The organism is Inhella proteolytica (genome assembly GCF_016093275.1).
Taxonomy (GTDB): domain Bacteria; phylum Pseudomonadota; class Gammaproteobacteria; order Burkholderiales; family Burkholderiaceae_C; genus Inhella; species Inhella proteolytica.
Window position 1 is genome coordinate 1 of record NZ_JAEDAK010000013.1, and the last position, 53,893, is coordinate 53,893.

The 53,893-nt window shown below is 68.5% G+C and carries 52 protein-coding genes and 1 tRNA gene; 27 read left to right on the forward strand and 26 right to left on the reverse strand.

Going from position 1 to position 53,893, the window contains the following annotated elements; all coding sequences use genetic code 11:
• Nucleotides 1-176 precede the first annotated feature (176 nt).
• The 3 genes from I7X39_RS16715 to I7X39_RS16725 all read right to left on the reverse strand — a co-directional run bounded on the left by I7X39_RS16715 (nucleotide 177) and on the right by I7X39_RS16725 (nucleotide 2,351).
• Nucleotides 177-362, reverse strand: a complete 186-nt coding sequence (locus I7X39_RS16715; RefSeq protein ID WP_198112308.1) for a hypothetical protein — start codon at nucleotides 360-362, stop codon at nucleotides 177-179.
• 1,188 nt (nucleotides 363-1,550) lie between these two features.
• On the reverse strand, nucleotides 1,551-1,826 hold the full coding sequence (locus tag I7X39_RS16720; protein WP_198112309.1) for a hypothetical protein: 276 nt from the start codon (nucleotides 1,824-1,826) through the stop codon (nucleotides 1,551-1,553).
• Between the two features lie 81 nt (nucleotides 1,827-1,907).
• Nucleotides 1,908-2,351 carry a DUF192 domain-containing protein gene (locus I7X39_RS16725; RefSeq protein ID WP_198112310.1) on the reverse strand — a complete coding sequence of 148 codons (444 nt, stop codon included), beginning with the start codon at nucleotides 2,349-2,351 and terminating at the stop codon, nucleotides 1,908-1,910.
• 34 nt (nucleotides 2,352-2,385) lie between these two features.
• Here I7X39_RS16725 and I7X39_RS16730 point away from each other — a divergent pair, with 34 nt between their 5' ends.
• The 8 genes from I7X39_RS16730 to I7X39_RS16765 are packed head-to-tail and all read left to right on the forward strand — an operon-like array spanning nucleotide 2,386 to nucleotide 9,559.
• A complete protein-coding gene (locus tag I7X39_RS16730; protein WP_198112311.1) occupies nucleotides 2,386-4,536 on the forward strand; it encodes a heavy metal translocating P-type ATPase in 2,151 nt (716 codons plus the stop codon).
• A 3-nt stretch (nucleotides 4,537-4,539) separates the two neighbouring features.
• Nucleotides 4,540-4,725 (forward strand): cbb3-type cytochrome oxidase assembly protein CcoS, encoded by a 186-nt coding sequence (gene ccoS / locus I7X39_RS16735; protein WP_198112312.1) that lies wholly within the window; start codon nucleotides 4,540-4,542, stop codon nucleotides 4,723-4,725.
• Between the two features lie 40 nt (nucleotides 4,726-4,765).
• Nucleotides 4,766-6,202: a cytochrome-c oxidase, cbb3-type subunit I gene (gene ccoN / locus I7X39_RS16740; protein ID WP_198112313.1), complete on the forward strand. Its 1,437-nt coding sequence runs from the start codon at nucleotides 4,766-4,768 to the stop codon at nucleotides 6,200-6,202.
• Nucleotides 6,203-6,212: 10 nt separating this feature from the next.
• Nucleotides 6,213-6,836 carry a cytochrome-c oxidase, cbb3-type subunit II gene (ccoO, locus tag I7X39_RS16745; RefSeq protein ID WP_198112314.1) on the forward strand — a complete coding sequence of 208 codons (624 nt, stop codon included), beginning with the start codon at nucleotides 6,213-6,215 and terminating at the stop codon, nucleotides 6,834-6,836.
• Nucleotides 6,833-6,997, forward strand: a complete 165-nt coding sequence (locus I7X39_RS16750) for a cbb3-type cytochrome oxidase subunit 3 (protein WP_198112315.1) — start codon at nucleotides 6,833-6,835, stop codon at nucleotides 6,995-6,997. Before ccoO ends, I7X39_RS16750 begins: the two co-directional genes overlap by 4 nt.
• On the forward strand, nucleotides 6,990-7,895 hold the full coding sequence (gene ccoP / locus I7X39_RS16755) for a cytochrome-c oxidase, cbb3-type subunit III (protein ID WP_198112316.1): 906 nt from the start codon (nucleotides 6,990-6,992) through the stop codon (nucleotides 7,893-7,895). Before I7X39_RS16750 ends, ccoP begins: the two co-directional genes overlap by 8 nt.
• A 3-nt stretch (nucleotides 7,896-7,898) precedes the next feature.
• Complete coding sequence (gene ccoG, locus I7X39_RS16760) at nucleotides 7,899-9,314, forward strand: cytochrome c oxidase accessory protein CcoG (protein ID WP_198112317.1); 1,416 nt, start codon at nucleotides 7,899-7,901, stop codon at nucleotides 9,312-9,314.
• Nucleotides 9,315-9,325: 11 nt separating this feature from the next.
• Nucleotides 9,326-9,559, forward strand: a complete 234-nt coding sequence (locus I7X39_RS16765) for a hypothetical protein (protein WP_198112318.1) — start codon at nucleotides 9,326-9,328, stop codon at nucleotides 9,557-9,559.
• A 63-nt stretch (nucleotides 9,560-9,622) separates the two neighbouring features.
• Here the strand turns inward: I7X39_RS16765 and fnr are convergent, their stop codons facing one another.
• Complete coding sequence (gene fnr, locus I7X39_RS16770) at nucleotides 9,623-10,357, reverse strand: fumarate/nitrate reduction transcriptional regulator Fnr (protein ID WP_198112319.1); 735 nt, start codon at nucleotides 10,355-10,357, stop codon at nucleotides 9,623-9,625.
• A gap of 94 nt (nucleotides 10,358-10,451) precedes the next feature.
• Here fnr and hemN point away from each other — a divergent pair, with 94 nt between their 5' ends.
• From hemN to I7X39_RS16790, 4 genes are all read left to right on the forward strand, one after another.
• Nucleotides 10,452-11,888 carry an oxygen-independent coproporphyrinogen III oxidase gene (gene hemN, locus I7X39_RS16775; protein WP_198112320.1) on the forward strand — a complete coding sequence of 479 codons (1,437 nt, stop codon included), beginning with the start codon at nucleotides 10,452-10,454 and terminating at the stop codon, nucleotides 11,886-11,888.
• Between the two features lie 24 nt (nucleotides 11,889-11,912).
• Complete coding sequence (locus tag I7X39_RS16780) at nucleotides 11,913-12,557, forward strand: urease accessory protein UreH domain-containing protein (protein ID WP_198112321.1); 645 nt, start codon at nucleotides 11,913-11,915, stop codon at nucleotides 12,555-12,557.
• Between the two features lie 63 nt (nucleotides 12,558-12,620).
• Nucleotides 12,621-13,874 carry an NADP-dependent isocitrate dehydrogenase gene (gene icd, locus I7X39_RS16785; RefSeq protein ID WP_198112322.1) on the forward strand — a complete coding sequence of 418 codons (1,254 nt, stop codon included), beginning with the start codon at nucleotides 12,621-12,623 and terminating at the stop codon, nucleotides 13,872-13,874.
• A gap of 225 nt (nucleotides 13,875-14,099) precedes the next feature.
• Nucleotides 14,100-15,284, forward strand: coding sequence for an esterase/lipase family protein (locus I7X39_RS16790; protein WP_198112323.1), 1,185 nt, complete (start codon nucleotides 14,100-14,102; stop codon nucleotides 15,282-15,284).
• A gap of 4 nt (nucleotides 15,285-15,288) precedes the next feature.
• Here the strand turns inward: I7X39_RS16790 and I7X39_RS16795 are convergent, their stop codons facing one another.
• Nucleotides 15,289-15,999, reverse strand: a complete 711-nt coding sequence (locus tag I7X39_RS16795; protein ID WP_198112324.1) for a response regulator — start codon at nucleotides 15,997-15,999, stop codon at nucleotides 15,289-15,291.
• Complete coding sequence (locus I7X39_RS16800; RefSeq protein ID WP_198112325.1) at nucleotides 15,992-17,377, reverse strand: ATP-binding protein; 1,386 nt, start codon at nucleotides 17,375-17,377, stop codon at nucleotides 15,992-15,994. Before I7X39_RS16800 ends, I7X39_RS16795 begins: the two co-directional genes overlap by 8 nt.
• Before the next feature lie 105 nt (nucleotides 17,378-17,482).
• On the opposite strand from I7X39_RS16800, the gene I7X39_RS16805 reads away from it, so the two are divergent.
• Both I7X39_RS16805 and I7X39_RS16810 read left to right on the forward strand, forming a co-directional pair.
• Complete coding sequence (locus I7X39_RS16805) at nucleotides 17,483-18,661, forward strand: efflux RND transporter periplasmic adaptor subunit (RefSeq protein ID WP_198112326.1); 1,179 nt, start codon at nucleotides 17,483-17,485, stop codon at nucleotides 18,659-18,661.
• A gap of 4 nt (nucleotides 18,662-18,665) precedes the next feature.
• Entirely contained in the window at nucleotides 18,666-21,818 is a 3,153-nt protein-coding gene (locus I7X39_RS16810; protein WP_198112327.1) for an efflux RND transporter permease subunit, read from the forward strand.
• Here the strand turns inward: I7X39_RS16810 and I7X39_RS16815 are convergent.
• Nucleotides 21,808-22,662 carry a universal stress protein gene (locus I7X39_RS16815; protein ID WP_198112328.1) on the reverse strand — a complete coding sequence of 285 codons (855 nt, stop codon included), beginning with the start codon at nucleotides 22,660-22,662 and terminating at the stop codon, nucleotides 21,808-21,810. The genes I7X39_RS16810 and I7X39_RS16815 overlap by 11 nt on opposite strands.
• 65 nt (nucleotides 22,663-22,727) lie before the next feature.
• Here I7X39_RS16815 and I7X39_RS16820 point away from each other — a divergent pair, with 65 nt between their 5' ends.
• Nucleotides 22,728-23,639 (forward strand): class I SAM-dependent methyltransferase, encoded by a 912-nt coding sequence (locus I7X39_RS16820; protein ID WP_198112329.1) that lies wholly within the window; start codon nucleotides 22,728-22,730, stop codon nucleotides 23,637-23,639.
• Between the two features lie 7 nt (nucleotides 23,640-23,646).
• Here I7X39_RS16820 and I7X39_RS16825 read toward each other — a convergent pair whose 3' ends face one another.
• The 9 genes from I7X39_RS16825 to I7X39_RS16865 form a co-directional block, all read right to left on the reverse strand.
• Nucleotides 23,647-25,329, reverse strand: a complete 1,683-nt coding sequence (locus I7X39_RS16825) for a sensor domain-containing diguanylate cyclase (protein ID WP_198112330.1) — start codon at nucleotides 25,327-25,329, stop codon at nucleotides 23,647-23,649.
• Nucleotides 25,330-25,367: 38 nt separating this feature from the next.
• Nucleotides 25,368-26,063, reverse strand: coding sequence for a phosphate regulon transcriptional regulator PhoB (phoB, locus tag I7X39_RS16830; RefSeq protein WP_198112331.1), 696 nt, complete (start codon nucleotides 26,061-26,063; stop codon nucleotides 25,368-25,370).
• Between the two features lie 17 nt (nucleotides 26,064-26,080).
• Nucleotides 26,081-26,785, reverse strand: coding sequence for a phosphate signaling complex protein PhoU (gene phoU, locus I7X39_RS16835; protein WP_198112332.1), 705 nt, complete (start codon nucleotides 26,783-26,785; stop codon nucleotides 26,081-26,083).
• A 17-nt stretch (nucleotides 26,786-26,802) separates the two neighbouring features.
• Complete coding sequence (pstB, locus tag I7X39_RS16840) at nucleotides 26,803-27,597, reverse strand: phosphate ABC transporter ATP-binding protein PstB (protein ID WP_198112333.1); 795 nt, start codon at nucleotides 27,595-27,597, stop codon at nucleotides 26,803-26,805.
• Nucleotides 27,598-27,604: 7 nt separating this feature from the next.
• Entirely contained in the window at nucleotides 27,605-28,540 is a 936-nt protein-coding gene (gene pstA, locus I7X39_RS16845; protein ID WP_198112334.1) for a phosphate ABC transporter permease PstA, read from the reverse strand.
• Nucleotides 28,541-28,552: 12 nt separating this feature from the next.
• Nucleotides 28,553-29,521 (reverse strand): phosphate ABC transporter permease subunit PstC, encoded by a 969-nt coding sequence (gene pstC, locus I7X39_RS16850; RefSeq protein ID WP_198112335.1) that lies wholly within the window; start codon nucleotides 29,519-29,521, stop codon nucleotides 28,553-28,555.
• Nucleotides 29,522-29,644: 123 nt separating this feature from the next.
• Complete coding sequence (locus I7X39_RS16855; RefSeq protein WP_198112336.1) at nucleotides 29,645-30,628, reverse strand: PstS family phosphate ABC transporter substrate-binding protein; 984 nt, start codon at nucleotides 30,626-30,628, stop codon at nucleotides 29,645-29,647.
• A 101-nt stretch (nucleotides 30,629-30,729) separates the two neighbouring features.
• Complete coding sequence (locus I7X39_RS16860; protein ID WP_198112337.1) at nucleotides 30,730-31,332, reverse strand: winged helix-turn-helix domain-containing protein; 603 nt, start codon at nucleotides 31,330-31,332, stop codon at nucleotides 30,730-30,732.
• 74 nt (nucleotides 31,333-31,406) lie between these two features.
• The gene (locus I7X39_RS16865) at nucleotides 31,407-32,651 is read right to left on the reverse strand and encodes a glycosyltransferase family 4 protein (protein WP_198112338.1); all 1,245 of its coding nucleotides are present in this window, start codon (nucleotides 32,649-32,651) and stop codon (nucleotides 31,407-31,409) included.
• Nucleotides 32,652-32,756: 105 nt separating this feature from the next.
• Between I7X39_RS16865 and I7X39_RS16870 the strand changes: the two genes are divergently transcribed.
• Nucleotides 32,757-33,365 carry a hypothetical protein gene (locus I7X39_RS16870; protein ID WP_198112339.1) on the forward strand — a complete coding sequence of 203 codons (609 nt, stop codon included), beginning with the start codon at nucleotides 32,757-32,759 and terminating at the stop codon, nucleotides 33,363-33,365.
• Between the two features lie 100 nt (nucleotides 33,366-33,465).
• Here I7X39_RS16870 and I7X39_RS16875 read toward each other — a convergent pair whose 3' ends face one another.
• Entirely contained in the window at nucleotides 33,466-35,112 is a 1,647-nt protein-coding gene (locus I7X39_RS16875; protein ID WP_198112340.1) for an aminotransferase class III-fold pyridoxal phosphate-dependent enzyme, read from the reverse strand.
• A gap of 55 nt (nucleotides 35,113-35,167) precedes the next feature.
• Here I7X39_RS16875 and asd point away from each other — a divergent pair, with 55 nt between their 5' ends.
• On the forward strand, nucleotides 35,168-36,055 hold the full coding sequence (gene asd / locus I7X39_RS16880; protein WP_198112341.1) for an archaetidylserine decarboxylase: 888 nt from the start codon (nucleotides 35,168-35,170) through the stop codon (nucleotides 36,053-36,055).
• Between the two features lie 22 nt (nucleotides 36,056-36,077).
• Complete coding sequence (locus tag I7X39_RS16885; RefSeq protein ID WP_198112342.1) at nucleotides 36,078-36,944, forward strand: UDP-2,3-diacylglucosamine diphosphatase; 867 nt, start codon at nucleotides 36,078-36,080, stop codon at nucleotides 36,942-36,944.
• 6 nt (nucleotides 36,945-36,950) lie between these two features.
• On the opposite strand, the gene I7X39_RS16890 is transcribed toward I7X39_RS16885, so the two are convergent.
• On the reverse strand, nucleotides 36,951-37,169 hold the full coding sequence (locus I7X39_RS16890; protein WP_198112343.1) for a cold-shock protein: 219 nt from the start codon (nucleotides 37,167-37,169) through the stop codon (nucleotides 36,951-36,953).
• A 250-nt stretch (nucleotides 37,170-37,419) separates the two neighbouring features.
• Between I7X39_RS16890 and clpS the strand changes: the two genes are divergently transcribed.
• Nucleotides 37,420-37,779, forward strand: coding sequence for an ATP-dependent Clp protease adapter ClpS (clpS, locus tag I7X39_RS16895; RefSeq protein WP_198112344.1), 360 nt, complete (start codon nucleotides 37,420-37,422; stop codon nucleotides 37,777-37,779).
• Nucleotides 37,776-40,118, forward strand: coding sequence for an ATP-dependent Clp protease ATP-binding subunit ClpA (gene clpA / locus I7X39_RS16900; RefSeq protein ID WP_198112345.1), 2,343 nt, complete (start codon nucleotides 37,776-37,778; stop codon nucleotides 40,116-40,118). Before clpS ends, clpA begins: the two co-directional genes overlap by 4 nt.
• Before the next feature lie 17 nt (nucleotides 40,119-40,135).
• On the opposite strand, the gene I7X39_RS16905 is transcribed toward clpA, so the two are convergent.
• The 5 genes from I7X39_RS16905 to I7X39_RS16925 are packed head-to-tail and all read right to left on the reverse strand — an operon-like array spanning nucleotide 40,136 to nucleotide 43,241.
• Complete coding sequence (locus I7X39_RS16905; RefSeq protein ID WP_198112346.1) at nucleotides 40,136-40,912, reverse strand: M90 family metallopeptidase; 777 nt, start codon at nucleotides 40,910-40,912, stop codon at nucleotides 40,136-40,138.
• Nucleotides 40,909-41,664, reverse strand: coding sequence for a UDP-2,3-diacylglucosamine diphosphatase (locus I7X39_RS16910; protein ID WP_198112426.1), 756 nt, complete (start codon nucleotides 41,662-41,664; stop codon nucleotides 40,909-40,911). The genes I7X39_RS16905 and I7X39_RS16910 overlap by 4 nt, the downstream gene beginning before the upstream one ends.
• The gene (locus I7X39_RS16915; RefSeq protein WP_198112347.1) at nucleotides 41,661-42,164 is read right to left on the reverse strand and encodes a peptidylprolyl isomerase; all 504 of its coding nucleotides are present in this window, start codon (nucleotides 42,162-42,164) and stop codon (nucleotides 41,661-41,663) included. The genes I7X39_RS16910 and I7X39_RS16915 overlap by 4 nt, the downstream gene beginning before the upstream one ends.
• The gene (locus I7X39_RS16920; protein ID WP_198112348.1) at nucleotides 42,161-42,721 is read right to left on the reverse strand and encodes a peptidylprolyl isomerase; all 561 of its coding nucleotides are present in this window, start codon (nucleotides 42,719-42,721) and stop codon (nucleotides 42,161-42,163) included. The genes I7X39_RS16915 and I7X39_RS16920 overlap by 4 nt, the downstream gene beginning before the upstream one ends.
• Nucleotides 42,722-42,725: 4 nt before the next feature.
• Nucleotides 42,726-43,241 (reverse strand): tetratricopeptide repeat protein, encoded by a 516-nt coding sequence (locus I7X39_RS16925; RefSeq protein ID WP_198112349.1) that lies wholly within the window; start codon nucleotides 43,239-43,241, stop codon nucleotides 42,726-42,728.
• Nucleotides 43,242-43,409: 168 nt separating this feature from the next.
• On the opposite strand from I7X39_RS16925, the gene cysS reads away from it, so the two are divergent.
• From cysS to I7X39_RS16960, 7 genes are all read left to right on the forward strand, one after another.
• A complete protein-coding gene (cysS, locus tag I7X39_RS16930) occupies nucleotides 43,410-44,786 on the forward strand; it encodes a cysteine--tRNA ligase (RefSeq protein WP_198112350.1) in 1,377 nt (458 codons plus the stop codon).
• Nucleotides 44,786-45,433 carry a DNA-3-methyladenine glycosylase family protein gene (locus tag I7X39_RS16935; RefSeq protein ID WP_198112351.1) on the forward strand — a complete coding sequence of 216 codons (648 nt, stop codon included), beginning with the start codon at nucleotides 44,786-44,788 and terminating at the stop codon, nucleotides 45,431-45,433. Before cysS ends, I7X39_RS16935 begins: the two co-directional genes overlap by 1 nt.
• Nucleotides 45,434-45,517: 84 nt before the next feature.
• Nucleotides 45,518-46,489 (forward strand): acetyl-CoA carboxylase carboxyltransferase subunit alpha, encoded by a 972-nt coding sequence (locus I7X39_RS16940; RefSeq protein ID WP_198112352.1) that lies wholly within the window; start codon nucleotides 45,518-45,520, stop codon nucleotides 46,487-46,489.
• Nucleotides 46,458-47,411, forward strand: coding sequence for a tRNA lysidine(34) synthetase TilS (gene tilS, locus I7X39_RS16945; RefSeq protein ID WP_198112353.1), 954 nt, complete (start codon nucleotides 46,458-46,460; stop codon nucleotides 47,409-47,411). The genes I7X39_RS16940 and tilS overlap by 32 nt, the downstream gene beginning before the upstream one ends.
• Nucleotides 47,412-47,487: 76 nt before the next feature.
• Entirely contained in the window at nucleotides 47,488-48,759 is a 1,272-nt protein-coding gene (locus tag I7X39_RS16950) for an aspartate kinase (RefSeq protein WP_198112354.1), read from the forward strand.
• A 30-nt stretch (nucleotides 48,760-48,789) separates the two neighbouring features.
• Nucleotides 48,790-48,882 (forward strand) — tRNA-Ser (locus I7X39_RS16955).
• A gap of 75 nt (nucleotides 48,883-48,957) precedes the next feature.
• Nucleotides 48,958-49,530, forward strand: coding sequence for a GNAT family N-acetyltransferase (locus I7X39_RS16960; protein ID WP_198112355.1), 573 nt, complete (start codon nucleotides 48,958-48,960; stop codon nucleotides 49,528-49,530).
• Here I7X39_RS16960 and I7X39_RS16965 read toward each other — a convergent pair whose 3' ends face one another.
• Genes I7X39_RS16965 through I7X39_RS16975 form a run of 3 tightly spaced genes read right to left on the reverse strand, consistent with a single transcriptional unit; the run spans nucleotide 49,531 to nucleotide 53,884 of the window.
• A complete protein-coding gene (locus I7X39_RS16965) occupies nucleotides 49,531-51,942 on the reverse strand; it encodes an FtsX-like permease family protein (protein WP_198112356.1) in 2,412 nt (803 codons plus the stop codon).
• Complete coding sequence (locus I7X39_RS16970) at nucleotides 51,939-52,625, reverse strand: ABC transporter ATP-binding protein (RefSeq protein ID WP_198112357.1); 687 nt, start codon at nucleotides 52,623-52,625, stop codon at nucleotides 51,939-51,941. The genes I7X39_RS16965 and I7X39_RS16970 overlap by 4 nt, the downstream gene beginning before the upstream one ends.
• Nucleotides 52,622-53,884, reverse strand: a complete 1,263-nt coding sequence (locus I7X39_RS16975; RefSeq protein WP_198112358.1) for an efflux RND transporter periplasmic adaptor subunit — start codon at nucleotides 53,882-53,884, stop codon at nucleotides 52,622-52,624. The genes I7X39_RS16970 and I7X39_RS16975 overlap by 4 nt, the downstream gene beginning before the upstream one ends.
• Nucleotides 53,885-53,893: the final 9 nt, after the last annotated feature.

The window sequence follows — 53,893 nt, forward strand, 5'->3', positions numbered from 1 at the left end:
CACGGGCTTGGGCGCTTGGCTCATCGCCTTGCGCTTGGCCCAAAGCCTTATCGACATCACCTCGACCGGCCTGGTTCATCGTGCCATCGGCAGTGATGGATTCGGCAGGGGAAAGATACGAGGCCTTAATTTGGAAGGGGGTTCAGATTAAAGGCCCCGGCAGCCCACTGGGGCCGTTACAGCCAATCGGTGGTGATGATGCACTCCAACACGTACTGGTGTATGGGCACGCCGGCGCCAACTTCATTGATCGTGGTCTTCTGGGCATTCCACAGCGTTTGAATATGCGCAACTTGCGCCTCGCTGAACTTGAAGGTTCCTGCAGCGGTGCGGCATACGCCGCGCGGGTAGTCGATGGCCATGAGATGTTTGTCAGTTCAAGTCAACGGGAAGCAGATCGGGGTGCGCTGGGTGACTTGCTCGGGCGCGAATGGGTTGGCATTGCGGTGTTTACCGACGGGGGCACCAACACGCTGCGCACAACGTCCCGCACTCGGCGGTCGTACTCGATGTAGTTCAGCGGTGTGCAATCTGGCTCTTTCCCATCTTGGAGCCGGGTGCAGGGAACCGTGCTGTAGCCAACCACCAGGGATTGATCCCATCGGTAGGTGACGGCCCAGTCTCGAACCGGAAGCGGGACAGTGACGAACCGACTCACAAAGAAGTGCGTTCCTGTCGGCGTTTGAAAGAAGTCCAGATCGAACCTCAGGCTGACCCAGCCGCTCGCTCCGTCTGCGCCTCCGGAGCCGAGCATCCTCATCGTTTCCGGTGTACTACACCAAGTCCAGTGCGCCCCCCGCTTGCAGCTCGATTCATGGGGCTCGAAGTTGTCTCTGAGCTGCTTGAGCTGGGGGAAAGTGCCATCGGCCAGCACTACGGCTCCCAAAGTACTCGTCTGGGGGTGCTCGACGAGCCTGACCCAAAAGACGCTTAGCGGGGCGGACTGGCACGCTTGCAGCGGCGGGAGCTTGGGCGGGGACGCGGACACCGATTCGCCGCGCAAGCGCACCGAGTTGTCGAGCAAGCTCAGCTCGATCGCCCAGCGTTTCGGGTCCACGCGCACGAGGTGATCGCCCACCCGGAAGTAGAGGTCGCCCCCGCTGGCGCAACCCACGCGTCGATTGACGGATGCATCGATGGGGGTGGCCAAAGTTGGCGTAGGGATAGAGCTGACTGGCGGCTGGGCTGTGGCGGGCGGATTGGCCAGCGCAGCCACTGGCGCTACCAGTGGCGCCAGCAGCACCAGGATCAGCCCTTTAATCTGAAGCCGTTGATCCGGTTTAACTACTTGGATCACAAGTCCTCCTTTTGGCGGAATCTGCCCTCTTGGACATCAGGGACGTCAGGGTCAGCCCTTTAATCTGAACCCCCGCCGCTGGTTCTGGTGCCCGGATCACAAGTCTTCCTTCATCAGGGCTATCGCCCTTCTGATCAATGGGCTGATCGCCTTCCTGGCTCTACCCGAGGCGCCAACCGGTTCCTGGGCTGCCCAACTTTCCCGCACCCGGGGCCAGCGTTCGCGAATCTGTCGGCTGAGGGTCTGGCGCCGGTCAGCTCGGCTTGCTTGCGCAGGGCTTCGGCGGCCAGCTTGGCCTGCTTGGCCAGGATCTCGGCCCTTTGGATTGCAGTTGGGCGCGGTCGCTCTGGCTCAGGCCTGCGGTCTTGAATGCTTGGCCGCTCAGTGCCGCCAGCAGGACATGTTCGAGGGCCAGGTGCTTCGGGCTCACGAGTTCGTCGCGCTGGGCCCAGGCGGCCGATAGAACAGCGGCGTAACGTGCCAGCAGTTCGCTCACCGGGTGGCGTTGGGATTCGGGAACGGAGCTCATGCTGCGCTCCCTTCGTCCAGGCCTTGGGACTGCACGCGCCAGAGCTGCGCGTGCACGCCGCCCGGCTTCTTCCGCAGCTGTTTAGTTCCCGAAGGGCTTGCCCTGCAGCTTCATGCCGGGCTTCAATCCCCGCTTGGCAAACCAGCCCAGGTTCATCTCCAGCGCATAGCGCACCGGCTCCTTCGAGCAATGGCTGGTTTCGTCGAGCGGCTGCATGTCGGCCAGGGAGGCGATGCGGCCGTCATCCGCCAGGAAGGCGATGGATAGCGGCAGCAGGGTGTTCTTCATCCAGAAGCACTGCGTCTCGCGCGACTCGAACACGAACAGCATGCCCTCGTGCTGCGGCATGTCCCGGCGGTGCATCAGGCCGATGGCGCGCTGCTCAGGCTCGATGGCCAGCTGGGCCTGGATCTGGTGCATGCCCGCGCGCAGCGTGGTGGTGGGCAGGCGCTGGGCCTGGGCGTGGGCCTGGGCGCCGGTGAGCAGCAGCACCAGGATGAAGAGCAGGGGCTTGATACGCGTCATGAGATGAAGAGGCGGCAACAGGAACAATGGCGCAATGCACGCCGTGGCCGCGCCCATTATCTCGACCGCCCCTGAAGCCCCGGCTCCCAGTCCCGCCCAGTCCGTGACCCTGCAGGTCAGCGGCCTGCATTGCGCCGCCTGCGCGGATCTGCTGCGCGCGCGCCTGGAGGCCCTGCCCGGCGTGCACCGCGCCGGCGTGGGTTATGCCGCCGCACTGGCCTGGGTGGAGTTCGAGCCGGCGCAGGTGGACCTGGCCGCCCTGCAGGCCGCCGGCCGTGCGGCCGGCTACGAACTGGTGCCCGCCCAGCCTGAGGCCGCGGCCGCGCTGCGCCGGCGCGAGGCGCGCGCCATGCTGTGGCGCGTGTTCGTGGCCTGGTTCTGCATGATGCAGGTGATGATGATGGCCGCGCCGACCTACTTCGACAGCGGCGCCGAAGTGCCGCCCGACCTGCGTGCCCTGCTGCACGGCGCCAGCTGGGTGCTGAGTCTGCCGGTGATCCTGTTTGCCGCCGGCCCTTTCCTGCGCGGCGCCTGGCGCAGCCTGCAGCAACGCCGCCTGGGCATGGACGTGCCGGTGGCGCTGGGCATCCTGCTCACCTTTGGCGCCAGCACCCTGGCGCTGGCGGACCCAGGCGGGCCGCTGGGCGATGCGGTGTACCTCGATTCGCTCACCATGTTTGTGGCCTTCCTGCTGGCCGCGCGCTGGCTGGAATTGCGCGCCCGCCATGCGGCCGCGGCCAGCCTGGAGGCTCTGGGCGAAGCCCTGCCGGCCGAGGTACGCCGGCTGGCGCCCGGAGGCTGGGAGACCGTGGCGCGCAGCGCGCTGCGCCCGGGGGACCGCATCCAGGTGGCCCTGGGTGAAACCGTGCCGGCCGACGGCATGCTGCTCGAAGCCCCGGCGCTGCTCGACGAAGCCCTGCTCAGCGGCGAATCGCGCCCCGTGCCGCGCCAGCCTGGCGAGGCGGTGGTGGCCGGCAGCCTGAACCTGGGCGCGCCGCTGCAATTGCAGGTGCGGGCGGTGGGCGATCAGACCCGCTCGGCGGCGCTGGGCCGGCTGTTGCAGCAGGCCCTGACGGAGCGGCCCGCCTGGGCCTGCGAGGCCGACCGCTGGGCGCCGGCCTTTCTGGCCCTGGTGCTGCTGCTGGCGGCCGGCGCTGGCCTGGCCTGGTGGTGGCTGGCGCCAAGTCGCGCACTGGGCGTGGTGGCCGCGGTGCTGGTGGTGACCTGCCCCTGCGCCCTGGCCCTGGCCGCACCCGCGGCCCTGGTGGCCAGCGCGCGTGCGCTGGCGGCTCAGGGGGTGTGGCTGCAGCGCCTGCCGGCGCTGGAGCGCTTGGCCAGCGTCAACCATGTGGTGCTGGACAAGACCGGCACCCTGACCGAGCCGCTGGTGCGCGCGCCGGCTGGCACCGAACCCGAACTGCTGGCCGCGGCGGTGGGGCTGGCGCAGTGGTCGCGCCATCCGCTGGCCAAGGCCTTGGCGCGCCTGCCGCTGGACCGGCCAGCCTGGCGCTGGAGCGAGGTGCAGGAGCAGCCCGGGCAGGGCCTGCGTGCGCTCGACCCGGCCGGCCACTGGTGCTGGCTCGGCCGGGCCCCCGATGGCACGGCCGCCCTGTCCTTCGGGCGCGAGGACGGCAGCCAGCGCCTGGACTTCGCGGTGGACGAACAGGCCCGGCCGGCGGCCCGCAGCAGCCTGGAGAGGTTGCGCGCCCTGGGGCTCAAGCTCAGCCTGCTGTCGGGCGATCGACCCGAGCGCGTGGCGGCCCTGGCCGCCCAGCTGGAACTGCGAGAAGCGCGCGGTGGATGCAGCCCCGAGGACAAGCGCCAGGCCGTGCAGGCCCTGCAGGCCGCGGGTGATTGCGTGCTGATGGTGGGCGATGGCCTGAACGACGCCCCGGTACTGGCCCAGGCCGATGCCTCGGTGGCGCTGGGGGAGGGCGCCGGCCTGGCCCGTCAGGGGGCGGACCTGACCCTGCTGCGCAATGAGCTGGCGGCGTTGCCCGAGTTGCTGTTGCAGGCGCGCCGCACCCGCCGGGTGATGCGGCAGAACCTGGCCTGGGCCGCCGCCTACAACCTGCTGGCCGTGCCGCTGGCCGTCACCGGCCAGCTGCCGCCCTGGGCCGCCGGCCTGGGCATGGCCCTGAGTTCGCTGCTGGTGGTCGGAAACGCCCTGCGCCTGGCCCGTTGAGCGATGGAAATCCTCTATCTCTTGATCCCCGTCACGGTGCTGCTGGCCTTCCTGGTGCTGGGCATCTTTGCCTGGGCGCTGAAGGCGGGGCAGTTCGAGAGCATCGAGCGCGAGGGCGAGCGCATCCTCGAAGAAGACGCGGATGTCGATAGTCAGACCCCGGTTGACGGCGATCAAGGCACCCCATGACCTTGTAACCAAAGAATGTGAGCCAGAAGGAGAACCCCGAATGGCTCATCCACATTCATCGGCGGCACCTGCTGCCTACTTTGACGGCCCGGTCAGGGCCTTTGCTTTGGCCGCGGTGCTCTGGGGCATCGTCGGCATGTTGGTTGGCGTGCTCATCGCCGCCCAACTGGCCTTCCCAGACATGACGCAGGGCATCTCGTGGCTGAGCTACGGGCGCTTGCGCCCGCTGCACACCAACGCGGTGATCTTCGCGTTCGGCGGCTCGGTGCTGTTTGCCACCGCCTACCACGTGGTGCAGCGCACCTGCCAGGTGCGCCTGTTCGCGCCCCAACTGGCCTGGTTCACGTTCGTGGGCTGGCAATTGGTCATCCTGCTGGCGGCCATCACCCTACCGGCGGGCATCACCAGCGGCAAGGAGTACGCCGAGCTGGAGTGGCCGATCGACCTGCTGATCGCCGTGGTGTGGGTGTCCTACGCCATCGTGTTCTTCGGCACGGTGGGCACGCGCAAGGTGCGCCACATCTATGTGGCGAACTGGTTCTTCGGCGCCTTCATCATCACCGTGGCGCTGCTGCACATCGTGAACAGCGCGGCCATGCCGGTCAGCCTGTGGAAGAGCTACTCGGCCTACGCCGGTGTGCAGGACGCGATGGTGCAGTGGTGGTACGGCCACAACGCGGTGGGCTTCTTCCTCACCGCCGGCTTCCTGGGGATCATGTACTACTACATCCCCAAGCAGGCCGAGCGCCCGGTCTACAGCTACCGCCTGTCCATCGTCCACTTCTGGGCGCTGATCTTCACCTACATGTGGGCGGGCCCCCACCACCTGCACTACACCGCGCTGCCGGACTGGGCGCAGAGCCTGGGCATGCTGTTCAGCCTGGTGCTGTTGGCGCCGAGCTGGGGCGGCATGATCAACGGCATCATGACCCTGTCGGGCGCCTGGCATAAGTTGCGCGACGACCCGGTGCTGAAGTTCCTGATCGTGTCCCTGTCCTTCTACGGCATGAGCACCTTCGAGGGCCCGATGATGTCCATCAAGACCGTCAACGCCCTCAGCCACTACACGGACTGGACCGTCGGTCACGTGCACAGCGGTGCCTTGGGCTGGGTGGGTCTGGTGTCGATGGGCGCGCTCTACGCCTTGATCCCGCGTCTGTGGGGCCGCAAGGAAATGCACAGCAAGAGCGCGATCGAGCTGCACTTCTGGATCGCCACCATCGGCATCGTGCTCTACATCGCCGCGATGTGGATTGCCGGTGTGATGCAGGGCCTGATGTGGCGTGCCACCAACCCGGACGGCACCCTGGTCTACAGCTTCGTCGAATCGGTGAAGGCGACCTATCCCTTCTACCTGATCCGTCTGGCCGGTGGCCTGCTCTATCTGTCCGGCATGTTCGTCATGGCCTGGAACGTCTGGATGACCGTCAAGGGCCGCGAGGTGGCCGTGCAGTCGCCCAAGCTGGCTGCTGCTTAAGGAGAACAACATGGCAGACCACAACAAGCCTGTCAGCGGTCACGAGCGCATCGAGACCAACAACTTTCTGATGATCGTCCTCATCCTGGTGGCCGTGGCCGTCGGTGGGTTGGTCGAGATCGTGCCGCTGTTCTTCCAGCGCAGCACCACGCAGGCCGCGCCGGGCGTCAAGCCCTACACGGCCCTGCAGCTGGCCGGGCGTGACATCTACATCCGCGAGGGTTGCTACAACTGCCACTCGCAGATGATCCGCCCGCTGCGTGCCGAAACCCTGCGTTACGGCGCCTTCTCCAAGGCTGGCGAGTTCGTCTACGACCACCCCTTCCAATGGGGCAGCAAGCGCACCGGCCCGGACCTGCACCGCGTCGGTGGCCGCTACAGCGACGAGTGGCATCGCATCCACCTGACGCAGCCGCGCGACCTGGTGCCGGAAAGCAATATGCCGGCCTACCCCTGGCTGGCCAGCGCCACCATCGACCCGGCCAGCATGGAGCCGCGCATGAAGGCCTTGCGCACCCTGGGCGTGCCCTACTCGGATGCCGACATCGCCGGTGCCGCCGAGGCCGTCAAGGGCAAGACCGAGATGGAAGCGCTGATCGCCTACCTGCAAGGCCTGGGGAGGACCACGCCATGAGCCCCGACGACATCAACCTCTTGCGCGGCCTGGTGACCGTGGTGTCCTTCATCGGCTTCGTGGCCCTGGTGTGGCACAGCTGGAGCCGCAAGCGCAGCGCCGAACACGCCGAAGCCGCCGCGCTGCCCTTTCAGGAAGAACAAGGAGTGAACCGTGAGTGATTTCTTCAGCAGCGGCTGGCACTGGTTCATTGCCGCCGTCTCGGTGGCGGGCCTGGCCTTCTGCATCTGGCTGCTGTTCACCAGCAGCAAGACCACGCATATGTCGGACGACGGCACCACCGGCCACGTCTGGGACGAGGACCTGCGTGAGATGAACAACCCGTTGCCGCGCTGGTGGCTGGGCCTGTTCGTCATCACCGTGGTGTTCAGTGCCATCTACCTCTACCTCTACCCGGGCCTGGGCCAGGCCGAGGGCTCTCTGAAGTGGAGCAGCGAGGGGCAGCATCAGGCCGAGGTGGATGCCGCCAAGGCCAAGACGGCGCCGCTGTACCAGCGCCTGGCCGCGATGGATGCCAAGGCCCTGGCGGCGGATGCCGAGGCCATGGGCATTGGTCAGCGCCTGTTCCTGAACAACTGCGCCACCTGTCACGGCTCGGACGCCAAGGGCAGCAAGGGCTTCCCCAACCTGACCGATGGCGACTGGCTGTGGGGTGGTGAGTTCGAGACCATCAAGCAGACCATCACCGAAGGCCGCATCGGCCAAATGCCGCCGATGGCCGCCGCCGTGGGCACGGGCGAGGACCAGCGCAACGTGGCGCACTACGTGCTGAGCCTTTCCGGCAGCGCGCATGACAACCTGCGCGCTCAGCTCGGCAAGGAGAAGTTCGCCGCCTGCGCCGCCTGCCACGGCAGCAAGGGCGACGGCAACACGGCCCTCGGAGCGCCGCGCTTGAACGACAAGATCTGGCTGCATGGCTGGGGTGAGCAGGCCATCATGGCCATGATCGCCAACGGCAAGCACAACCAGATGCCTGCACAGAAGGCGACGCTCGCTCCCGAGCAGATCCATGTGCTGGCCGGCTATGTGTGGAGCCTCTCCAACGGCGGAAAGCGCTAAGCAGTGAGCGAAGAAGCGGTCGTTCGCCTGTACCGGAAGCGCCAGAAGATCCACCCTCGGGAGATCAGCGGGCGCTTCCAGAATTGGCGCTGGGTGTTCGTGTTCCTCACGCAGGCCGTGTTCTACGGCCTGCCCTGGATCGAATGGAACGCTCGCCAGGCGGTGCTGTTCGACCTGGAGGCGCGCCGCTTCTTCCTGTTCGGCCTGGTGCTCTACCCGCAGGACCTGTTCTACCTGACGGCCCTGCTGCTGCTGAGTGCCTACGCGCTATTCCTATTTACCGCGGTGGCGGGGCGCCTGTGGTGCGGCTATGCCTGCCCGCAGACCGTCTACACCTCGGTGTTCCTGTGGATCGAGGCGCGCTGCGAGGGCAACAAGAGCCAGCGTGAGCGCCTCGACAAGTCGCCTTGGAACGCCGAGAAACTACGCAAGCGCGGCCTGAAGCACCTCATCTGGATCGCGCTCGCACTCATCACCGGCTTCAGCTTCGTGGGCTACTTCACGCCCATCCGAACCCTTTGGCAGGAACTCGCCGCCCTCCAGCTGGGGCCCTGGCAGACCTTCTGGATCGGCTTCTACGCCTTTGCCACCTGGGGCAATGCGGGCTTCATGCGCGAGCAGGTCTGCAAGTACATGTGCCCCTACGCGCGCTTCCAGAGCGCGATGTTCGACCGCGACACGCTCATCATTGGCTATGACGTCGAGCGCGGCGAGCCGCGTGGCCCGCGTGCGCGCAAGGACGATCTGAAGACCAAAAACCTGGGGCACTGCATCGATTGCGGGCTGTGCGTGCAGGTCTGCCCAGTCGGCATCGACATCCGCAAGGGCCTGCAGTACGAGTGCATCGGCTGCGCCGCCTGCATCGACGCCTGCGACCAGGTGATGGACAAGCTGCAGTACCCGCGCGGCCTGATCCGCTACGACACCGAGAACGGCATCGAGCAGCATCTGGACCGCAAGACCGAGTGGCTGCGCGTGCTGCGGCCGCGCGTCTGGGTCTATTCGGCGGCGCTGTGGTTGATCGTCGCGGCCGTGGCCGCAAGCCTGTGGTGGCGGCCGCCGCTGCGTTTCGACGTGGTGCGCGACCGCGGCGCACTGGCGCGTTGGAACGAGCAGGGTCAGCTGGAGAACGTGTACCGGCTGCAGTTGATGAACGTGGTGGAGCGGCCGCAGCGCTATCGCATCCGTGTCGAACCCGTGGACGCCGCCCTGACCCAGCTGCAGCTCGGCAGCGGCACCGAAATTGAGCTCGGGCCCATCGAGGCCCGCTGGGTGCCGGTGACCGTCCACCTGCCGGCCGATACCGCGCCACCGGCGCCAGGTGCGCATGCCCTGCGCTTTGTCATCGAACGCGTGGCGCAGGGGGCCGACAGCAGCCGCAGCGTCGAAGAAAAATCCACCTTCGTGGTGCCCCGATAGGAGAGAAGCCCATGCAAGCCGCCCTGAAAGAGAAGATCGCCGGTCCGGCCCAGCCCTGGTGGCGTGTGCGCATGGTGTGGCTGGTGTTGGCCCTGCCGCTGAGTGCGGTGGTGGCGGGCATGACGACCGCGGTCATCGCGCTCAGCGACCCCGATCCGGTGGTGCGCGCCAGTGCCGAGGCGCCGGCCGAGCGCCCGGCGGTGGAGGGGCGCAACCACGCCAGCACAGGTGGCAAGCAGCCCTGAGCGAGGCATTGCTATCAACAAAAAGGGCCGCGTGAGCGGCCCTTTGTTCTTGGCGTGGCTTCCTCAGCAGGCGGCCGAGGACACCAGGCGCTGCAAGGCGTCAGGCTCCAGCACGGTGATCTGGCGCTGCTTCACTTCGAGGATGCCTTCGTCCTGGAAGCGCGAGAAGGTGCGGCTCACCGTCTCCAACTTCAGGCCGAGGTAGCTGCCGATCTCTTCGCGCGTCATGCGCAGCACCAGCTCGCTGGCCGAGTAACCGCGCGCCTGCAGGCGCTGCGTCAGGTTCAGCAGGAAGGCGGCCAGGCGCTCTTCGGCGCGCATCGAGCCCAAGAGCAGCATCACGCCATGGTCGCGCACGATCTCGCGGCTCATGATGCGGTGCAGCTGATGCTGCAGCGCGGTGAACTCGCGCGCCAGGTGCTCCAGTTCGTCGAACGGCAGCACGCAGACCTGGGAGTCTTCGAGGGCTTCCGCATCCACCGTGTGGCGATGGCTGCCGATACCGTCCAGCCCCAGCAACTCGCCCGCCATCTGGAAGCCGGTGACCTGCACGCGGCCGTCTTCGGCATTCACACAGGTCTTGAAGAAGCCCGTGCGCACGGCATACAGCGCATGGAATTCTTCACCGACGCGGAACAGGGTCTGGCCCCGAGCCACCGTGCGGCGCTGGTTGATCACCCCATCCAGGCGTGTCATGTCGGACTCGCTCAAGCCAAGGGGAAGACAGAGTTCGCGCAAATTGCAGCTCGAACAGGCGGTGCGCAGCGGCTCCACGCGGATCGGGGTCGGGCTCAGCATGCTTGGCATTATCGGGATCCCTGGCTGAATTGAGGCTGACGGTGGCTTGAGCGGCGTCAAGGACAGCACAGCCAGCGGTCGGCAGTATTCAACCATGTCCCCAGACCACACCACCACCACCGCTGTTTTGCCCGATTCCGCCGGTTTTTTGCCCCCGGGTCTGCTCAGCCGGCTGGAATCCAGCGGCCCCCGCTACACCTCCTACCCGACGGCCGATCGATTCGTGGAGGCCCACGGGCCGGAGCAGCATATGCGGGCCTTGGCCCAGCGCGCGGCTGGGGTCGGGGGGCTGACCGGCAGCGGCGCGCCGCTTTCGGTGTATGTGCATGTGCCGTTCTGCGAGTCGCTCTGCTATTACTGCGCCTGCAACAAGATCATCACCAAGCACCATGAACGCGGTGGCGAGTACCTGCAGCTGCTGGACGCCGAGATCCGCATGTGGACCCAGGCCCTGGGCCCGCGCCAGGGCGTCACCCAACTGCACCTGGGCGGGGGCTCGCCCACCTTCCTGAGCGACACCGAACTCACGCAGATGACCGAGCGTCTGAAGGCCGCGTTCGAGTGGTTGCCCGGCATCGAGGCGTCGATCGAGGTCGATCCGCGCACCGTCAACGAGGCGCGCTTGGCCCATTTGAAGCAGCTCGGCTTCAACCGCCTGAGCCTGGGCATCCAGGATTTCGACGAGCGCGTCCAGCAGGCCGTGCACCGCGTGCAGTCCTACGGGCAGGTCGAGGCGCTGATGAAGTCGGCGCGCGAGCTGGGCTTCCAGTCCATCAATCTGGATCTGATCTGCGGCCTGCCGCTCCAGACCACCACCAGCTTCCAGCGCACGCTGGAGCAGGTGATCGAGCTGCGCCCCGAGCGCATCGCGCTTTACGCCTACGCCCACCTGCCACAGCGCTTCAAGGCGCAGCGCCGCATCCACAGCGTGGACATTCCGCTGCCCGAGGTGCGCCTGCAGATGCATGCCCAGGCCATCGCCGCCTTCCTGGAGGCCGGCTACGAGCACATCGGCATGGATCATTTCGCGCTGCCCAGTGACGCCCTGGCCCAGGCCAAGCGCCAGGGCCGGCTGCACCGCAATTTCCAGGGCTACACCGTGCAGCCCGACGGCGACCTGATCGGACTAGGGGTTTCGGCCATCTCGCGCGTGGGCGCGAGCTACTGCCAGAACGCCAAAACCATTGAGGAATACCGCGATGCATTGGAGCAGGGCCAATGGCCGGTGGTGCGCGGCATCACTCTGAGCCGCGACGACTTGGTGCGCCGCGCCACCATCATGGCGCTGATGTGCCAGGGCCGGCTGGACTTCCAAGCGTTGGCCGACGCCCACCTGATCGACCCGCGCAAGTACTTCGCGGCCGAGCTGGAAGCGCTGCAGAACCATGCCGAACAAGGCCTGGTGACGATCAGCGAGCAGGCCGTCGAGATCACGGCGCTGGGTTGGTTCTTCGTGCGCTCGATCGCCGCGGTGTTCGACCGTTTCCTGCAACTCGAAGGCGCGCGCGAGAAGTTCTCGAAGATCATCTGAGCTCCGCCTCGCCACAATCGGCGCATGCTTGTTTCTTCGGCCTTGGTCGTCAGCACCGCGCTGATGGGCCTGGCGGCCATTCCCCATTGCGCGCTGATGTGCGGTGCCCCATGCGCCGCGCTCGCCCCCGCGGCTCGCCAGCAACTGGGCTTTCAGACCCTGCGCCTGCTCAGCTACGCCGCGGCCGGTGCGTTGGCTGCAGCCAGCGTGGGCTGGCTGCGCGAATCGGTGCAACTGACCCAAGCTTTGCGCCCGTTCTGGACCTTGATCCATGTCGGCCTGCTGGCGCTGGGCCTGTGGCTGCTGGTGGCCGGGCAATTGCCGGCCTGGCTGGGCCGCTGGGGCCGCCAGCCGAGCCAGCCGCGCCGCTGGGGCTGGACGGCCGGTGCGCTCTGGGCCGCCTGGCCCTGCGGGCTGCTGCAGGCGGCACTGATGGTCGCGGCGCTGGCCGATCACCCCATCGGCGGTGCCGCCGCCATGGCTGCGTTCGCGCTCGTTTCCGGCCCGGGCTTGCTGTGGGCGCCGCTGTGGCTCAAGCGCCTGCGGGGCGGGCGCGAGGCCACGCTGCCCATTCGCCTGGCGGGCGCCGCCCTGGTGGCTGCCGCTTTGTTTGCCCTGGGTCATGGCCTATGGGCACGCTTCGTGGAATGGTGTAGCCAGGCGTTCTGAACGCGGTTCACGCCTCCTAGAATCCCCTGTTCGTTACTTCCCCCAACGCCTGGAGCCTCATCCATGTACCAGCACATCAAGGTGCCCGAGGGCGGCCAGAAGATCACGGTCAACGCCGACTTCTCGCTGAACGTCCCCAACAACCCCATCATTCCCTACATCGAAGGGGACGGCACCGGCTTCGACATCACCCCGGTGATGATCAAGGTGGTCGACGCCGCTGTGGCCAAGGCCTACGGCGGTGCCAAGAAGATCCACTGGATGGAGATCTACGCCGGCGAGAAGTCGACCAAGGTCTACGGCCCCGATGTGTGGCTGCCTGAAGAAACCCTGACCGTGCTGCGTGACTACGTGGTCTCGATCAAGGGCCCGCTGACCACCCCGGTCGGCGGCGGCATCCGATCGCTGAACGTGGCGCTGCGCCAGGAACTGGACCTTTACGTCTGCCTGCGCCCGGTGCAGTACTTCACCGGCGTGCCCAGCCCCGTGAAGGAGCCGCACAAGGTCGACATGGTGATCTTCCGCGAGAACTCGGAAGACATCTACGCCGGCATCGAGTTCGAGGCTCGCTCCGAGAAGGCCAAGAAGCTGATCTCCTTCCTGCAGACCGAGTTCGGCGTCAAGAAGATCCGCTTCCCCGAGAGCAGCGGCATCGGCATCAAGCCGGTCAGCCAGGAAGGCACCGAGCGCCTGGTGCGCAAGGCCATCCAGTACGCGATCGACAACGACAAGCCCAGCGTCACGATCGTGCACAAGGGCAACATCATGAAGTTCACCGAAGGTGGCTTCCGTGATTGGGCCTACGCCCTGGCCCAGAAGGAGTTCGGCGCCGAGCTGATCGACGGCGGCCCGTGGTGCAAGTTCAAGAACCCGAAGACCGGCAAGGAAATCGTCATCAAGGACAGCATTGCCGACGCCTTCCTGCAGCAGATCATCCTGCGCCCGGCCGAGTACTCAGTGATCGCCACCCTGAACCTGAACGGCGACTACATCTCTGACGCACTGGCCGCCCAGGTCGGTGGCATCGGCATCGCCCCGGGTGCGAACCTGAGCGATTCGATCGCCATGTTCGAAGCCACCCACGGCACCGCGCCCAAGTACGCCGGCAAGGACTACGTGAACCCGGGTTCGGAAATCCTCTCGGCCGAGATGATGCTGCGCCACATGGGCTGGACCGAGGCGGCGGACCTCATCATCAGCAGCATGGGCAAGGCCATCCTGACCAAGAAGGTGACCTACGACTTCGCCCGCCTGATGGAGGGCGCGACCCAGGTCAGCTGCTCGGGCTTCGGCCAGGTGATGATCGAGCAGATGTAAGCCTTTCGGCTTTCATCGCAGGGGCCCCGCTGTGCGGGGCCTTTTTCTTTGCGCCGCACGCTCGATTGCTTGGGTGCGAAGGATCTCCGGGGCAACCCTGTCGCATTCCCCGCAGCGATTACGCCGGGTTACGCCTGCGCGGCGCGCGGCTGGGCAGCATCGGCCTCCCGTTCCTGGCTGTCTGCAGGGCCGGATCTCCTCCTTCAACTTTCACGAGGTGTTCCGATGCAGCGATGGTGGATTGCAATGGCGATGGCTGGCCTGGCCGCATTCGCCCCGGCGGCGCAGGCCGCGAATGAGGACCCGATCGTGCTGGTGCACGGTTTTGGCGGCTGGGGTCGCGACGAGGTGTTTGGCTACAAGCACTGGGGCGGCAACCTGGATCTGCAGGAGTTCCTCAAGGGCCAGGGCCACCCGACGGTGACCGTGGCCATGGGCCCGACCAGCTCGAACTGGGACCGTGCCGCCGAGGCCTATGCGCAGATCAAGGGCGGCTGTGTGGATTACGGTGCGGCGCATGCGGCCCGCCATGGCCATGCGCGCCATGGGCGCTGCTACACGGCCCTGTACTCGGGCTGGAGTGCGGCCAAGCGCGTGCACCTGGTGTCGCACAGCCAGGGCGGGCCGACCTCGAACATGCTGATCGAGCTGCTGCGCAACGGTTCGGCCGCGGAGCGTGCCGCCACCGGCGCAGCCACCTCGCCGCTCTTCACGGGCGGCAAGGACTGGGTGCACAGCCACACCTCAATGGCCGGAGCGCACAACGGCACCACCTTCGGCCGGCTCACGAGCTTCAACGAGTTTGCCAAGCAGCTGCTCAAGGTGGTGGCCGGCGCGGTGGGCGCGAGCGGTGCGGATGCGCTGCCCTTCGACTTCAAGCTCGACCAATGGGGACTGAAGCGCCAGCCGGGTGAGAGCCAGGCCAGCTATGCGAACCGGGTCTGGGCCTCGTCGATCTGGAACACCCAGGACGTGGCGCTTTACAGCCTCAGCCCCGAGGGCGCAGCGGCCGAGAACCAGTGGGTCAAGACCTCGCCCGAGGTCATCTACTTCTCGTACAGCGTAGGTACCACCTACCGCGAGCCCCTGTTTGGCAACCACCTGCCGGACTTCAACACCAATCTCGCGCTCTCGCCCTTCGCCACCGGCATGGGCGTGTATCGGGCGCTGGGCACGGGTTGGCTGCAGAACGATGGCGTGGTCAATACCATCAGCATGAAGGCGCCCTTTGGCGCCCCGACGCGCGAGTACGACGGCACGGCACGCAAAGGCTGGTGGAACCATCTCGGGCATCTGCAGGCCGACCACTGGGACGTGGTGGGCAGCGGTGATCTGGCGCGTAATCTGGGCCCGAACCCGTACCTGCGCGATCTCTACCTTTCAATCGCACGCCGGCTGAAGGCCCTGTAGGCGCTCAGGCGTCGTAGCGGTAGCCCACGCCGTAGACGGCACGGATGCGGTCGCTGCCGGCGCCGGCCAGCTCCAGCTTGCGGCGCAGGTTCTTCACATGGCTGTCGACCGCACGCTCGGTCACGGCGCGCAGGTCGTCGTGCAGTTGATCGAGCAACTGCTGACGTGGCCACACGCGCCCGGGCTGGGCGGCCAGGCAACGCAGCAGGCGGAACTCGTTGGGCGTCAGGTCCAGGTCCTGCCCCTGCCAGCTGGCGCGCCAGCCCTCGGCGTCGATCTGCAGGGGTTGGTGGGTGGGTGTTGGGGCCGGTCGGGTGCGGCGCAGCACGGCTTTGATGCGGGCCACCACCTCGCGCGGGCTGAAGGGGTTCTTGGCGATGTAGTCGTCGGCGCCGAGCTCCAGGCCGAGCAGGCGGTCGGCCTCGTCGGCGCGTGCCGTCAGCATCACGATGGGCACGGCGGAGCGTGCGCGCAGGGCCCGGCACACCGCCAGGCCATCCAGGCCGGGCAGCATCAGGTCCAGCAGCACCAGCTCGTGCCGGCCCGCTTCCCAGGTGGGCAGCACGGCCAGGCCATCGGCCACGCAGTCCACCTGGTGGCCGGCGGCGCGCAGGTAGTCGACCAGCAGGGCGGCCAGCTTGGGTTCGTCCTCGACGACGAGGATGCGCGCCGGGCCGGGGTCCAGCGGCAGGCTTGGGGGCAGGGGCTCAAGCATGGGCCGGCAGCACCACCTGCACCCACAGGCCGCCCAGCGGCGAGGGCTTGGCCTCGATGCGGCCCTCGTGCGCCTCGACGATGCGCTGGCAGATCGACAGGCCCAGGCCGGCGCCGCCGGTGCGCCGGTTGCGCGAGGCCTCACCGCGGAAGAAGCGCTCAAAGAGGCGCGGCAGCTGCTCGGGCGTGACGCCCGGGCCGCTGTCCTGCACGTCGATCACCGTGCCCCCCGGGCCGCGAGCGGCCTGGATGCGCAAACGTCCGCCGGCGTCGGTGTAGCGGCAGCTGTTCTCGAACAGGTTGTTGAAGAGCTGGCGCAGGCGGCGTTCGTCGCCAAAGGCGGGCAGGGGCTGCTCGGGCAGTTCCAGCTGCAGCTGCAGGCCGCTGCCCTGCAGGCGCTCGCCGAAGGCACCGGCGGTGCTGCGCAGCAGCGGGCGCAGGTCCAGCTCAGCCTTGCGGTAGGCCAGGGCGCCCACATCGGCAAGCGACAGCTCGTACAGGTCATCCACCAGCTTGTGCAAGGTGACCACCTCGCCGCGCAGCGAGGCCAGGGCGGTGCCATCCAGCTGGCGCACGCCATCCTCCAGGGCTTCGAGCTCGCCGTTCAGGATGCCCAGCGGCGTGCGCAGCTCGTGCGAGACATCGGCCATGAACTCACGCCGCATGGCCTCGTTGCGCTGCAAGGTGTGGGCGAGCTGGTTGAAGTCGCGGCTCAGCTGCGCCACCTCGTCGCCGGAGCGGCGCTCGGGCACGCGGGCGTTGTAGTCGCCCGCGGCCAGGCGATGCGAGGCCTCGGCCACCTGGCGCACCGGCCGCGCCAGCCGGCGCGAGGCCCAGAAGGCCAGGCCGGCGGCCAGCAGCAAGGCGCCACCGCCCACCGCCCAGGCCACGCGCGCTTGCGCGTCGGCAAAGCGCTTCTCCGCGCCGGAGCTGACGGATTCGAAGGGTGTCAGCGCCAGCCAGCCCACGGTCAAGCCGTCGACGACGACGGGTCGTTCCAGCGCGTCGGCAGACGGGGTGGCGAAGCCGGCAATGCGCTGGCGGTCGGCGTCAAAGAGGGTGAAGCGGCGCGTCGCGCCGGTCAGCTCCGCGGGGCTGCTCTTCACCGCCGGCGCCTGGGCCTCGGGCAGGCGCGGGCGCAGCAGGCGGCCCCAGAGCTCGGGCTTTTCGCGCAGGAAGTCCCAGCTGCCGCCGTTTTCGCGGTAGCCCGCCGTCACGCTCACCAGCGCCAGCTCCAGCCGGTTCACGGCCTGCTCGTTCAGGTAGCCCAGGAAGCCGCGGTTCAGCGCCATGTGCGCGGACACGCCCATGGCCACGGCCACTGCGAGGGCCGTGCCAAGCACGATGGCGAAGACTTGGGTGCTGAGGCTCGGTTTCATGACGGGTCGCACTGTGGCGGTTGAGCTTGGGCAGAGCAAGCGGCAACCCAGCGTGGTGCGGGCTCTTCAAGCTGGCTCCATATTCTTGATGCAGCATGCGCCGCCATGACCTTCAAGCTGCCCGTTCTCCTTGCTGCGCTGAGCGCCGCGCTCCTGATTGCCGGATGCCAGAAGTCATCCGACGCCACCAACAAGCCCGCACCCAAGCCGCCTGAGGTGGGTGTGGTGACGGTGACGGCGCAGGACGCCCCGCTGGAGCTGGCACTGCCCGGGCGGCTGAGTGCGGGCCAGGTGGCGGAGATTCGCCCGCAGGTCAGCGGCATCGTGCAGCGCCGCTTGTTCACCGAAGGCTCGATGGTCAGGGCCGGCCAGCCGCTCTACCAGATCGATGCGGCCAGCTTCGAGGCCGAGCGCGCCCGTGCGGCCGCCGCTCTGCAGAAGGCCGAGGCCCAGGCCGCCAATGCCAAGGCACGCGCGGCGCGCGACGCCGAGCTGCTGCAGTCCGGCATCGTCACCCGCCAGGCCGGCGACGACAGCGCCGCCGCGCTGCGCCAGGCCGAGGCCGAGGTGGCGGTGGCGCGTGCCGCCTTGGAGGCCGCGCGCATCCAGCTGGCGCGCACCCGCATCGAGGCGCCCATCAGCGGCCGCGTGGATCTTTCCACCGTCACCCCCGGCGCGCTGGTGACGGCCAACCAGACCCAGGCCCTGACCACCGTGCAGCAGCTCGACCCCATGCAGGTGGACATCGTGCAAAGCAGCGCCGAGCTGCTGGCGCTGCGCCGCCAGCTCGAAGGCCGCAGCGGCAGCAATCAGCTGCAGATCGTGCTGGAGGATGGCACGGTCTACCCGCTGCCGGGCCAGCTGCAGGTCAGCGGCGTGGCGGTGGACCGCGGCACCGGCGCCGTGACCCTGCGTGCCAGCGTGCCCAACCCCAAGGGCCAGCTGCTGCCCGGCATGGTGGTGACGGCCAAGCTGCTGGCCGGCATCGATGCCGGCGCCATCCTGGTGCCGCAGCAGGGCGTCAGCCGCTCGCCCACCGGCGAGGCCACGGCCCTGGTGGTGGGGGCCGACAACAAGGCCGAGCGCCGCCGCCTGAAGCTGGAACGCGCCGTGGGCAACCAGTGGCTGGTGACGGCAGGCCTGAAGGTGGGCGACAAGCTCATCGTCGAGGGCCTGCAGCGCGCCCGCCCGAACCAGCCGGTGACGCCGGTGCCGGCCGGCTCGGCGCCGAAGAAGAGGGGCGAGGGCAAGCCCGCGGCCGCCGCCTCTGCGCCGAAGGCCTAAGCAGATGGCCAGCTTCTTCATCGACCGACCCATCTTTGCCTGGGTCATCGCCATCGTCATCATGCTGTTCGGCCTGGGGGCGATTCACAAACTGGCGCTGGAGCGCTACCCGGACATCGCGCCCACGCGCGTGTCCATCAACACCAGCTACCCCGGCGCCTCGGCCCAGGCGATCGAGGATTCGGTGACCCAGGTCATCGAGCAGAGTCTGAAGGGCATCGACGGCCTGCTGTCGATCGAATCCACCAGCAGCGCCACCGGCAATGCCAACACCAACCTGACCTTTGTGGCCGGCACCAACCCTGACACCGCGCAGGTGCAGGTGCAGAACAAGGTGGCCTCGGTCATCAGCCGGCTGCCGCAGGCGGTGCAATCGCAGGGCGTGCGCGTCACCAAATCGGGCGTGGATTTCCTGATGGTGGCCATGCTGACCAGCGACGACCCCGCGGTAACGTCCAGCGACCTGGGCGACTACCTCAACAGCACCCTGGTGGACATCATCAGCCGCGTCGAGGGCGTGGGCGATGTCAACGTCTTCGGCTCCGGCTATGCGATGCGCATCTGGCTGGACCCGACCAAGCTGCAGCGCTACGGCCTGGTGCCGGGCGACATCCGCACCGCCTTGCTGCAGCAGAACACCGAGGTCTCGGCCGGCCAGATCGGCGCGCTGCCGGCGCCCGAAGGCCAGCGGCTCACGGCCATCATCACCGCGCGCTCCAAACTCACCACGGCCGAGCAGTTCCGCGACATCGTGCTGCGCGTGCAGGCCGACGGCTCGGCCCTGCGCCTGGGCGATGTGGCCCGCGTGGAACTGGGCCGCGACAGCTACACCACCAATGTGCGCTCTAGCGGCGTCACGGCGGCCGGCATGGCCATCTTCCCGGCCAGCGGCGCCAATGCCCTGGCCACGGGCGATGCCGTGAAGGCCAAGCTCAAGGAGCTGGAGCCCTTCTTCCCGCCCGGCATGAAGGCCACGGTCACCTTCGACACCACGCCCTTCATCCGCGTGTCGATCGAGGGCGTGGTCGAGACCCTGGTGGAGGCCATGCTGCTGGTGGTCTTCATCATGTACCTGTTCATGCAGAACCTGCGCGCCACCCTGGTGCCGGCGATCGCCGTGCCGGTCGTGCTGCTGGGCACCTTCGGCGTGCTCTCGCTGGCGGGTTACTCGATCAACTCGCTCACCATGTTCGGCCTGGTGCTGGCCATCGGCCTGCTGGTGGACGACGCCATCGTGGTGGTCGAGAACGTCGAGCGCCTGATGCGCGAGGAGGGCCTGTCGCCCAAGGAGGCGACGCGGCGCAGCATGCGCGAGATCACCGGGGCGCTGGTCGGCATCGCCGTGGTGCTCAGCGCCGTGTTCATCCCGATGGCCTTCTTCGGCGGCTCCACCGGCATCATCTACCGGCAGTTCAGCATCACCGTGGTCAGCGCCATGGTGCTCTCGGTGCTGGTGGCCATGAGCCTGTCGCCCGCGCTGTGCGCCACCGTGCTGCAGCCGGTGAAGAAGGGTGAGCATGCCGCCCACACCGGCCCGCTGGCCAAGCCGCTGGACTGGTTCTTCGGCGGCTTCAACCGCCGCTTCGATGCCTTCACCGAGCGCTATGTGCGCCAGGTGCGCTGGCTCACGGCGCGCGGCGTGCGCAGCTTCGTGGTCTATGGCCTGGTGATTGCCGGCATGGCCTGGATGTACAAGAGCCTGCCGACCTCCTTCCTGCCCGACGAGGACCAGGGCGGCCTGCAGATCCAGGTGCGCATGGCGCCCGGCTCCACCAACGAGCGCCTGGAAGCCGTGATGCAGCAGCTGGAGGCCTATCTGGCCGACCAGAAGGAAGTGCTGTTCTACAACGTGGTGCGCGGCGCCGGCGGCGACCAGGGCTCGGGCCAGGGCTTCATCCGCCTGCGGGACTGGAAGGAGCGCAAGCGGCCCGAACAGAGTGCCGCGCAGCTCGCCGAGCGCTTCACGCGCGAGCTGGGGCGACGCATCCGCGATGCCAATGTTTTCATCGTCATGCCGCCCACCGTGCGTGGCCTGGGCGGCAGCGCCGGCATCCAGCTCTTCCTGCAAGATCTGGGCGGCCTGGGGCAGGAGCAGCTGATCGCCGCGCGTGAGCAGCTGATCGAGCTGGCCAATGCCCGCCCCGAGCTGGCGCGCACCCGCACCAACAGCCTCACGGAAACGCCGCAGCTGCAGATCAGCATCGACGACCACAAGGCCGGCGTGCTGGGGGTCTCCACCCAGGTCATCAATGACACCATGTCGATCGCCCTGGGCGGCGCCTATGTGAACGACTTCATCGACCGCGGCCGCGTCAAGCGCGTGCTGCTGCAGGGCGAGGCCGCCTACCGCGCCGACCCCGAAGCGCTGCGCCACTGGTACGTGCGCAACGGCAGCGGCCAGATGGTCTCCTTCGCCGCCTTTGCCAGCAGTCGCTGGGTCAGCGGGCCGCGCCAGCTGGTGCGCTACAACGGCAGCTCGGCCTACGAGATCCAGGCCGATGTGCCACCCGGCGTGAGCTCCGGCGCGGCCATGAAGGCGATGGAAGAGGTGCTGCGCGAGCTGCCGCCGGGCATCGGCTACGAGTGGTCGGGCCGCAGCTACCAGGAACGCCTGAGCGGCGACCAGGCGCCGCTGCTCTACGCCGTCTCGGTGCTGTTCATCTTTCTTTGCCTGGCAGCGCTGTACGAGAGCTGGTCGGTGCCCTTCAGCGTGATGCTGGTGGTGCCGCTGGGCATCTTCGGCGCGCTGGCGGCCAGCCATCTGGGCGGGCAGCTGAACGATGTGTTCTTCCAGGTCGGCCTGCTCACCACCGTGGGCCTGTCGGCCAAGAACGCCATCCTGATCGTCGAGTTCGCCCAGACCCTGGTGAGCCAGGGCATGGGCCTGCTGGAGGCCACGCTGAAGGCGAGCCGGCAGCGCCTGCGCCCGATCCTGATGACCTCGATGGCCTTCATGATGGGTGTGCTGCCCCTGGCCCTGGCCAGCGGCGCGGGTTCGGGCTCGCAGCGCGCCATCGGCGTGGGCGTGCTCGGCGGCATGGCAAGCGCCACCGTGCTGGGCATCTTCTTCGTGCCGCTGTTCTATCTGTGGGTACGCCAGCGCTTCAGCCGCGCAGTGGCCAAGCCGGCGGCGGCGGCCGCCACCGTCAGTGACTGAAGAGCACCGGCACCGTCATGCTCTGCAGCAGCTCGCGCGTCACACCGCCCAGCACCAGCTCCCAGGCGCGCGGGTGGCCGTAGGCGCCGCAGACGATCAGGTCGGCACCGCTGTCGGCCGCGCGTGAGAGCAGGGCCTCGGCCACCGAGGCATCCGGGCTCCAGGCGCGCGCCAGGCGCTCGCCCAGACTGGGCTGGCGCGCCAGCGGCAGCAGGCGTGGCTGCAGCGGCACGCCGTGGCGGCGCAGATGCGCCTGCACGGCGCTCCAGGCCAGAGGTTCTTCGGCATCCAGCGCCAGCTGCTCCACCTGGCGCGCCGCGCGCAGCCAGGGCAGGGCGTCGTTCATGGCGCGTGCGCTTTCGCGCGTGCCCGACCAGGCCAGCAGCACCGTTTGCCCCAGCGTGGGCGCGGCGCCGATGAAGGGCACCAGCAGCACCGGGCAGCTGGCCTGCACCAGGATGCGCGCCATCGCCTCCAGGCTCAGGCCGCGGCCGGGTTCGGGCTGGCTGAGAACCAGCAGGTCGGTGGCGCGGCTGGCTTCGATCAGGTGGTCCACCGCCTCATCGGCCCGGTGCACCAGCTCGGCCTGCACGCCGCCACACTGCGCCTCCAGCTGCGCCTGCGCCTGGGTCTTGAGCGTCTGCATCTGCTCCGTCACCAGCTGGGTGGCCAGGGCCGCGGCCTCGGGGCTGAGGTAGGCCCCGGAGGCCACCGACTCCACCACCGCGCGCAGGCTCAGCCCCGCGCCATGCTGGCGGGCCAGGGCGGCCGCCACGCCCAGCGCATGCTGGCTGGCCGGGCTGGCGTCGCCGAAATGCACCACGATCTGACGAATGCTGTCCATGCGAGGCTCCCGAAGAGTGGATGGGTCCATCCTAGACTCGGCCGCCCTGACTTCGGATGCTGCCCATGAGCCTGAGCCCCGCCAGCCTGCAAGCCCTGGCCGATGACACGGCCTTCTGCGACGCCCTGCTGGCGCGCTCGCAGCACCTGCGCGAGCAGCTCGATGCCCGCATGGAGCAGGTGCTGGTGGATCAGCTGGACGGCCTGGCGGCGGCCTTCAAGCCCAGCCAGGTCGAGGTGGAGGTGGACGAGGCCACGCGCGCACGCCTCTTTGAGATCGTGGCGCGGCAATGGGCCCATGTGGGCGAGCAGATGCCGCACTTTTCCGTGCTCTCGCACGAGGACTGGCGCCCCGAGCAGCTGACTGCCGAGCGCCTGGCGGACTTCTATGAGACCGGCCGCGGCGAACTGGTGCTGCTGCGGCGCCTGCTCTCGCAGGTCGGCCTGGGCCTGCCCTGCAAGGCGCGCTGCGTGGAGCTGGGCTGCGGCGTGGGCCGGGTCACGGTGCACCTGGCGCCGCAGTTCGGCGAGGTCGAGGGCCTGGATGTCTCACCCGGCAATCTGGCCGAGTGCGAGCGCGCCCTGGCGGCGCGCGACATTCGCAACGTGCGTCTGACGCGTCTGCAGGCACCGCCCGACATCCAGCAGCTGGCGCCCTACGACCTGCTGTTCTCGCGCATGGTGCTGCAGCACAACCCGCCGCCCATCCAGCACTACCTGCTGCGCGAGCTGCTGGCGCGGCTGCGCCCTGGGGGCATCGTGGTGTTCCAGCTGGTCACGGGCGGCCCAAGCTACGGCTACCTGGCGGCGCAGCACCTGCAGAAGCACGCCACCACCGACTTCGAGATCCACGCCCTGCCCATGCCGGCTGCGCTGGCGCTGCTGCGCGCCAGCGGCTGCGCGCTGCTGGATGTGTTCCGCGACACCGCGGGCGGCTTCAACGTCTCCTCCTACACCTTCCTGGCGCAGAAGCTCTGAAGCGGCCTCAGGGCTGCTGGCCCGGCGGCGCCTGCTCCACACGGTTGCGGCCGCCCTGCTTGGCGGCGTAGAGCGCCTCATCGGCCGCCTGCAGGGCGGCGGCCACGCTGGCATGCATCTGGGCGCCGTAGCACAGGCCCAGGCTCAGCGTCACTTTCACGGGTGGGCCTTCGCTGTCTTCCACCGCCTGACGCAGGCGCTCGGCGAGCTGGCGTGCGCCTTCCTGTGGGGTCTCGGGCATCAGAACCAGGAACTCCTCGCCACCGAAGCGGGCCAGGAAATCGGTGCGCCGCACGGCCGCGGCCAGCACCCGGGCCACGCGTTGCAGCACCTCGTCGCCCCCCGCGTGGCCATAGCGGTCGTTGACGGACTTGAAGCGGTCGATGTCAATCAAACCCAGCGCCAGGGCCTGGCCGTTGCGGCGGTGGCGCTGGAACTCCATTTCCAGGCGCGCATCTGCCGCCCGGCGGTTGGGCAGGCCGGTCAGCGCGTCGTTCAGCGCCATGGCGCTGAGTACGGCATTGGCCTGGCTCAGCTCGGCATGGGCCTGCTCCAGCTCGGCGGTGCGCAGTTGCACGCGCTGTTCCAGCTCGGCCTCGCGCCCCAGCAAGGCCTGCTGCATGCCGCGCAGCGCGCTGCTGAGCTGCTCCACCTCCAAAGAGTGGTGTTCCTCGGGGATCTGCACGCCCTGCTGGCCCGCTTCCACGCGGCGGGCCGCTTCGGCCATGCGTTGCAGCGGCCGGCTGAAGCGCCCGGCCAGCCAACCCGCCAGCAGCAGGCCGAGCAGCGCGGCCAGCGCGCCCGCCAGCAGGGCCTGCCGGCGCGCCTGTTCGGCGCCCTGCGCGGCGCGCGCCAGGGGCTGGCGGGTCACTACCGTCCAGCCCAGATCGCCGGTGATCTCGCGTGCGGGCACCGGGGTAGAGGCACTGAGGTAGCGCTTGCCGTCCGACCACCGCCAGACCTGGGCCAAGCCGCGCGGCAACGGACGCGGAGGTGCCTCGTCCGCAGTGGCATCGCGCGGGCGATGGATGACCTTCCCGGCGCGGTCCAGCACAAAAACCCGCACGCCTTGCTGGTACAGGGCATCGCTGCGGAGGCTGTTGATGACTTCGGTCGCCCAGTCCCAGCTTGCATGGACGCCCAGCACTGCGATCGTGCCCCCCGCAGGATCTCGAATTGGCGCTGCGAAATCCAAGAAGCGAAGCGGTTCGCCTGTGGCGGACGGCGCCAGCAGCGTCGTCAACATCTTGGCAGCGTGTACATCCCCGGTAAAAGGCTGGCTCAGTGCGGCCTGGAACCAGGGACGGCTGGCCACGTTTTGTCCGACCAGCAACCCGCCGCTCGCCGCCAGGACCTGGCCTTGATGGTCGGCCAATCCGATCCAGGAATAGTGTGTTCGGCTGCGCTGAAGGCGATCCAGCGCGGGCTGCCAATGCTGCGGGGTCAGACCGGCGCCCGGCGGGGGGTCGTCGGCCAGCAACTCAATCTCCCGCTGCCGCTCATGCAGGCCCTCGGAAAACACCACGGCCGTGCTGGTGGCCAGGGTTTGGAGGGTGGTGCCCTGGTCGCGTAGCGCCTGCTCGGCCAGCCCTTCAGCCAGCCACAAACTGAGGCCACCCGCCACCAGACCGACAAGACCACCAAACAGAAGCGCAACCTGAGTGCGCAGCGTGAACTTGGGATTCAGCATGACCGGCAGCTTAGAGCCAGGCCGCCGAATGGCGAAAGTCAGGCGTTGGCCACTTGTCGTGTCAATCGGTAACCGGCGCCGCGCACGGTTTCGATCAGCTGGGCGCAGCCGGCCGGGTGCAGGGCATCGCGCAGGCGCTTGATGTGCACGTCCACCGTGCGTTCCTCGATGAACACATGGTCGCCCCAGACCTTGTCAAGCAGCTGTGCACGGCTGTGCACGCGCTCCGGGTGCGTCATCAGGTAGCGCAGCAGCCGGAACTCGGTGGGGCCGAGCTGCACTTCGGCACTGCCGCTGAACACGCGGCGTGCGCTCGGGTCCAGCTTCAGCGGGCCGATTTCTACCGGCGCCTCCAGCGCCTCGGGCACCTTGCGGCGCAGCAGGGCGCGGATGCGCGCCATCAGCTCGGCGGGCGAGAAGGGCTTGCTGAGGTAGTCGTCCGCGCCGGCGTCCAGGCCCTGGACCTTGTCGCTCTCCTGGGCGCGGGCGGTGAGCATGATGATGGGCAGATGCTTGGTGCGCGCCTCGGCGCGCCAGCGCCGCGGCAGCACCACGCCGGGCTCGCCCGGCAGCATCCAGTCCAGCACCACCAGATCGGGCAGCTGCTCCAGCAGGGCCTGCTGGGCCGCCGCCGAGGAGTCGGCCACCCGCACCTCGTGGCCCTCGTGGCGCAGGTGCAGGGCGATGAGCTCGGCGATGGCCGGCTCGTCTTCAACAACCAGGATGCGTCCCATGCTTGCGGAGGTCCTGCTCAGGACACCGCCGAGGCCAGGCCCTCGGGCGGGGTGTGGCGCACGTCGGTGCCCTTGGCGATGTAGATCACCTGCTCGGCCAGGTTCTTGGCGTGGTCGCCCACCCGCTCCAGGGCCTTGGCCACGAACACCAGGTCGATCGAGGCGGTGATGGTGCGCGGGTCTTCCATCATGTAGGTGATGAGCTTGCGCAGCAGGCCGTCGAACTCGGCGTCGATTTCGTTGTCCTGCTTGATGACTTCCATCGCCAGGTTCACGTCCAGGCGGGCGAAGGCATCCAGCGCGCGGCGCAACGAGGTGGTAGCCAGCTTGGCCTCCAGCGTCATCTGCGTGGTCGGGAACAGGCGGCCGTGCATGCCGGTGGCGATCAGGCGTTGCACCGTACGGGCGATGCGGGCGGCTTCGTCCCCCACGCGCTCCAGATTGCCGATGGTCTTGGAGACGCCGATCAGCAAGCGCAGGTCGCGCGCGGTGGGCTGGCGGCGCGCAATGATGGAGCTGAGGTCGCGGTCGATCTCCAGCTCGAACTGGTTGACGCGCTGCTCGGCCTTGATGACCTCGCCGGCGCGTTCCTCGCTCAGATTGGCCAGCGCGTCGACGGCCTGGGCCACCTGCTGCTCGACCAGGCCGCCCATCTCCAGCACGCGGGTGGAGATGGCGCTGAGTTCGGCGTCGAACTGGGTGGAGAGGTGTTTGTCGTTCATCGATTTGCTCCCTCGGATCAGCCGAAGCGACCCGTGATGTAGTCCTCGGTCTCTTTGCGCTTGGGCTTCATGAAGATGTCGTTGGTCTCGCCGAACTCCATCAGCTCACCCAGGTACATGTAGGCGGTGTAGTCGGAGACGCGCGCCGCCTGCTGCATGTTGTGAGTCACGATCAGCACCGTGACCTGATGCTTGATCTCGCCCACCAGCTCCTCGATCGAGCCGGTGGCAATCGGGTCCAGCGCCGAGGTGGGCTCGTCGAACAGGATGATCTCGGGGTCGGTGGCCAGGGCGCGGGCGATGCACAGGCGCTGCTGCTGGCCGCCCGAGAGGTTGACCGCCAGGTCGTCCAGCCGGTCCTTGACCTCATTCCACAGCGCGCCGCCCTTGAGCGCGGCCTCGACCTTGTCTTCCAGCACGGTGCGGTTCTTTTCGCCGCGCACCTTCAGGCCGTAGGCCACGTTCTCGAAGATGCTCTTCGGGAAGGGGTTGGGCTTCTGGAACACCATCGAGATGCGCATGCGCACCTCGATCGGGTCCACGCTCTTGTGCAGCACGTCGACCTCGTCCGGGTGCAGGTGGATGCTGCCGTCGTAGCGGTGGCCCGGGTAGAGATCGTGCATGCGGTTGAAGCAGCGCAGGAAGGTCGACTTGCCGCAGCCCGAGGGGCCGATCAGCGCGGTGACCTTGTTCTCGTACACGGGCATGTTGATGCCCTTGAGCGCCTTGAAGTCGCCGTAATAGAAGTCCAGGTCCTTGGCCTGAGCCTTCAGCGGCGGCGGGTTCTGCGGCAGGGTGATGGTGGAGGGCATAGTCAGTTCACCACTTGATGTTTTTGCGGAGGCGGTAGCGCAGCCAGATGGCAATGGCGTTCATCGAGAGCGTCATCAGCACCAGCACGAAGGCGGCCGCGGCGGCGTTCTCGTGGAAGCGCGGGTCGGGGCGGCTGGTCCAGTTGAAGATCTGGATCGGCATCACCGTGAAGGGGCTCCACAGCCAGTCAAACAGGCCGGCGGCCTGGCCGGTCTCGATGTTCATCTGGCCCGGTGCGGGCGGTAGGAAGGCGATGAAGGTCAGCGCGCCGATGGTGATGATGGGCGCGGTCTCGCCGATGGCGCGGCTCATGCCGATGATCACGCCGGTCAGGATGCCGGGCGTGGCGTACTTCACCAGGTGGTGCTGCACCACCTGCCATTGCGAGGCGCCGCAGGCATAGGCCGCCTCGCGGATGTGCTGCGGAATGGAGCGCAGGGCCTCGCGGGTGGCGGTGATGACGATGGGCAGGATCAACAGGGCCAGCGTCAGGCCGGCGGTCAGGATGCTCTGGCCCAGCTTGAAGGTGTAGACGAACAAGCCCAGCGCCAGCAGGCCGTAGATGATGGAGGGCACGCCGGCCAGATTCGTGATGTTGATCTCGATGACATCCGTGATCCAGTTTTTGCGCGCGTATTCCTCCAGGTAGATGGCGCCGGCGATGCCCAGCGGCACGGCCACGAAGGCGGTCACCGTCATCACCAGGATCGAACCCACCCAGCTGGAGAGGATGCCGGCCTCGGCCGGGCGGCGCGAGGGGAAGTTGAGGAAGAAGTCGGCCGTCAGGCGCGGCACGCCGGTGACGGCCATGTCGATGAACAGCGCGGCCAGCGTGAAGATGCCGATCGACAGCGCCAGCAGCCCGAGCAGGGCGACCAGCAGGTCGTAGCGCCGTGCCTTGCGGATGATGGCCCGGATGGCCAGGGTCTTTTCTGCGTTCATTTCGAACCCCAATCAATACGCTTCGCGGTACTTCTTGCGCAGCCAGTAGCCGAGCAGGTTGAAGCACAGGGTCAGCAGCATCAGCGACAGGCCGGCGGCGAAGATGGTCTGGTAGCCGATCGAGCCGTGCGGCAGATCGCCCAGGGCCACCTGCACGATGAAGCTGGTGATGGTGGCGGCCGGCTCCATGGGGTTGAAGCTCAGCGTGGGCTGCATGCCGGCGGCGACTGCCAGGATCATGGTCTCGCCCACGGCGCGGCTGATGCCCAGGATGTAGGCCGAGGCGATGCCCGAGAAGGCAGCCGGCACGACCACGTTCACGGCCGTCTGGAAGCGTGTGCTGCCCATGGCATAGGCACCCTCGCGCAGGCTCATGGGCACGGCGCGCATCGCGTCTTCCGAGAGCGAGGCCACATAGGGAATGATCATCACGCCCATCACCAGGCCGGCCGAGAGCACGTTGAAGCCCGGCAGCTCGGGAAAGATCTTCTGCAGCAGTGGCGTCACCACCAGCAGCGCGAAGAAGCCGTAGATGATGGTCGGCACGCCGGAGAGCAGCTCCAGCAGGGGCTTGAGCGTTTCGCGCGTCTTGTGGCCGGCGAACTCGCTCAGGTAGATGGCGATCACGGTGCCCAGCGGAATGGCCACGGCCAGCGCGACCAGTGAGCTGGTGATGGTGCCGGACATCAGCACAAAGATGCCGAAATGGGCGTCGTCGAACAGCGGTGTCCACTGCTTGTCGGTCAGGAAGTCCCAGATCGACACGTGGCTGAAGAAGCTGATCGACTCGCGCACCAGGATGTAGACGATGCCCACGGTGGTGAGCACCGAGACGCTGGCGGCCAGGAACAACACGGCTTCGATCAGGCGTTCACGGCGCTGGCGGGCCTTCTTCAATTCGGCGAACTCGGCCAGCCGCGCTTCGCCGCGGGGCGAATGCGTGGCGGTGCTGGGCAGGGCATCAGGTGGGGCGATGGCCATGGCGAATACCTAGGAACGGGGAGGCGACAGGACGCCAGAAAGAACAGCGGGCCCGCATGGCGAAATCCGGGCCCGTTGTCACGTCGCTGTCATTTTGCGGCAGGCCCGGGGGCCTGCGTGCGATCACAGGGCGGTTTCGCGGGCCAGCAGTTCCTCGATGGTGATGCCGACCTCGTTCTTGCCACCGAACACGGTGCCCTTCTTGCCCTTGTTCAGGTGCTCCAGGCCGCCCGTGTAGGCCTTGGCCGGCAGCGGCACGTACTTCACTTCCTTGGCGATCTTGGCCGCGTTCTTCATCATGTACTCGACGAACTCCTTGACCTCGGGCTTGCCCAGGGACTTGGCGTTCACGTAGATGAAGATCGGGCGGCTCAGCGGCTCGTAGGTGCCGGCCAGCACGGCGGCTTCGCTCGGAGCGACGGCCTGGCCCTTGGGGTTGACGATCGGCAGGGCCTTGAGCTTGCCCTGGTTCTCGGCGTAGTAGGCGTAGCCAAAGTAGCCGATGGCGTTGATGTCTGAGCTCACGCCCTGCACCAGCACGTTGTCGTCTTCCGAGGCGGTGAAGTCGCCGCGGCTGGCCTTGCTCTTGCCGTTGATGGCTTCGGTGAAGTAGTCGAAGGTGCCCGAGTCGGCGCCGGCGCCGAACAGCTTGATCGGGGCATCCGGCCAGGCCGGGTTGACCTGGTTCCAGCGCGTCACCTTGCCCTGGGCGGCCGGTTCCCAGATCTTCTTCAGTTCTTCAACGGTGATCTGCTTCAGGAACGGGTTGCGGGGGTTGATGACCACGGTCAGCGCATCAAAGGCCACCGGCAGCTCGTAGTACTCGACGCCGGCCGCCTTGCAGTCGGCCATTTCCTTGGCCAGGATGGGGCGCGAGGCGTTGCTGATGTCGGTCTCGCCGCGGCAGAACTTCTTGAAGCCGCCGCCGGTGCCCGAAATGCCCACGGTGACCTTGACGGCACCTTTCTTGACCTTCTGGAAGTCTTCGGCCACGCCCTCGGTGATCGGGAACACGGTCGACGAACCGTCGATCTTGACGACTTGCGCCTGGGCGGCGAAAGCGGTGGCGGCCAGGCCCAGCAGGGCGAACAGCTTGTTCAGTTGCATTGCAGACTCCGTTTTGGGGTCGTTGGGTGGATGCCTGCCACTCTAGGCAGGCTGAATGACGGCTTTGTGACAGCCGCCGGGAGGAACTGAAATATTTGGGGCTAAGCCGGATCAAACCGGTAACCGAGGCCGCGCAGGGAGCGCAGCCGGCCATCCAACCCCAGGGGCTGCAGGCCCACGCGCAGGCGGCGCACGGTCTGGTCCACGGTGCGGGGCAGGGGGCGGGCCTCGGCGGGCCAGACGGTTTCCAGCAGCTCCTGGCGGCTGACCACCCGCCCGGCGCGCCGCAGCAGGGTGCCCAGCAGGCGCAGCTCCAGGGCCGGGATGGCAGCCTGGCGGCGCAGGCCGTCGCCGCCGCGCAGGCGCACCACGCCGGCCTGGGGGTCGGCCTCGATGTCGCCGCAGACGATGCGCTGAGGGCGCACGCACAGCTCGGGCAGCCAGGCGGCCAGGCGCCGGGAGGTCTGTTCCAGGTCGCCCTCCCAGGCCAAGACGGGGCAGGGGGGTGGGTGCAGGCGCTCCAGCAACTGGGGGTCGCCCAGCAACAGGTCGGGGGCCAGGGTGTCCAGCCAGCGCTGGGCCTGGCTGGGGTCGCTGGTGTGTGCCACCAGGGCGCCGCTGGCGGTGGCGGCCTGCAGCAGCTGGCTGAGGCGCGGGTCGGCGCGGCTGACGGACAACAGGGTGAGCGGGGCGGCGGGGTGCAAGGCGGGAAGGAGAAGCCCAGGACAGCCGCGATGCTGGCCAGGGGCGGTGACACCACTGTGACGCGCCATCCCCTTCACGCCTCGGGCCCCGACAGCAGCTCGCGGTAGTGGGCCTCGATGCCCGCCACGATGGCGGGCCAGCCCTGTTGCAGGGCCACGGCGCGGGCAGCCTGCGCCATGCGCTGCAGTTCGGGCGGCTGGCTGCCCAGTTCGGCCACAGCCGTGCAGAAGGCGGTGGGCTGACCCTGCGGTACCAGGCGGCCGGCCGGGCCCTCGCGCAGCAGCTTGGCGGCCGCCGCGTAGTCGAAAGCGACGACCGGCAGGCCGCTGGCCAGGGCCTCGGGCACCACATTGCCGAAGGTCTCGGTCAGGCTGGGAAAGGCGAACAGGTCGGCGCTGGCGTAATGCGCCGCCAGCGCGGTGCCGATCTGCAGGCCGCAGAACACCGCGTCCGGGCAGCGTTGGCGCAGGCGTTCGCGCTCGGGGCCGTCGCCCACCAGCACGAGGCGGGCCTGCGGGGCGCGTTGACGCAGCGTGGCGTAGGCGTCCAGCAGCAGCTCCAGGTTCTTTTCGGCCGCCAGCCGGCCCACGCAGAGCAGCACCGGGCTGTCCGGCCCGGCGCCCCATTGCGCGCGCAGCGCGGGGTCGCGGCGGCCGGGGTGGAAGCGCTCGGTGTCCACGCCCCGTGCCACCACCGCCAGGCGCTCGAAGCGCTGGCCGGCCAGGGTGGCGCGCAGGTCCTCCGAGGGCACCAGGGTCCGCTGGCATTGGTTGTGGAACTTGCGCAGGTAGGCGTGGATGGGGTGGCGCAGCCAGCCCACGCCGTAGTGCTGGCTGTAGGCGTGGAAATTGGTGCGGAACTCGCTCAGCACCGGCAGGCGCAGCTGGCGCGCCGCCTGCAGGGCCGACCAGCCCAGCGGCCCCTCGGTGGCGATGTGCACCACGTCGGGCCGCTCGAAGCTCCAGCGCCGCAGCAGCGCGCGCTTGGCAGGCAGGCCCATGCGCAGCTGCGGGTAGCGCGGGATCGGCAGGCCGCGCATCAGCAGTTCGGCAAAGCCAGCCTCGCTCTGCGCCTGCTCGGCCTTGTGCTGGCGCGGGCGCACCAGCTGCAGCTCGTGCCCGAACTCGCGCAGGCCCTCGACGATGCGCGCCACCGTGCCCGCCACGCCGTTCACTTCGGGCGGATAGGTCTCGGTGACGAGGGCGATGCGCAGCCAGCGGTGCTCGCTGCGCGCCGGCAGGATCTCCAGTGCGTCCGGCGCGGCTGGGGACAGGGGGCTGCGTTCCAGCAGCGCGGCGGTGCGGGCGGCGGTGTTCATGCGGCCATGCTCAGCCGCCCCTGCGACAGCGCTGTGACAGCGGGCGTCACGTCTTTTTCATCAGCGCTGCCGAGCATGCCGCACCCACAACCCCCAGGAGCCTTTGTGACGGAATTCCTGCAAGCCCTGCGCACCCAGCGCTGGGACGACCACCGCTACTACCACCACAGCCGCATCAACCAGAGCCTGCACCTGCTCAGCGCGCTGAGCTTTCTGTGCGCCTACGGCCTGCTTTTTGAGGACCCCGCGCTGGCCGCGCTGCTGGCCTGGGGGGTGTCGATGAGCTCGCGCCAGGCCGGCCACTTCTTCTTCGAGCCCAAGGGTTATGACGAAGTCAACCAGGCCACGCACGAGCACAAGGAAGCCATCAAGGTGGGCTACAACCTGCGCCGCAAGGTGTTCCTGATGTCGGCCTGGGCCGCCATGCCGCTGTTGCTGTGGCTGCAGCCTTCGCTCTGGGGCTGGATTGAGCCGGCGACGGACTTCAACGGGTATTGGCACGACGTCGGCCTGGCCTGGCTGGCCCTGGGCGTGACGGGACTCCTGATGCGCACCGTGCATCTGTTCCACCTGTACGACGTGCAGACCGGCCTGGTGTGGATGTGCAAGATCCTGACCGACCCCTTCCACGATGTGCTGCTGTACTGGAAAGCGCCGCTCTACCTCCTGAAGGGCGAACTCATCGACCCCATGCACCACGCCCGTCGGACTTGACCCCCCCCCGAAGCGGCCGGGAGCTCCGTCCCGGCCGCCTCCCCCATGGGGGCGCCACCAGCGGCCCGGCCAAGTCGGTTCCGCGGTGGCACTGGATCCATCAGCGATTGCGCCAGGCGCCAATCAGCTCACGAACCAGCCGGCGCTTCAGATGCCCGGCCGGCGGCGCGCCTTCCCACCAGCCGTCCGCCTGCATGGCGGCGCAGGCGGCCAGGAAGCGTTCGCAGACGGCGTCGAAATCGGCCTCGCGGTAATCCAGGCTGAAGACGATGCGTCCGCTGCCCACCCAGGACAGCAGCAGGCCCTGCTCGCGCAGGTAGAACTGCAGCATCCAGTGGTAGCGCCCGGGTTGCAGGAATTCCACCGCCCAGATCGTGGCCAGCTGCTGCACACGCACCGGGAAGCCGGCGGCCTCGAGGCCGGCGTTCAGGCGCTGGGCGCGGCCGCTCCAGCGCGCGTCCATGCCCTCGTACAGGGCCTGGATCTCGGGCCGCTCCAACTGCTCCAGGAACACCTGCATGGCGCACACCACCTGCGGGTGGGCGTTGAAGGTGCCGCGCGCGAAGCAGATGTCGGCCGGGCGGTCCTCGCGGAAGCGCTTCATCCAGGCCGCCTTGCCGCACACCACGCCCACCGGCAGGCCGCCGCCCAGGGTCTTGCCATAGGTCACCAGATCCGCCTGCACGCCGAAGCGCTGCTGCGCGCCGCCCGGGCCGAGGCGAAAGCCCACGAACACCTCGTCGAAGATCAGCGCGATGCCGCGCGCGCTGCAGACCTCGCGCAGACGGCGCAGCCAGTCGGCGTAATCCTGCAGATCGGCCGCTTGCAGGCGGCGCGCGCCCATCAGGCTGCTGTCGCCCGGCGCGGCTGCGTTCGGGTGCAGGGCCTGCAGCGGGTTCACCAGCACGCAGGCGATGTCCTTGCGGGTGCGCAGCACGCGCAAGCTGCGCTCGTCCATGTCGCGCAGCGTATAGGTGTGTTCGGCCGCCACCGGGTTGCCCGGCCCGGGCTGCACATCGCCCCACCAACCGTGGTACGCGCCGCAAAAGCGCACCAGCTTGGCGCGGCCGGTGTGGTAGCGCGCCAGGCGCACGGCCTGCATCACCGCCTCGGTGCCGGACATATGAAAGCTCACCTCGTCCATGCCCGAGAGCCGGCACAGGCGCTGGGCCACATCGGCCACCGCCGGGTGGTAGGCGCCCAGCAGCACGCCGTGGTCCAGCGCGCGCTCCTGCGCCTGCACCAGGCAGCGCTTGTAGAACTCGTGGCCGAACAGATTGACGCCGTAGCTGCCGGTCAGGTCGTAGAACTCCTGGCCGTCCAGGTCGGTCAGGATGAAGCCGTCGGCCCGCTGCAGGAAGGCGCCCAGGCCCAGCTGCGCGCGCACCTGGCGGCTGAAGGGCGGGGGCACGCGGTAGGCGCCGGTGAACTGCAGGTCGCTGATGAAGGGGCGGGCCTGCTGGGTGAGTGCCAGGCTGCGCGGGTGGCGCTCGCGCAAGGTGGTGGCCAGGCGCTCGAAGCCGGCGCGGCGGCGCTGCTGCAAGGCGGGCTCTGCGCCGTCGGCCGCGTAGAACTGGGTGTCTTCCAGGTGGTAGCCCGGCAGCAGCCGGCTGACGCGGCGCGCCATCTTGGCGTGGCCGGTCAGCGAGGGGTGCTTGGCCAGTGAGAGCTGGGCGCGCTGGTAGGCCTTGTGTGCCAGCACGCCGCCCGTGGCAAGGGCCAGGGCGAGCGTCCACGGTTCTGTCATATCGGCTCCCGACACTGTGAAGCCCGCCGGTGTACGCCGCTGACTTGACAGGCTCATGACCTCCACCCCCCAAGCCGCGCCACGCCGCTGGCGCGAGCGCTTGCTGCTGAACGAAGACCTCAATTTCCTGCTCACCAACCGCCTGCCGCGCCGCTGGCTGACGCTAGCGATGGGCCGCTTCAGCAAGATCCGCAGCCCCTGGCTGACGCGGTTCTCGATCGGGGTCTGGCGCCAGTTCACCGAGCTGGATCTGAGCGAGGCCAAGGAACAGCGCTTCGAGAGCCTGCACGCCTGCTTCACCCGCGAACTGAAGGAGGGCGCGCGCCCGCTAGCCCCCGACCCGGCGCTGCTGATCAGCCCCTGCGATGCCCTTGTGGGCGCCATCGGCCGGGTGCAGCGGGGCACGGTGCTGCAGGCCAAGGGCATGCCCTACCGGTTGGCCGAGCTGTTCGGCTGCAGCGAGGAGCCAGCCGAGTTTGAGGGCGGCCATTACCTGACCCTGCGCCTGACCTCGGCGATGTACCACCGCTTCCACGCCCCGGCTGACGCGTGCATCGAGGCGGTGCGCTACCTCAGCGGCGACACCTGGAACGTCAACCCGATCGCGCTCAAGCGCATCGAGCGCCTGTTCTGCCGCAACGAGCGCGCGCGCATCCGCCTGCGCCTAGCCGATGGGCGGCCGATGGCCCTCGTGCCGGTGGCGGCCATCCTGGTGGCCAGCATCCGCCTGCACTTTCTGGACGTGCTGCTGCACCTGCGCTGGGCCGGCCCGCGCGACCTGCCCTGTGACGTGCCGGTGCGGCGCGGCCAGGAGCTGGGCTGGTTCGAGCATGGCTCGACCCTGGTGGTCTTCGTGCCGCCCGGCTTCGAGCCCTGCGTGACCACGGGGCAGCGCTTGCGCATGGGGCAGGCGCTCTTGCGGCCTGTCATCGCGCCGTCTTGATCGGCCCCCAGCATGACGGGCCATGCGACGCGACCTGCCCTGTGATGTCCGCACCGATCTGGCCTCCGCGCTGCTGGGCGCTCCCGCTCAGGAGGGCGACGAAACCGGCGAGCTGCGCCTGCGCACGGTCTGGATTTCCGACCTGCACCTCGGCACCCCGGGCTGCCAGGCCGGTGCGCTGCTGGATTTCCTGCGCCGGGTGGAGTGCGAGACGCTCTATCTGGTGGGCGACATCATTGACGGCTGGCAGCTGCGCCGTCAGTGGTTCTGGCCGCAGCAGCACAACGACGTGGTGCAAAAGCTCCTGCGCAAGGTGCGCAAGGGCACGCGCGTGGTCTTCGTGCCCGGCAACCACGACGAGTTCGCGCGCCGCTACCTGGGTCACAGCTTTGGTGGCATCGAGGTGCTGGCCGAGGCCATCCACACCACGGCCGATGGGCGACGGCTCTGGGTCACCCATGGCGACCACTTTGACGGCGTCATCCAGTGCGCCAAATGGCTGGCCTATCTGGGCGACTGGGCCTACACGCGCGCACTGGCGCTGAACCACTGGCTGAACTCGGCGCGCGCGCGCCTGGGGCTGCCGTACTGGAGCCTTTCGCGCTACCTGAAGCTCAAGGTCAAGCGCGCGGTGGCCTATGTGGACGATTTCGAGGCCGCGGTGGCGCGCGAGGCGCGCGCCCGGGGGCTGGACGGCGTGGTGTGTGGGCATATCCACCACGCCGAGCTGCGCGAAATAGAGGGCATCCTCTATGCGAACGACGGCGACTGGGTGGAAAGCCTGACCGCCTTGGCCGAGCACCCGGATGGGCGCCTGGAGATCTTGGACTGGAGCGCGAGCCTGCAGGCGCGCCGGGCGGCCGAGCCGACCGCCCTGATCACCACCTGAACCCGCTCAGGCCGGGCTCATCTCCACGGGCTGGATGTTCTGGGCCAGCAGGCCCTTGGGGCCTTCAATGGTCTCAAAGCTCACCTTGCTGCCCTGGCGCAGCGTGCGGAAGCCTTCCATCTGGATGGCGCTGAAATGCGCGAATACGTCCGCGCCGCCGGCCTCCGGTTCGATGAACCCGAAGCCTTTGGCGTCGTTAAACCACTTCACTGTTCCTATCGCCATGGTGTATCTCCGGGTCTAGCTTGGGTGCCGAAAGAAAGCGCGCGATTGTTGGAATCGGTCTTTGGAGCGTCAATTCCGGGCCAGCCCGATCGGTGCAGACCCCAGTTCCCACCCCGGTGAAGAGGACTTGAAAGCCCGCCTGGGCCCCCCAACTCGGCTAAACGGGTGGGCGTGATGCTGCGCACAATCCATTGCAGGTCCCATGCCCCAGCGCCCCATGGGGAGCAGGGGAGATCCCTAGAATCGAACCATGTTTTCGCCCCCGTCTCTCCATGCGCAGCCCCCTGGGCCCACGCCCCCCACGCCGGATGACGGCGCGGGCTCGGTCGTGGCCGAGCGCCAGGCCCAGCGCACCGAGCCGCCGCGGCTGTACCAAGTGCTGATGCTGAACGACGACTTCACGCCCATGGAGTTCGTCGTCATGGTGCTGCAGGAATATTTCCGGCACGACCTGGATTCCGCCACGCTGATCATGCTGAAGATCCACCACGAGGGTCGCGGCGTCTGCGGGGTGTTCTCCAAAGACGTGGCGGCGACCAAGGTCGAACTCGTACTGGACGCCGCAAGGCGCGCCGGCCATCCCCTTCAATGCGTCATGGAGCCCTCATGATTGCCCAGGAACTCGAAGTCAGCCTGCACATGGCCTTCGTGGACGCACGCCAGCAGCGCCACGAATTCATCACCGTCGAGCACCTGCTGATGGCTCTGCTTGACAATCCCTCCGCGGCCGAGGTGCTGCGTGCCTGCGCAGCGCAGATCGAAGACCTGCGCAAGAGCCTGGCGCAGTTCATCAAGGACAACACTCCCACGGTGGGTGGCACCGAGGAGGTGGACACCCAGCCCACGCTCGGGTTCCAGCGCGTCATCCAGCGCGCCATCATGCATGTGCAGAGCACTGGCAATGGCAAGAAGGAAGTGACCGGCGCGAACGTGCTGGTGGCGATCTTCGGCGAGAAGGATTCGCACGCCGTTTACTACCTGCACCAACAGGGCGTGACGCGCCTCGATGTGGTGAACTTCATCGCCCACGGCATCCGCAAGACGGACGCCTCCGAGCCGCCCAAGGGCCCGGAAGGCAAGCCCGAAGGCGAGGGCGGCAGCCAGCCTCCGCAAGAGGAGGGCGAAGCCCAGGCCAGCAAGGCCTCGCCGCTGGAGCAGTTCACCCACAACCTGAACGCGGCGGCCAAGGAAGGCCGCATCGACCCCCTGATCGGGCGCGAACACGAGGTCGAGCGCGTCATCCAGGTGCTGTGCCGCCGCCGCAAGAACAACCCGCTGCTGGTGGGCGAGGCCGGCGTGGGCAAGACGGCGATTGCCGAGGGCCTGGCCTGGCGCATCACCGAAGGCGCAGTGCCCGAGGTGCTGGCCGAGAGCACCGTCTACTCGCTCGACATGGGCGCACTGCTGGCCGGTACCAAGTACCGCGGCGACTTCGAGCAGCGCCTCAAGGCCGTGCTCAAGCAGCTGAAGGACCAGCCGGGTGCGATCCTCTTCATCGACGAGATTCACACCCTGATCGGCGCCGGCGCGGCCAGCGGCGGCACGCTTGACGCGAGCAATCTGCTCAAGCCCGCGCTGTCCAATGGCCAGCTGAAGTGCATCGGCGCCACCACCTTCACCGAGTACCGCGGCATCTTCGAAAAGGATGCGGCGCTCTCACGGCGCTTTCAGAAGGTCGATGTGGTGGAGCCCACGGTCAGCCAGACCATCGAGATCCTGAAGGGCCTGAAGAGCCGTTTCGAGGAGCACCACGCCGTCAAGTACGCGCTCGGTGCGCTCGAGGCCGCGGCCGAGCTGTCGGCCAAATTCATCAACGACCGCTACCTGCCCGACAAGGCCATCGACGTCATCGACGAGGCCGGTGCGGCCCAGCGCGTGCTGCCGGCCAGCAAGCGCAAGAAGACCATCACCCGCAACGAGGTCGAGGACATCGTCTCTAAGATCGCGCGCATTCCGCCGGCCACCGTCAACAGCGATGACCGCGGCAAGCTGCGCAACCTGGAGCGCGACCTCAAGGCCACGGTGTTCGGGCAGGACGTCGCCATCGAGGCCTTGGCCGCCAGCATCAAGATGGCGCGCTCGGGCCTGGGCAAGCCCGACAAGCCGATCGGCGCCTTCCTGTTCAGCGGCCCCACCGGCGTCGGCAAGACCGAGGTGGCCAAGCAGCTCGCCTTTATTTTGGGCATCGAGCTGATCCGCTTCGACATGTCCGAGTACATGGAGCGCCACACGGTGAGCCGCCTGATCGGCGCGCCCCCGGGCTATGTGGGCTTCGACCAGGGCGGCCTGCTGACCGAGGCGGTCACGAAGAAGCCGCACGCGGTGCTGCTGCTCGACGAGATCGAGAAGGCCCACCCCGACGTCTTCAACGTGCTGCTGCAGGTGATGGACCACGGCACGCTGACCGACAACAACGGCCGCAAGTCGGACTTCCGCAATGTGGTCATCATCATGACGACCAACGCGGGGGCCGAGGCGCTGCAGAAATCCACCATCGGCTTCACCACCGAGCGCCAGCTGGGTGACGAGATGGTCGACATCAAGCGCCTGTTCACGCCGGAGTTTCGCAACCGCCTGGACAGCATCATCAGCTTCCGCTCGCTGGACGAAACCATCATCCTGCGCGTGGTCGACAAGTTCCTGTTGCAGCTCGAAGGTCAGCTCGCCGAGAAGAAGGTCGAGGTCACCTTCACCGATGCGCTGCGGCGCCATCTGGGCAAGAAGGGCTTCGACCCGCTGATGGGCGCGCGGCCGATGCAGCGCCTGATCCAGGACACCATCCGTCGCGCCCTGGCCGACGAGCTGCTGTTCGGTCGTCTGGTCGATGGCGGTCGCCTGACCGTGGACGTCGACGCCGAGGGTCAGGTGCAGCTCGACATCCAGCCCAACCCCCCCAGCAAGGGCAAGGGCAAGGCCGACCGGAGCACGGAGCCCGCGCCCGCGGGCTGAGGAGGGGCCGCCGGCGCTCAGGCGTCGGCGGGGTCCTGACGGAAGTAGGCGGCCAGCAGCGCGTAGAGCGGCGGGTCTTCGGCCCGCAGCTCCTGCGGTGCCACGAAAAAGGCCTCCGCCGCCACGGCGAAGAATTCGTCCAGGGCCGCGCTGCCATAGGGGTCGATGCAGCTGGATTCGCGGTGCGCCACCCGGTCCGCAAAGCGGTCCCAGGCCAGCGGCAGCTCCGCCAGCCAGCGCTGGCGCAAGACGGGGTCGGTGATCTCGGGCAGGCCGTTGGCGTCGCCGCCATGGCGCAGGTCCAGCAGGTGCACGAACTCGTGCACCACCACATTGAAGACGGGCTGTTCCGGGTCGTCGGCCTGCTGCACCGCTTCCCAGCTCAGCATCAAGGGGCCGCCCGGCATGGCCTCGCCGGCGAGCACTTCGTCCCACTGGTGCACCACGCCGTGCTCGTCCACTTCCTCGCGCGGGGCCAGCACCTCACCGGGGTGCAGCACGATGCCCACCGTGCCGTCGTACAGCGCCAGATCCAGGCGCAGCACCGGCAGGCAGGCCTGGGCTGCCACCGCCAGCGCCATGGCATCGGTCAGCTGCAGCCCGCCGCTGGTGTGGAAGCGCTTGCGGGCCAGGAACAGGCTGCACAGGCGTCGCAATTCGGCCAGGTCCGCGGCGCTGCGCCGAGCAACGAAGGGGTAGTTGGCCAGCAGGGCGTGCCAGAGCGCGTCCGGAATCGCGAAGCGCTGCAGCTGCCGCTGCTCGCGCCAGCGCTGCCAGCGCGCCCACAGGCTCATGGCTGCGGCAGGCGCTGCCAACCCTGGGGGCTGAAGAGCATCACTTCGCCGCGCGTGCCGCCATGGTCATGGTCCCAGTCGCTCAGCACCAGGCGCTGGGCGCCGCCGGGCAGTGCGTGCCGGGCCGGGCGATGCGTGTGGCCATGTAGCAGGGTCAGGGCGGCGTGGCGCTGCAGCAGGGCGGCGCAGGCCTGGGCGTCCAGGTCGGCATAGGGCCCGTCCGCCTGGGCCTGCTGACTGGCGTCACGCATCTGCGCCGCCAACTGCAGGCGCGTGGCCAGAGGCTGGGCCAAAAATCCCTGCTGCCAGGCCGGCTGCCGCACCTGGGCCCGAAAGGCCTGGTAGGGGCGGTCCTCCAGACATTGGGCGTCGCCATGCACCAGCACGACGCGCTGCCCGAAGGCCTGCAGACAGACCTCCTCGGCCAGCAACTGCAGGCCGCAGGCCTCGGCCATTGCCGGGCCGAGCAGGAAGTCGCGATTGCCATGCTGGAAATACACCGGACGCGTGGCGGCGCAGGTGCTCAGCAGCGCCACCACGGCCTGTGCCCAGGGCAGTTCACGGGCGTCGTCGCCCACCCAGGCCTCGAACAGGTCGCCCAGGATGAAGAGCGCGTCCGCATCCAGTGCTTGCAGCGCGCGCTGCAAGGCCAGCTGGGTTCTCGGCGTGTCCGGCCCGAGGTGCAGGTCGGAGATGAAAGCAAGGCGCCGCCACGCGGGCGGCGCCTGGATCTGATCGATGAGCAGACTCAGACCTCGACGGCCTTCTCGACGACGATGGGCTCGACCGGGACGTTCTCGTGGAAGCCGGAGCGGCCGGTGCGCACCTTCTCGATGGCGTCGACGATGCCCTGGCCCTCGACGACGCGGCCGAACACCGCATAGCCCCAGCCCGACGAGGACTCGCTCTTGAAGTCGAGGAAGTCGTTGTCCACGGTGTTGATGAAAAACTGCGCGCTGGCCGAGTGCGGCGCGTTGGTGCGCGCCATGGCCAGCGTGTACTTCAGGTTCTTCAGGCCGTTGTTGGCCTCGTTCTGGATCGGGGCTTCGGTGGGCTTTTGCTGCATCTCGGCCGTGAAGCCGCCGCCCTGGATCATGAAGCCCTTGATGACGCGGTGAAAGATCGTGCCGTCGTAGTGGCCGCGACGCACATAACCGAGGAAGTTCTCGGCCGAGATGGGCGCCTTCTCGGCATCCAGCTCGATGCGGATCAGGCCCTGGTTGGTGTGCAGTTCAACTTGCTTGGTGCTCATTTCTTGGTCTCCACGCTGGCTTTGAGGATGAGGATGGGGGTTTCGGGCACGTTGCCGTGCATGCCGCGGTCGGCCACGGGCACGGCGCGGATCTTGTCGACCACTTCCATGCCGGACTCCACCTTGCCGAACACCGTGTAGCCGAAGCCGTCCGGCGACATGTCGGCATCCAGGCGCTGGTTGTCCACCACGTTGATGAAGAACTGCGCGGTGGCCGAGTTCGGGTCGCCGGTGCGCGCCATGGCGATGCTGCCGCGCAAGTTCGACAGGCCATTGCGCGATTCGATCGGAATCGGCGCGCGGGTGGGCTTTTGCTGCATCTGCGGTGTGAAGCCGCCGCCCTGGATCATGAAGTCGGCGATGACGCGGTGAAAGATCGTGCCGTTGTAATGCCCGGCCTTCACGTACTGCAGGAAGTTGGCCACGGTCTTGGGCGCCTTGGTGGCGTCCAGCTGCAGGCGGATGTCGCCCATGCTGGTCTTGAGCAGCACGGTCTGGGCGTTGGCAGCCAGCGGGGCCAGGGCCAGCAGGGAGCTGAGGAGAAGTTTGCGAAGCATGGGTTCAGCGCTGCGGGGCGCGCAGCAGGGGTTCAAGAAGCTTGAGCTTGAGTTGCACGCCGCCGGGTGCGGGCGATTGCGCGGCGCGCAGATAGGCGCGTTGGGCCAGGCGCAGCAGCAGATCGCCGAGGTTTTCCTGCGCTTGCCAATGCTCCGGGTGCAACTGCACGGCACGCTCCAGCAATTGCTGCGCGGCGTCGAGCTCACCACGCTGCGCGAGGATGACGGCGAGGTTGTTCTGCGCTTCGCTGTGGTCCGGGAATTCTTCGATCAGGGACCGCAGCAACTGCTCGGCGCTGCCGGTCTGGCCCTGCTCCTGGCGCATCCAGGCCAGTGCAAAGCGCAATTTGGCGTCGCGCGGCTGGGCCGTCAGGGCCGCTTCTAGGGTGTTCACCGCCTCGGTCTGACGGCCGGCATACCAATGCGATTGCGCCTGTTCCAGCGCGCCCTGGGCCTGCGCCGGCAGGGTCAGGGCCCAGAGCAGGGCGAGGAGGGAGAGGGGTCGGAACGACAGCGTCATGCAGGGGCGCGCCACCCGAACTGCGAGGGGGCGCTGGATATACTGATCGGCCATTCTAGGGAGCCGCAGCGGCGGTTCCGTTTCCGTCCTAGGGATGCTCCGGCCTTGCCCCCGCGCCGGCCCACGCTACCCTCCCCGGTCTTCGCACCGGGCCCCCTCCGAAGACCCATGTCCCTGCGCATCTACAACACGCTCACGCGAGCGGTCGAAGACTTCGTGCCCCTGGTTCCCGGTGAAGCCGGGATGTACGTCTGCGGCATGACGATCTACGACCTGTGCCACGTGGGGCATGCGCGCATGATGATGGCGTTCGACGTGGTGTACCGCTGGCTGCAGGCCAGTGGCTACCGCGTCACCTATGTGCGCAACATCACCGACATTGACGACAAGATCATCAAGCGTGCGGTCGAGCGCGGCATGGGCATCCGTGCGTTGACCGATGAAATGATCGCGGCGATGCGCGAAGACATTGGCGCACTGGGCATTGCCACGCCCACCATCGAGCCGCGCGCGACCGATTACGTTCCGCAGATGATCGGCCTGATCGAGCGCCTGGAGGAGAAAGGCCTGGCCTACCGAGCCGAGAACGGCGACGTGAACTACGCTGTGCGCAAGTTCCCGGGCTACGGCAAGCTCAGCGGCAAGTCGCTCGATGACCTGCGCGCCGGCGAGCGCGTGGAGGTGGACCGCGGCAAGCACGATCCGCTTGACTTCGTGCTCTGGAAGGCCGCCAAGGCCGAAGAGCCCGAGGACGCCAAGTTCCCCGGCACGCCCTACAGCATGGGCCGGCCGGGCTGGCACATCGAGTGCTCGGCCATGAGCTGCGCCACGCTGGGCGAAACCTTCGACATCCACGGGGGCGGCATGGACCTGCAGTTCCCGCACCACGAGAACGAGATCGCGCAGTCGGAGGGCGCGGGCCTGCCCTTCGCCCGCTACTGGCTGCACAACGGCTTCCTGAACGTCGATGACGAGAAGATGTCCAAGAGCCTGGGCAACTTCTTCACCATCCGCGAAGTGCTGCAGCGCTACGACGGCGAGACCCTGCGCTTCTTCATGCTGCGCACGCATTACCGCCGTCCGTTCAATTTCAGCGACGCCCATATCGAGGACGCCCGCCAAGCCCTGCGGCGGCTCTACACCGCACTGGACGCGGTGAGCGCGCAGCCTCTGGACGCCATCGACTGGAGCCAGGGCCATGCCGCGGCCTTCAAGGCGGCCATGGACGAGGACTTCAACACGCCACAAGCCCTGGCCGTGCTGTTCGAACTGGCTGCCGAGGTCAACCGCAGCGCGTCGCCGGCCGCGGCGGGGCTGCTCAAGACGCTGGGCGCCAGCCTGGGCATCCTGCAAGGCGTGCCGCGTGACTACCTGCAGGGCGGCGCCGCGGTTGACGCCGCCTGGATCGAGGAGCGCATTGCGGCGCGTGCGGCGGCCAAGGCGGCGCGCGACTTCGTCCAGGCCGACGCCATCCGCGCCGAGCTGGCGCACCACGGCGTCACGCTGAAGGATGGCCCCGAAGGCACCAGCTGGGTGGCCAACTGATGGCGCCCAAGCTGGGCGTCACGCCCGAGTACTGGGACGAAGCCTGCAAGCACCTGGCCAAGCGCGACCGGGTGATGAAGAAGCTCATCCCGCAGTTCGGCGAAGCCCGCTTGCAGAACAAGGGCGATGCCTTCACCACGCTGGCACGTTCGATCGTTGGTCAGCAGATTTCCGTCAAGGCGGCCCAATCGGTCTGGGACCGTTTCGTGGGTCTGGTCGGTGGCCCCAGCCACAAGCTGGCGCCGGGCGCCGTGCTGGGGCATGAAGTGGCGGCGCTGCGCGAGGCTGGCCTTTCCGTGCGCAAGGCCGAGTACCTGCGCGACTTGGCCGACCACTTTCAGGCCGGCCAGGTGCATGTGCGCCAATGGGCGCAGATGGACGACGAAGCCATCATTGAGGAATTGGTGGCGATTCGCGGAATCGGCCGCTGGACGGCCGAAATGTTCCTCATCTTTCATCTGATGCGCCCCAACGTGCTGCCTTTGGATGACATCGGCCTCATCAAGGGCATCAGCGTGAACTACTTTTCCGGCGAGCCGGTGTCCCGCGCCGAAGCGCGCGAGGTGGGTGAGAACTGGGCGCCGTTCCGCTCCGTGGCCACTTGGTATCTCTGGCGCAGCCTGGATCCCTTGCCTGTCGAGTACTGAGTTGGTGAAACGTTCGACCGACCGTTCGGTCGATTGCGGCTTGCCCGGGGGGATCCAAATCCTCCATCTGCGAGAATCTGTGACATGAGCAAACGCCACTTCCTCGAATTCGAGCAACCGATTGCCGAGCTGGAGTCCAAGATCGACGAGCTGCGCTACGTGCAGTCTGAGTCGGCGGTGGACATCTCGGAAGAGATCGACCGCCTCTCCAAGAAGAGCCAGCAGCTCACCAAGGACATCTATTCCGGCCTGGCGCCCTGGCAGATCTACCAGATCGCCCGCCATCCCCAGCGCCCACAGACGCTGGACTATTGCCGCGAACTCTTCACCGACTTTGTCGAACTGCACGGCGACCGTCATTTCGCCGACGACTTGGCGATCGTGGGCGGCCTGGCCCGCTTCAACGGCCAGGCCTGCATGGTGATCGGCCACCAGCGCGGCGCCGACGCCAAGGAACGCGCCCTGCGCAACTTCGGCATGCCGCGCCCCGAGGGCTACCGCAAGGCGCTGCGCCTGGCCAAGCTGGCCGAGAAATTCCGTCTGCCGGTGTTCTGCTTCATCGACACCATGGGCGCCTACCCCGGCATCGGCGCCGAGGAACGCGGCCAGAGCGAGGCCATCGGCCGCAACATCTTTGAATTCGCGCAGCTGGAAGTGCCGCTGATCGCCACCGTCATCGGCGAGGGCGGCTCCGGCGGTGCGCTGGCCATCGGCGTGGCCGACCAGGTACTGATGCTGCAGTTCAGCGCCTATTCGGTGATCTCGCCGGAAGGCTGCGCGTCGATCCTGTGGAAGTCGTCCGACCGTGCCGCCGAAGCGGCCGAGTCGCTCGGCATCACGGCGCACCGACTCAAGGCCATGGGCCTGATCGACAAGATCGTCAACGAGCCTGTGGGCGGCGCGCACCGCGACCCCAAGGGCATGGCCTCTTCGCTCAAGCGCGCGCTCACCGATGCGCTGCGCCAAGTCAGTGACCTCAAGGTGGACGAGCTGCTGAATCGCCGCCAGGAGCGCCTGCTGGCCTATGGCCGTTACACCGACACCAAGGCCCGGTGACACTGTTGCCGTCGCGTTCAGCGGCGGCCTGGATTCCACCGCACTCTTGCTAGCCACCGCCCGCCAGGCGGTGGCTTTGCATTTGCGGGTGCTGGCCCTGCATGTCCACCATGGTCTGCAGCCCGAAGCCGATGCCTGGGTGGCGCATGCGCAGGCCGTGGCGGCCCAGCTTGGGGCCGCCGGTTGGCCGGTGGAGCTGCAGGTGTACCGGTTGCAAGGGCAACCGCAGCCGGGCGACAGCGTGGAAGCCTGGGCGCGGCGCGAGCGCTACGCGGCCCTGGCCACGATGGCCAAGGCGGCGGGGGCCAGCTTGATCCTGCTTGGCCAACACGCCGAAGACCAGGCCGAAACCGTGCTGCTGCAGGCCCTGCGCGGCGGCGGCCCGGCTGGCTTGGCCGCCATGCCGGCGCAGTGGCAAAGCGCCGGCCTGCACTGGTGCCGGCCCTGGCTGCAGCGGCCGCGCCGGGCCTTGCAGGCCTTGGTCGAGGCGGCTGGCCTGCCCTTTGTGCAGGACCCGAGCAACCAGAACCCGCGCTATGCGCGCAGCCGGCTGCGCCAGCAGCTGATGCCCGTGCTGGTGGCGCAGTTTCCGCAGGCCGTTACGGTGCTGGGAGAGGTGGCGCGCCATGCGGCGCAGGCGCGCGAGCTGGCCGACGAGGCGGCTGCGCTGGACCTGCCCGCCTGCCGCACCGTGCAGGGCGGCCTGCGCCATGCCGCCTGGGCGGCGCTGCCGCCAGCGCGCCGGCGCAATGTGCTGGCGGCCTGGCTGGCGCCGCAGCTGCCAGCGGGCGTGCCCGTCTCGCTGCTGGACCGCCTGATGAGCGAATGGCAGGGCCTGGGCCGGCGCTGGCCGGCACCGGGGGGCTGGCTGCACTCGCGCAAGGGCGTGCTCGGGCTGGAGCTTTCGCGCGCCACGAAGTAACTCTGGAGCGGGTTTTCCCGGGCGGATCCCTAGAATCGGGCCTTCTTCCGCCTGAAACCCGTAACCCGGTTACATCATGGCCCTGATTGTTCACAAGTACGGTGGCACCTCCATGGGCTCCACCGAGCGCATCCGCAACGTCGCCAAGCGGGTCGCCAAATGGGTGCGGGCCGGCCACCAACTGGTGGTGGTGCCCTCGGCCATGTCGGGCGAGACCAATCGTCTGCTCGGGCTGGCCAAAGAGCTCTCGCCCGAGGTGGTGACGCCGCCGATCCAGCGCGAGCTCGATGCGATTGCCGCCACCGGCGAGCAGGTGTCGGTGGGCCTGCTGTCGATCGCGCTGCAGAGCGAGGGCATGGAGGCCGTCAGCTACAGCGGCTGGCAGGTTCCGATCCGTACCGACAGCAGCTACACCAAGGCGCGCATCCAGAGCATTGACGACGCCAAGGTGCGCGCCGACCTCGCCGCGGGCCGCGTCGTCGTCATCACCGGCTTCCAGGGCATCGACGAGGAAGGGAACATCACCACGCTGGGCCGTGGCGGTTCCGACACCTCGGCCGTGGCCGTGGCGGCCGCGATGAAGGCCGACGAATGCCTGATCTACACCGATGTGGACGGGGTCTACACCACCGATCCGCGCATCGTGCCCGAGGCGCGCCGCATGGCCACCATCAGCTTTGAAGAGATGCTGGAGATGGCCTCGCTGGGCAGCAAGGTGCTGCAGATCCGCTCGGTGGAATTCGCCGGCAAGTACCGCGTGCCGCTGCGCGTGCTCTCCAGCTTCACGCCCTGGGACATCCCGATCGACGAGGAAGCCAAGTCCGGCACCCTGATCACCTTTGAAGAGGACGAAAACATGGAACAAGCTGTCGTCTCCGGCATCGCCTTCAACCGCGACGAGGCCAAGGTGACCCTGCTGGGCGTGCCCGACAAGCCGGGCGTGGCCTTTCAGATCCTGGGCCCGGTGGCCGATGCCAACATCGACATCGACGTCATCATCCAGAACGTCAGCCACGACGGCCGCACCGACTTCAGCTTCACCGTGCACCGCAACGACTACGCGCGCTGCCTCGATCTGCTGAAGACCAAGGTGGCACCGGCCACCGGCGCCGCGCAGGTGCTGGGCGATCCGAAGATCTGCAAAGTCAGCATCGTGGGCATTGGCATGAAGAGCCATGTGGGCGTGGCCGCCAAGATGTTCCGCTGCCTGTCGGAAGAGGGCATCAACATCCAGATGATCTCGACCAGCGAGATCAAGACCTCCGTCGTCATCGACGAGAAGTACATGGAGCTGGCCGTGCGCGCGCTGCACAAGGCCTTCGATTTGGATCGGCCTGCAGAAAACTAAAAAATCTCTGCCATAATGCAGGGCTTCGCCGGAGACGTGACCGAGTGGCCGAAGGTGCTCCCCTGCTAAGGGAGTATGTGGGCAAAACCTGCATCGAGGGTTCGAATCCCTCCGTCTCCGCCAGATACGAGAACGCCCTGATGGTTCGCCATCAGGGCGTTTTTCATTGCGCGCGCAGCGGCGGGCTCTAATGCCCGCATGCCTGACCACCGCGACCTTCAGCTCTTCACCGAACGCCTGCACTTGCGCCCTCTGCGGGCGGACGATGCGCAGGCGCTGTTCGGCATCCACTCCGACCCGGCCTTCACGCGCTACTGGAGCAGCGCGCCCTGGACGGAGCTGGCGCAGGCCCAGCAGCTGATCGAGCAGGATCAGCTGGACCTCGCCCGAGGCGAGCATGTGCGCCTGGGGCTGGTGCGGCGCGCCGACGATGCCCTTCTGGGCACCTGCACGCTCTACAAGATCCACGACGGCAACCGTCGTGCCGAGCTGGGCTACGGCCTGGGGCCGCGGCACTGGGGCCAGGGCTATGCCCGCGAGGCGGTGGCAGCGCTGCTGGACTGGGGCTTCGGCCCGCTGAACCTGCACCGCGTCGAGGCCGACATCGACCCCGAGAACGAGGCCTCGGCCCAGCTGCTCACGCGTCTGGGCTTTCAGCTCGAAGGGCGCTTGCGCGAGCGCTGGATCGTCGCCGGCCAGGTGTCGGACTCGGCCATGTACGGCCTGCTGGCGCGCGAGTGGCAGGCCTTGCGCGCACGCGCCAGCGGCTGATCAGTTCAGCACATCGATCGGCCGCAGGGCCAGGGCCAGGCGCACATGGCGCACCACCGCGCCGGCCAGTACCGCCAGCGTCAGCAGGGCGGCCGACAGCAGCGGCAGCAGCAGGCCGGGCAGGGGCGCCACGCGTTCCTGGAAACCCGCCAGGTAGACCGAACCCAGCCAGGCCGCCAGCGGCAGGGCCAGCAGGGCGGCCAGGGCCATGGGGGTGCGGAACTCGCTGATCACGCTGCGCACGATGTCCAGGCCGCCCGCGCCATGCAGGCGGCGCAGCACCAGCTCGGTGCGGCGCCGGCGCAGGGTGTCGGCCACCAGCGCATAGGCGCCCAGCGCCGCCACGCCCACGGCCAGCAGGGCCAGGGCGGCCAGCAGGCCGGCGAGCTGGGCCTCCTGGCGGTAGGCCAGGGAACGCTGCTCATCCACGCTGCGCACGTAGCGCACCAGCGGGGCACCGATGTCCTTCCAGGCCTGGTCCAGCGCGGCGCGCAGGGCCGGCAGGTCGGGGCCGTAGAGGGTCAGATTGCCCTGGGGTTCGTCGCTGACCAGGAAGCCCTGGGCCTGCGGCGCCTCGCGCACGCCCTCCTGCTTCACGGCGGCCACCACGCCGACGACGCGGCGCGGGTCCTGGCCTTCCTGCAGGTAGTCGCCGCCACCGCGCAGCACCGCGCCCAGCGCGGCTTGGGGCGTGGCAAAGCCCAGCGCGCGGGCGGCGCGTTCGTCCAGCACCAGCAGCTTTTCGCCCGAGCTGGCGCGGGGCTCGCCGGCCAGCCAGCGCATGCCGTAGGTGGCGAAGTAGCCGGGCGAGACACGGGTCAGGCGCAGCACCTGTTTGTGGCCGCTGGCGCTCACATGCACCTCCTGCTGGCCGCGCGTGTCGCGTGCCGGCACCGCGCTGCTGAAGCCCCAGTGCTGTACGGCCGGGTGGCGGTTCAGCGCGGCCAGCAAGGGGGCGGCTTTGGGGGCGTCGGCCGGCGTGGCCCAGACGGTCATGACGAGCCGGTTTTCGGTGGCGAAGCCGCGATCGGCCTGCAGCAGGTGCCGGTGCTGCAGCGCCAGCACGCCGGTCAGGGCCAGCAGCAGCAAGGCGCCGGCGAGTTGCAGGGCCAGCAGCAGCTGGCGTACGCGCCGGCCCCAGGGGCCCTCGCTGGCGGTGCGGCCCTGCAGCGCCGGGGCGGGGGCGCGGCGCAGCGCGGCCCAGGCCGGCAGGGCGAGCGCCAGCGGCAGCAGCAGGGCGCAGACGCCGAGCAGGCCGACCAGGGCCACCCGCGGTGGCGGGTCGGCCAGGTTCAGCGCGGGCGGCAGGCCCAGCCAGGCAGCCAAGGCGGGTGCCAGCCACCAGGCCAGCAGCAGTGCGCCGGCGCCGGCCAGCAGCAGAGGCAGCAGCAGCTCGGTGGCCCAGAGCTGCAGCAGCTGCGGCGCGGCCGCCCCCAGGCTGCGCCGCAGCGCGGTTTCGCGCTGGCGCTGCAGCAACTGGGCGGCCTGCAGGTTCATCGTGTTGATGGCGGCCAGCAGCAGCAGCAGGGCGCTGGCGGCGCCCAGTGCGCCCACCTGCAGCCAGCGCATGCCGTTCTCGGCGCCGGCAAAGGGCAGCTCGACCAGGGGCAGGCCGCGGAAGTAGGCGGCTTCGCGGCCGTCCTTCCAATCTGCCGGCAGCTGCGCATAGCCGGGGCTGGCGCGGAAGGCCTCGCGCATCCAGGGGCCGATCTCTGCCGCTGTGCCGCCGGGGCGCAGGCGCGCGAACACGCGGCCGTTGACCATGAAGATCGCCTGCTGATCTTGCTCGTTTAGGGCATTGGCCTGGCCGTCGAAGCCGGCCAGCAGCTGGTAGTCGCTCAAGGGGTTGCGGGCGTCGGGGTCGGGGATGACGGCCGTGACGACATAGACCTTGCCGTTGGACTCCAGGCTGCGGCCAAGCGCCTGCTGCGGCGCCAGCTCGCCCCAGAGCCGGCGCACCAGGCTCTGCGTCAGCGCGAGGGCGTCGCGCCGCTGCAGGGTGGCCCGCAGGTCGCCGGCCAGGGCGCGCCAGCCGAACAGGCTGACGAGTTCGGGGTCGGCCACCACCAGGTTCAGCGGCTGCAGCTCGCCTTCGAGGCGCAGATTGAAACCGTCATCGCTGCTGCGGGCGATCAGGTCCAGGGGGGCGCCGCTGTGCTTGAGCAGGCTGCCGAAGGCCACCGGCGAGGCGGCGAACCAGTCGCTGGGCTGGCCGGGCGGGTTGCCCTTGAAGTCCAGCATCACGATGCGCTCGGGTTCCGGGATGGCAGGGTCGGTGCTGGCCAGGGCCAGGGCCAGCAGGCCGACCAGCAGGGTGGTGGCCAGGGCCAGCATCAGGCCGCCGGCTGCCACCGCGGTGGCGCCGGGGCGCTTGCGCAGTGCGCGCAGGGCGTCGAGCAGCAGCGCTTTCATGCGGCCAACTCCAGCGGGGCGTCCACCAGCACGCGGCCGTCGAGCAGGCGCAGGGTGCGCGAGGCCATGGCGGCATGCTCGGCGCTGTGCGTCACCATCACCAGGGTGGTGCCTTCGTCGTTGAGCTCGCGCAGCAGGCGCATGACCTCCTGGCCATGGGCGCTGTCCAGATTGCCGGTCGGCTCATCGGCCAGCAGCAGGGCGGGGCGGGCGGCGATGGCGCGGGCGATGGCCACGCGCTGCTGCTGGCCGCCGCTGAGCTGGCTGGGGTGGTGGGCGGCGCGGTGCGCCAGACCCAGGCGCTCCAGCACCTCGGCCACGCGCTGGCGCTGGGCCTTGGCGGGCAGCTCGCCGTAGCGCAGCGCCAGCTGCACGTTGTCGGCCACCGTGAGCTCGTCGACCAGATTGAAGCTCTGGAACACGAAGCCGATGCGGCCGCGGCGGATGGCCGCGAGCTCGCGTTCGCTGCGCTGCGTCAGGTCCTCGCCCTGCAGCAGGTAGCGCCCGCTGCTGGGGCGGTCGAGCAGACCGAGCAGGCCGAGCAGGGTGGACTTGCCGCAGCCCGAGGGGCCGGTGATGGCGAGGTACTCGCCGGCTTCGATCTGCAGGTCGACGGCGTCGAGCGCGGTGGTTTCAACCGCGCCGGCGCGGTGCCGCTTGCTGATGTGCTGGAGTTCGATCATGGCAGGGCGAGGCGCTCGGCCTCGTGAGGGGGTTGAGAGATCAGGACCTGCTCGCCAGCCTGCAGGCCGGCCAGCACTTCCACCTGGCCGGCTGCGCGGCGGCCGAGCTGCACCGTGCGGCGCAGCAGCTGCCCGCCCTGGCGCACATAGAGGCGGCTCTGCACGCCCGGTCCATCGGGCAGCAGCAGGGCCGCGCTGGGCGGGCTGAACTGCAGGCGCAGCTCCACCGCCTGGCCGGGGCGCAGGCTGGCTGCGGCCGGCGGCTGCAGCCAGCGCAGCAGCACGCGGGCCTTGCCGCCCTGCACCTGGGGCAGGGTCTGGGTCAGGCGTAGCGGCCCCAGGCTGCTGAGTGCCTGCTGGCCGGGCTGCAGGCGCGGCAGGTAGTACTCGTCCAGCTCGGCCACCAGCTGCATGCCGGCGTCCGGGTCGTCAATGCGGCCCAGGCGCTCGCCCGGCTGCAGCGTGGCGCCCAGCTGCGGCGTGAAGCCGCTCAGGCGACCGCTCAAGGGGGCGCGCAGTTGCAGGCGCTCGTGCGCGCGCTGCAGCAGTTGCAGGCCCCCCTGCAGGCCGCTGACGGCGCGTGCCATTTCATCCAGGGACTGCTGGCGGGTCAGCGCCTCCTGCGCCTGGTCCTCGCGGGTCTGGGCCAGCAGCTGCTCGGCCAGCTGCAGCTGGCGCTGCGCCTGATCGAGCGCGGCGCTGGAGACGAAGCCCTGCGCGGCCAGGGTGGCCTGGCGCCGGTATTCGGCCTCGGCCTGCTGCTGCGCGGCCTGCAGCTGCAGCAGCTCGCGCCGGCTCTGCGCCAGGCTGGCGGCCTGGGCGCTGCGCTGCGCGGCCATATTGGCCAGCTGCTGCGCCACCTCGGCACGGCGCTGCATCAGCAGCTGTTCCTGCTCCGGGCTGTGCAGGCGGTAGAGCGGGCTGCCGGCCTCGACCCAATCCCCATCGCGCACGAACACCGCTTCGACGCGGCCGCTTTCCTGCGCATCCAGTTGCACCGAGCGCAGGGGCTCCACGCGGGCACGCAGGGCGAGCTCGTCGCGGAACTCGCCTTGCCGCACCGGGGCGAGCTGGGCGTTGCGGGCCACGGGCTGGCTGGGCAGGGCCTGACCGCCCCAGAGCGCCAGGCTGAGCAGACCCAGCCCGCCAAGCCCCCAGGGCGCGAACCGGCGCAGCCGGCCGGTGGGCGGCAGGGCGCGGTCCATCGCAGCGCCGGAGTGCGGTGCCGGCGGGGCGGGGGGGCTGGGAACAACAGACATGGCGCCACT

What these genes read in the sequence shown, in the direction of transcription:
- I7X39_RS16820 (WP_198112329.1), top strand. Translation starts at nt 22,728, where the DNA reads ATGAGCCTGAGCCCCGCCAGCCTGCAAGCCCTGGCCGATGACACGGCC.
- I7X39_RS16865 (WP_198112338.1), bottom strand. Translation starts at nt 32,651, where the DNA reads ATGAACACCGCCGCCCGCACCGCCGCGCTGCTGGAACGCAGCCCCCTG.
- hemN (WP_198112320.1), top strand. Translation starts at nt 10,452, where the DNA reads ATGTCCCCAGACCACACCACCACCACCGCTGTTTTGCCCGATTCCGCC.
- phoB (WP_198112331.1), bottom strand. Translation starts at nt 26,063, where the DNA reads ATGGGACGCATCCTGGTTGTTGAAGACGAGCCGGCCATCGCCGAGCTC.
- icd (WP_198112322.1), top strand. Translation starts at nt 12,621, where the DNA reads ATGTACCAGCACATCAAGGTGCCCGAGGGCGGCCAGAAGATCACGGTC.
- I7X39_RS16725 (WP_198112310.1), bottom strand. Translation starts at nt 2,351, where the DNA reads ATGACGCGTATCAAGCCCCTGCTCTTCATCCTGGTGCTGCTGCTCACC.
- tilS (WP_198112353.1), top strand. Translation starts at nt 46,458, where the DNA reads ATGGCCGTTACACCGACACCAAGGCCCGGTGACACTGTTGCCGTCGCG.
- I7X39_RS16965 (WP_198112356.1), bottom strand. Translation starts at nt 51,942, where the DNA reads ATGAAAGCGCTGCTGCTCGACGCCCTGCGCGCACTGCGCAAGCGCCCC.
- I7X39_RS16720 (WP_198112309.1), bottom strand. Translation starts at nt 1,826, where the DNA reads ATGAGCTCCGTTCCCGAATCCCAACGCCACCCGGTGAGCGAACTGCTG.
- I7X39_RS16825 (WP_198112330.1), bottom strand. Translation starts at nt 25,329, where the DNA reads ATGCTGAATCCCAAGTTCACGCTGCGCACTCAGGTTGCGCTTCTGTTT.
- I7X39_RS16925 (WP_198112349.1), bottom strand. Translation starts at nt 43,241, where the DNA reads ATGACGCTGTCGTTCCGACCCCTCTCCCTCCTCGCCCTGCTCTGGGCC.
- ccoS (WP_198112312.1), top strand. Translation starts at nt 4,540, where the DNA reads ATGGAAATCCTCTATCTCTTGATCCCCGTCACGGTGCTGCTGGCCTTC.
- I7X39_RS16780 (WP_198112321.1), top strand. Translation starts at nt 11,913, where the DNA reads ATGCTTGTTTCTTCGGCCTTGGTCGTCAGCACCGCGCTGATGGGCCTG.
- ccoO (WP_198112314.1), top strand. Translation starts at nt 6,213, where the DNA reads ATGGCAGACCACAACAAGCCTGTCAGCGGTCACGAGCGCATCGAGACC.
- I7X39_RS16805 (WP_198112326.1), top strand. Translation starts at nt 17,483, where the DNA reads ATGACCTTCAAGCTGCCCGTTCTCCTTGCTGCGCTGAGCGCCGCGCTC.
- I7X39_RS16935 (WP_198112351.1), top strand. Translation starts at nt 44,786, where the DNA reads ATGGCGCCCAAGCTGGGCGTCACGCCCGAGTACTGGGACGAAGCCTGC.
- I7X39_RS16800 (WP_198112325.1), bottom strand. Translation starts at nt 17,377, where the DNA reads ATGAAACCGAGCCTCAGCACCCAAGTCTTCGCCATCGTGCTTGGCACG.
- cysS (WP_198112350.1), top strand. Translation starts at nt 43,410, where the DNA reads ATGTCCCTGCGCATCTACAACACGCTCACGCGAGCGGTCGAAGACTTC.
- clpS (WP_198112344.1), top strand. Translation starts at nt 37,420, where the DNA reads ATGTTTTCGCCCCCGTCTCTCCATGCGCAGCCCCCTGGGCCCACGCCC.
- I7X39_RS16855 (WP_198112336.1), bottom strand. Translation starts at nt 30,628, where the DNA reads ATGCAACTGAACAAGCTGTTCGCCCTGCTGGGCCTGGCCGCCACCGCT.
- I7X39_RS16890 (WP_198112343.1), bottom strand. Translation starts at nt 37,169, where the DNA reads ATGGCGATAGGAACAGTGAAGTGGTTTAACGACGCCAAAGGCTTCGGG.
- I7X39_RS16915 (WP_198112347.1), bottom strand. Translation starts at nt 42,164, where the DNA reads ATGAGCACCAAGCAAGTTGAACTGCACACCAACCAGGGCCTGATCCGC.
- phoU (WP_198112332.1), bottom strand. Translation starts at nt 26,785, where the DNA reads ATGAACGACAAACACCTCTCCACCCAGTTCGACGCCGAACTCAGCGCC.
- ccoN (WP_198112313.1), top strand. Translation starts at nt 4,766, where the DNA reads ATGGCTCATCCACATTCATCGGCGGCACCTGCTGCCTACTTTGACGGC.
- I7X39_RS16750 (WP_198112315.1), top strand. Translation starts at nt 6,833, where the DNA reads ATGAGCCCCGACGACATCAACCTCTTGCGCGGCCTGGTGACCGTGGTG.
- I7X39_RS16975 (WP_198112358.1), bottom strand. Translation starts at nt 53,884, where the DNA reads ATGTCTGTTGTTCCCAGCCCCCCCGCCCCGCCGGCACCGCACTCCGGC.
- I7X39_RS16885 (WP_198112342.1), top strand. Translation starts at nt 36,078, where the DNA reads ATGCGACGCGACCTGCCCTGTGATGTCCGCACCGATCTGGCCTCCGCG.
- pstB (WP_198112333.1), bottom strand. Translation starts at nt 27,597, where the DNA reads ATGCCCTCCACCATCACCCTGCCGCAGAACCCGCCGCCGCTGAAGGCT.
- I7X39_RS16920 (WP_198112348.1), bottom strand. Translation starts at nt 42,721, where the DNA reads ATGCTTCGCAAACTTCTCCTCAGCTCCCTGCTGGCCCTGGCCCCGCTG.
- I7X39_RS16970 (WP_198112357.1), bottom strand. Translation starts at nt 52,625, where the DNA reads ATGATCGAACTCCAGCACATCAGCAAGCGGCACCGCGCCGGCGCGGTT.
- asd (WP_198112341.1), top strand. Translation starts at nt 35,168, where the DNA reads ATGACCTCCACCCCCCAAGCCGCGCCACGCCGCTGGCGCGAGCGCTTG.
- I7X39_RS16790 (WP_198112323.1), top strand. Translation starts at nt 14,100, where the DNA reads ATGCAGCGATGGTGGATTGCAATGGCGATGGCTGGCCTGGCCGCATTC.
- pstA (WP_198112334.1), bottom strand. Translation starts at nt 28,540, where the DNA reads ATGAACGCAGAAAAGACCCTGGCCATCCGGGCCATCATCCGCAAGGCA.
- I7X39_RS16905 (WP_198112346.1), bottom strand. Translation starts at nt 40,912, where the DNA reads ATGAGCCTGTGGGCGCGCTGGCAGCGCTGGCGCGAGCAGCGGCAGCTG.
- I7X39_RS16950 (WP_198112354.1), top strand. Translation starts at nt 47,488, where the DNA reads ATGGCCCTGATTGTTCACAAGTACGGTGGCACCTCCATGGGCTCCACC.
- I7X39_RS16810 (WP_198112327.1), top strand. Translation starts at nt 18,666, where the DNA reads ATGGCCAGCTTCTTCATCGACCGACCCATCTTTGCCTGGGTCATCGCC.
- I7X39_RS16730 (WP_198112311.1), top strand. Translation starts at nt 2,386, where the DNA reads ATGCACGCCGTGGCCGCGCCCATTATCTCGACCGCCCCTGAAGCCCCG.
- I7X39_RS16960 (WP_198112355.1), top strand. Translation starts at nt 48,958, where the DNA reads ATGCCTGACCACCGCGACCTTCAGCTCTTCACCGAACGCCTGCACTTG.
- fnr (WP_198112319.1), bottom strand. Translation starts at nt 10,357, where the DNA reads ATGCTGAGCCCGACCCCGATCCGCGTGGAGCCGCTGCGCACCGCCTGT.
- clpA (WP_198112345.1), top strand. Translation starts at nt 37,776, where the DNA reads ATGATTGCCCAGGAACTCGAAGTCAGCCTGCACATGGCCTTCGTGGAC.
- I7X39_RS16815 (WP_198112328.1), bottom strand. Translation starts at nt 22,662, where the DNA reads ATGGACAGCATTCGTCAGATCGTGGTGCATTTCGGCGACGCCAGCCCG.
- I7X39_RS16715 (WP_198112308.1), bottom strand. Translation starts at nt 362, where the DNA reads ATGGCCATCGACTACCCGCGCGGCGTATGCCGCACCGCTGCAGGAACC.
- pstC (WP_198112335.1), bottom strand. Translation starts at nt 29,521, where the DNA reads ATGGCCATCGCCCCACCTGATGCCCTGCCCAGCACCGCCACGCATTCG.
- I7X39_RS16875 (WP_198112340.1), bottom strand. Translation starts at nt 35,112, where the DNA reads ATGACAGAACCGTGGACGCTCGCCCTGGCCCTTGCCACGGGCGGCGTG.
- I7X39_RS16940 (WP_198112352.1), top strand. Translation starts at nt 45,518, where the DNA reads ATGAGCAAACGCCACTTCCTCGAATTCGAGCAACCGATTGCCGAGCTG.
- I7X39_RS16795 (WP_198112324.1), bottom strand. Translation starts at nt 15,999, where the DNA reads ATGCTTGAGCCCCTGCCCCCAAGCCTGCCGCTGGACCCCGGCCCGGCG.
- I7X39_RS16765 (WP_198112318.1), top strand. Translation starts at nt 9,326, where the DNA reads ATGCAAGCCGCCCTGAAAGAGAAGATCGCCGGTCCGGCCCAGCCCTGG.